Source organism: Streptomyces sp. NPDC041205, assembly GCF_055591765.1.
The window spans coordinates 1,247,645-1,305,315 of record NZ_JBVIZH010000003.1 but is presented as its reverse complement, the minus strand read 5'-3'; the positions used below and the strand labels follow the sequence as shown (position 1 = coordinate 1,305,315).

Here is a 57,671-nt window from a genome sequence, read left to right as displayed (position 1 = left end):
TCATGGGGGTGCCGCGACCGCACGGCACAGGAAGACGGCGGTGCGGTGTACGTCAGAAGGTGCCGGTGCGGCGGGCGGCGCGACCCGAGATCTGCACGTGCTCGATGACGCCGGTGGCGGGGTCGCGGTGGAACCGGCCGCCGGGCTCGAGGCGGCCGGTGGCGGGGTCGACGAGATCGCACGTCAGGTCCGGGTAGCAGACCAGCGGCAGCGGGGCGTCACCGTCGACGGACAACGTGGGGCGACCGTCCGCGTCGAGGGTGATCAGGTATTCGGTCGGGCCGTTGTGGTAGGCGCCTGCGCATTCGGGGAGGGCGATGGGGTCGCCGCGGTGAGCGGGCGCCGGAGCGGTCGGCACGCGCGCGCCGGTGAGCCGGGGAAGGTCGTCGAGGAGGTCCTGCCAGAGCTTGGTGGCACCGCCGGCGTTGCCGGTGAAGGCGACGACCACACCGCTTTCCGGTTCCACCCGCAGGTGGCAGGAGGTGCCCTGCGCGTTGCCGTCGTGGCCGCACCACCTTTGCCCGTCCTGGTCGAACAGCGCGACGCCGAGGCCCCAGCCGTCGGCCAAGGCACCCGGGGCGGCGCCGGGTTCGGGCCGTCGCATGCGGGCGGCGAGGTCGGGCGGCAGTACGGCGGAGCGGCCCGCCAGGGCTCGTCCGATGTCCACCAGGTCGAGCGCGCCAGCAAGGAGGGCGCCGGCCGGTGCCTCCACCGGGGCCAGGTTCTGGTGGGTTGGGCGCAGTCGGCCGGTGGCCGTGTTCACGGCGTGGCCGACGGCGCCGGGGCGGGCGGGAGCGGGTTCGCCGAGGAAGGCAGGCTCGGTGCCCAGGGGGTCGAGGAGCAGCACCTGGACGGCTTCCTGCCAGGTCATGCCGGTCACCAGCTCCACGAGGCGGCCGGCGGCTATGTAGCCGGCGTTGGAGTAGGAGAAGCCGGTGCCGGGTGCGAACAGCGCGTCCTGTGCGGTGCAGAGCCCGGACAGATAGCGCGACGCGGTGGTGCGGGCAGCGGTGTCCGAGTCCGGCCCCGTGGGCAACCCGGCTGTGTGGCACAGCAGGTGACGTATCGTCACCTCCGGTAACTCGCGCAGTTCGGGGACGTACGAGGCGACGGGGTCGTCCAGGTCGAGATCGTCGTCGTCGGCCAGGAGGAGGACGGCGGCGGCGGTGTAGACCTTGGTGACGGAGCCCAGCGGGACGGCCGTGTCGGCTGTGTACGCGCGGCCGGTGGCGGCGTCGGCCGTGCCGGTGTGGACGCTGATGAGTTCCGTGCCGGTGTCCACGGCGAGGTGGGCTCCGGGCACCCGGTGGGCGTGGGCGAGGCTGTCGAGGCGGTCCTGTAACTCCTGGCGCAGGAGCGGTGCTTGCCTGTCGGCGACCGGGGTGGCTGTGGGATACGGCATGAGAAGGGAACTCCCGTGGGCTGTGGCTCGTGGAAGGTGACACGCCGACCGGGCGGGATGGGCGGCGGCCGGCCGCGCCGAGGTGCGGTCGCTAGGCCCTTTTGACCTCGACCGGCAGGTGACGTACGCCGATGATGACGGCGGGATTCTGGTACGTGACGTCGGCGTACGACGGGATCACGAGATCGCGGAAGTCGTCGAGCAGCATGCGCAGCGCGATCCGGGCCTCCAGTCGGGCCAGCGGCGCACCGAAACAGAAGTGGATGCCGTGGCCGAACGTCAGGTGGTTGTTGGGGCTGCGGCGGATGTCGAGGGTGTCGGGCGCGGTGAACCGGCTCGGGTCGCGGTTGGCGGCACCCAGGTGGGCCATCACGAGGGAGTTGACGGGCAGTTCATGGCCGCCGAGCCGCACGGGCTTGGTGATGCGGCGACCCAGTTCGGGGAAGGGCGGCAGCAGCCGCAACACTTCCTCGACGGCGACCGGCAGCCGGTCGGGTTCCGCGCGCAGGGCGGTGAGCGTGCCGGGCTGCTGGTCGAAGGCCACCAGGGCGTTGCCGAGGAGGGCGGTGGTGGTGACGTGGCCCGCCACCAGGAGGAGGGCGACGAAGCCGACCATCTCTTGGTCCTCAAGCCGCACGCCGTCCACCTCGGCGGCGATGAGCTCGCTGATGAGGTCGTCGGCGGGGTGTGCGCGGCGGTGCCGGATGTGGTCGAGGACGTAGCTGTTCATCTCGCGCACGGTCGGCGCGATGGCTTCGAGCGCGCGCTCCAGGTCGGCCGCGTCGGGCGCCTCGCTGAGCTGGTCGCCGCCGAAGAGGGTGGCGGCCCACTCCTGGAACAGCGGGTGATCGTCCGCCGGGATGCCGAGGAGCTCGGCGATCACGATGATCGGCAGGGGGTAGGCCAGGGTGTCGACGACATCGAACCTGTCTCGGTCCGCCACGGTGTCGAGCAGACGCCTGCACACGGCTTCGATGCGGGGTTCGAGGCCCTGCACCACGCGCGGGGTGAACGCCTGGCTCACCAGGGTGCGGAACTTGCGGTGCTCCGGCGGGTCCATCCCGACGAAGTTGCCTTGGGTGAAGGCTGCGAAATCGTCTTGGGTGGGGGCGATCGGGGTCATGTCCGAGGAGTACGTCGCCGGGTCGGCGAGCACGGCGGCGACCCCTTGGTGGTCGACGACCCGCCACACGCCCTGCGCTTCCTCGTAGCTGACGGGCCCGCCTTCGCGCAGGGCCTGCCAGCGGTCGGTCAAGGCCGCGAAGGGTAAGTCCGGCCGTATCGTTTCGCTGCTGGTCACATCTCTCCCTTGAATGGCGCGTGCGGGCGCAGTGGGGCCATGGGCGGGGTGCGGCTGAGGCGGTCGCGTTCGGCGCGCCGGACGTGGGCGTGGTATGCGTCCGGTCGGACGGCAACGCGCGCGGACGGGAACGGTGAGGGCCGGGCATGCCTGCCTCCGCTGCACCGGCGGGCTCGATCAGGCATGCTTGCGGGCCAGTTGGGCACGCACGTCGTGCGGGCCGGCACCTGCGCGGGTCTAGGCGCTGGTGGCGTGCCCGCCGGGTCGTTCGGCTGTCATCCGTCCGTCAACGAGGCCGTGTTGGCCGGGCTCAACACAGCCGCCACGGCGCACTTCGGTGCTTCACCCGCCCCTGGACGAAGGACGGCACCTGTGGTGCGAACCTTGCCGACATCACTCATCCCCCAGTGAAACGTTCCGCGCCGCTGGCTGGGCGCGTGCTTCCCCATGCACCTACGAACTGGTGGCGGCCCCCCTGAGGCCGAATACCCGGGAACGGGGTGAGGCGGTGCGCACACCCTGCCGGAACCTGTCCGACGCTCTGCTCAGTGCGCACTCGAACCCCCTTCGTCCCGGTGGAACTCGGCCACAGTCTTCACGGTGGGTCACGGGATAGCAACCCCCTAAAGTTGAACGGATAGTGCTCTTGCTGCCGCGCGCAGTAACCGGCGAGTAGCTTCCGCGAAGCCTCAACCTCGCACGACAGCCATGGCCGGGCTGCCGCCTGCCCCAAGTGCCCGGCTGCCACCTCCTCAAACACACGCCTGCGGAACACGGCGCGTTCTACCCTGCGGACAAGTGACCGAAAACCCATCTGACCAGCAATGGATTCCGGATTCACCCCGTGAACAACTAGCCGGTGAAAACCAGTTGGCCGGATCCATGAGCCTGCGAGCCCTCGGCAAGACCCGCGGCATTGACACGAGCGGGTCAATTGCGGTGCGCCCGGACACGAGCGACAGGCCCGAAGGGCGGCTCCGCCCGGCCCGATGGGGGCGCACTTAGGGGCGCATCGTCACACAGTGTGCGCGGGCGCATGCCCCTGACGGAGGTGGCGTACGTTCCGGTCACGGCCGCACGGTGCGGGCGACCCCCCGTGCGCCCCATCGGTTTCGCTCCGCCCTCAGACCCAGATGACGGGCCATCGGTGCACCAGTGAGCTTCTTCCATGTGGCCGCTGATCGGGTGGCGGTCCGTGAGGCGCAACGAGCGAGGCCCCCGGGCTGTTGATCGAGATGTCCGGCGGGATGTGACACCGCAGTCCGGACACACTCTCGACGAGCATGTACTGGACAGCTGGACCAAAGTCCCGTCCACGAGCGCCTCCACATACTCCACCCGCACACCACGAGTCCCGGGAAGTTGAACTTCCCCACCCTGCGCTCGAGGGTGGGACAGACTTGCTCACCTTGACTCCCCACCTGAAGCCGCCGATATGGCGTGGGCGCATCAGGTGATGCTTGCTGCCCGTCCTGCCCCGGTCGACGGGACTTTGTCCGGTCTTGGCTCGCCCTTCAGCGCGGGGGCGGGAGAGCCGTCGACCGCGGCCCGGGGGAAGTCCGCGGCGTTCGCGCTGCGGAGCTCGGCGAAGAGGCCCTCCGGGGTCGCATTCCCGCGTCGGCCCACTCGGACCACTTGGCCAGGCGGCGTCAGCAGGTCATGCCGGAGCCGACACCGAGTTTCTGCGGCAGGTGCTCCCAGGCGATCCCGGTGTGGAGCGCGAACGGGATGCCAAGGAACACCATCCGATCCGGAGTGGTCCAACGACCTCGGAGATCTCTTCGTCAGGGTTTCTCAGGCGTCTTGGCCATGGCCGCGACCAGCGCTGCAAGGAGCAGGGCGCCCGCCGACCACCAGGCCGCGACAGTGAAGCCGTGCACCATGCCCTCCCCCAGGCCCCGGCTCGTGTACGGGTGGGCGTCGATGTAGTGGGTGGCGGCGGACGACGCGATCGTGTTCAACAGGACGGTGCCCAGGGAGCCGCCGATCTGCTGGAAGGTGGAGACGGTCGCGGACGTCACTCCGGCGTCCTTCGGGGCGACCCCGGCGGTCGCCGTCGCGTAGACCGGCATGAATGTCAGTCCCATGCCCAGGCCGAGCAGCACCAGCGCGGGCAGCACCCCGGTGGTGTAGGCGGAGTTCATGCTCAGGCGGGTCAGGAGCAGCATGCCGACGGCCGCGAGGAGCATGCCGGGGGCCATCAGGTTGCGGGGGGCGGTGTGGGGCAGGAGCCGGGCGGCGATCTGCGTCGCGCCGATGACGATCGTGGCGGACATCGGCAGGAACGCCAGTCCGGTCCGTACGGGTGAGTAGTCGAGGATGGCCTGGAGGTAGTAGGTCAGGAACAGGAAGGCGCCGAACATGGCGACGGTGGCCAGGCCCATCGTCGCGAGCGCCGCCGCACGGGTTCTGTCCCTGACGATGTGCAGCGGCAGCATCGGATGCTTGGCGTGGGACTGCCACCACACGAAGACGGCGAGCAGGACCACACCGGCCGCGAACAGGGTCAGGACCAACGGGTCGGCCCAGCCGGCGGATTCGGCGTCGCTGGAGCCGTACACGATCGCCACGAGCCCGCCGGAGGCGAGCAGCGCGCCGGGGACGTCGAGGCGCACCCCGCGCTGGCCGGGGCTGTCCTTGAGGAGGGCCAGCGCGCCGCCGAGGGCGGCCAGCGCGATGGGGACGTTGACGTACAGGCACCAGCGCCAGGTCGCGTACTCGGTGAGCAGGCCGCCCACCAGCAGCCCGATGGCGCTGCCGCCCCCGGCGAGCGCGCCGTAGATCCCGAACGCTCTGCCGCGCTCGTCGGGGTCGGTGAACGTCGTCGTCAGCAGGGACAGTGCGGAGGGGGCCAGGACGGCCGCGCAGGCCCCTTGCAGGGCCCGCGCCGCGAACAGAGTGCCGGGGCCGTCGGCCGCGCCGCCGAGCGCGGAGGCGGCGGCGAATCCGACCAGGCCGATCATGAAGGTGCGTTTGCGGCCGACCAGGTCGGCGATCCGGCCGCCGAGGAGGAGCAGGCCGCCGAAGGCCAGGGAGTATGCGGTGATCACCCACTGCCGGTTCGCATCCGACATGCCCAGTCCGTTCTGGACGGAGGGCAGGGCGATGTTCACGATCGTGCCGTCGAGAATCACCATGAGCTGGGCGCCTGCGATGACGCCGAGGGCCCACCACCGCTTCGGATAGGGCAACTCGGCAGCGTTCGCGGTGGTGTGGGGGGCCGGCGTGGGCACGGTGTCCCCGGGGGAGGACTTCTCGGTCAAGGCGATCACATTCTGTGTCGGAGGTGTAGGAGCAGACGCGCGGTCCTACACCCCGGGACGCGACACAAGGGATCGCGAGAGCAGCGGACACCACCATGAGGTGCCGCAAGGGGGAGAGTCCTACCGCGCGCCGAACGGGGGCACACGGCCGGGGGCAACTATGGCCGCAACACTCGTTGTCCAGTTCCAGTCCATGTTTCCCACCTCCTCCCGGCCGGGCACGCGGTACGCATCGACGCCGAACGCGCCGAATGGTGCGGCAGGGGCCCCGCCGCACATGACCTCCGACAGAGTAGGTCAGCCAGCCGGGGACGCAAACGGATTTACCCGGCGCGGTACGGGCTCCTCACGCTTCGACAAGGAAAGATCGCGCCGTGCCCAGCCGAGAAGGCTGCGGCTACGAAGCCCTGACCGTTCTCTTGCGGCTGGTGACGATCCTGCTGGCTTATTCCGTGCCCGGCGGGGCTGGCGGCTCGTTGGTCGGGACAGCAGCGGCCGTCTTGGCGATCCCGGTCGCGGGTGGGGTGTGGAATGTCGATGCGGCCGAGGCCGTGGCCGACCGTGCCTGAGCTGACCGCGCAGGTGGCGCGGGCGGTGGCGGCACGGGGCCCGTACCCGTTGGCGATGCGGGTCCGTGACGAGCTGGGCGAGTTGTTCGCGGACGCCGAGTTCGCCGAGGCGTTCGGGTCCAGAGGGAGGCCGGGCTGGTCACCGGGCCAGCTGGCGCTGGTGACGGTGTTGCAGTTCGCCGAGAACCTCACCGACCGGGCGGCAGCGCATCGGGTGCGGTACGGCATGGACCTGAAGTACGCGCTCGGCCTGGAGCTGGATGATCCCGGGTTCGACGCCTCAGTGCTGTCCGAGTTCCGCACGCGGCTGGTCGAGCACGGGATGGAGGAGAAGGTGCTCGACCTGCTGCTGACCGCCCTCAAGGACCGGGGCCTGGTGAAGGCGGGAGGCAGGCAGCGCACCGACTCCACCCGCGTGCTGGCGGCGGTCCGCGACCTGAACAGGCTGGAGCTGGCCGGGGAAACACTGCGGGCCACGCTGGAGGCGCTGGCCTGTGCGGCCCCGGACTGGCTGGCCGGGGCGGTGTCCGTTCGGGAATGGGCCGACCGCTACGGCCCACGGACTCACTCCTGGCATCCGCCGGCTTCCACGAGCAAGCGCGAGGAGATGGCTCTGGTCTACGGCCGGGACGGGTTCGCGCTGCTGGAGGCGGTGCATGCCCCTGATGCTCCGTCCTGGCTGCGCGAACTCCCGGCGGTGCAGGTCCTGCGCACGATGTGGGTGCAGAACTACCACCGCACCGTGTCCGAAGCCGGAGCGGAGGTGAAGCGGCGGGAGAGCAAAGACCTCCCGCCCGGCAGACTGAGGCTGGCCTCTCCGTACGACACCGACGCGCGCTACGGCCTCAAACAGGGCTCCTGGTGGAGCGGCTACAAGATCCACATCAGTGAGTCCTGCGACGATGCCGATGATTTGGACGCGGCTACCGGCCAGGCGACGCCCCTTGGAGCCGACGGACCGCCGCCGCGCTTGATCACCAGCATCGCGACCACCGACGCCACAGTGACCGATGCGGAAATGACCGAACCGGTCCATCACATGCTCGCCGCCCGCGATCTCCTGCCCGCCGAGCACTTCCTCGACTCCGGTTACGCCTCCGCCGAGTTGATCGTGGGCATGAAGAAGAACTTCGGAGTCACCCTGGTCACCCCGGTCCTGATGAACAGCTCACCTCAGGCGCGTGCCGGCGCCGGGTTCGACCGCACCGCGTTCACCATCGACTGGGACAAGCGGCAGGCCACCTGCCCACGCGGAGACACCAGCACCTGGTGGAGCCCCGCCACCCTGCGCGGTACCAAGGCCATCGTCATCAAGTTCGACAAGGAGACATGCCGCCCCTGCCCGGTGCGCGACGAGTGCACCCGCTCGAAGACCGGCGGCCGGACCCTCTCCCTGCAACCCCGCGAGCTGCAAGAAGTCCTCGACCATGCCCGCCTCCAGCAGGACGACGAGCAGTGGCGAGCCAGGTACGGAACCCGCGCGGGCATCGAGGGAACCATCCACCAGGCCGACGCGGTCACCGGGATGAGACGTGCCCGCTACCTCGGTCTCCAGAAGACCCACCTGGAGCACGTCTTCTCCGCCGTTGCGCTCAACCTCATCCGCCTCGATGCCTGGTGGAACGGCCACCCGCTCGACCGCACCCACGTCAGCCACCTTGCCCGACTCGACCTCTCCCTCGCCGCGTGACCGAATAGGGGTCTTACTGGTGTGATCGCCTAATCAACTGTCGCCGGTTTCCCGAGGAACCCAGCCAGTTGGTGACCGACTGTGGTTGCCAACGGCGTATCGGCTCCGGGTCCCACCGGCCTCGTTGCGGAGCCGGGTGGTGGTCTTGTCGTGGTAGCGAGAGCGTCTGCGGCGACGGGCGCGGGATTCGGCACGAGGTGGGAGAACAGCTGCGAACGGCGGGTGTTAACTTCCTTCCCGTGGCGGAGCACCAGGACGAGACCAGGGCGGCCTACGACGGGGTCGTCGAGCTGTATGCGTCGATGTTCGCTGACCGGCTGGAGACGCAGCCGTTCTCGCGGAACATGATCGGCACCTTCGCCGAGCTCGTGCGCGGGACGGGGAACCCGCGGGCGGCCGATGTCGGCTGCGGGCCCGGACATCTGACGGCCATGCTGCATGACCTGGGGCTGGATGCCTTCGGGCTCGACCTCTCCCCAGCCATGGTCGACCACGCCCGGCGGGCCCATCCGGCGCTGCAGTTCGACGAGGCGCGCATGGAGGCCCTGCCAGTCGAGGACGGCGCGCTCGGCGGCGTGCTGGCCCACTACTCGATGATCCATACCCCGCCTGGGGAATTGCCCGCGCTGCTCGCCGAGCAGGCGCGTGTCCTGGCACCAGGGGGCCTGCTCCTGGTGTCCTTCTTTGGGACCGAGGGGCCTGAGCCGCTCCGCTTCGACCACAAGGTGACGCCCGCCTATAGCTGGCCGGCGGACCGGTTCGCCGAGCTGCTGGCCCGGTCCGGGCTCGTCACGTTCGCGCGGCTGCTCCACGACCCGGCCTCTGAGCGGGGCTTCCTCGACGCCCACTTGCTGGCCCGCAAGTCGGAGGACACCGTCGAGGCCACCGCACAATAAGCCAGCAGGATCGGTGACACGGTTCCTACCGGCGCCCCCGCCCCTCGTTGCCGACAGCGACTAACTGGGGAAGGAAGAGCATCACTGGCCGAATTCACAGATCCTCATCACCCGCGCAGGTTGTTCGTCGACCCCGCCGGGTTCATCTTCCGCCTGCCCGCCATCAGCTCCGCTCCCCCGTTGCCCGCACGCGGCCGCCGGCCGGGCGTCGGCCAGGCCCGGCTGCAGAGGGCATCCGCCCCCCCCTGGACCCGATGCTCACCTCCAGGGACATCCCTCCCAAGTTCAGGGGGAGAGAAGAAGGCTGTGAGGATGCGGCAGGCGACCGTATCTGGGTGGTGACCCGCGGTCTGTCCGTCCGGCCCGGCGCAGAACACCAAAGTGGGTCCCACCATGGCGTCCCAAGTGCGCACCGCAGGAAGCCGGGGCGGCTTGCCCCGTACCAGTCGAGCTCACGGTCGGGGCAGGCGCGTGGCGCGCCCGCCGGTGGTCGGTACATGGTCATCGCGGAGGATCTTTCGCTCCAGGCCGCCCCTGGTGGGCGGTCATCGAGGAAGCAGCGTGCAGGAAACCCCCTTGCCCGCGGTCTGACAGCCGCGATAGCGAGCGTGGTCACGGCGAAACCCGCCGCTGGTCAGGGTGGTAGCGGATCTGGACAAGGGGCCGCGGTGAGGTTCGCGGATCGGGCCGGCTTCGTCCGACGGCACCGGTCCTCGCGCCGACTCCTTCGAGCCGCCCCGCCTTCGTGGAACCGTCGGCCGGGGCTCACTGCCCGCAGTGCGGGCACCGGTCGCTACGCCGGCCCCGCGTCTCCACGACCGTGCCCAACTGCCGCATCCTCTGCAGGTGGTAGCGCACCGTCGAAGGACTCGACAACCCCACTGCCGCCCCGAGCTCTCGCAGCCACGGCGCCTCACCGTGCTCGGCCACCCACGCACGCGCGGACCGGACGATGCGCTCCTGCCTTTCACTCAACGACCCGCTCACGCCCCGGCCCTCCCAGCACGGGTCAGCGCCTGCACCCCCCGATATCAGCGGGGGGGACGCGGGCCACTGCCATGTCACCGGAGGCGGATCAGAGCTGTTCGAACTCGTTTCCGCCTACCGCTGCGCTGAATCCGCTGAACACCTCGACCGTGAACAGCAGAGCGGGTCCTTCAGGGCTCTCCGAGTCGCGCACAGCGATACCGCTGTGCACCTGGATCACATCGGCGCACTCGAAGCACTGCCCTCCGCTGCTTCCGCTGCACGAAGACTTGAACCAGGCGTCCCCGGGCGCGAGCTCGGTGGATCTGTTGAACACCATGTTCCTCCCTTCGAAGTCGGTGGTGACCCTACTGACCGACCGTGCCGAAATTCACGTCGCCGGAGTGCACCAGGCCGCTGACGAACGAGCACCACGCGGCAACCGGCACGACGAGCGCTCGGCCAGTCTTGTTCTTCGAGTCACGGATGCCGACCTGGCTGGTCAGCGCAGCAATCTCAAGGCAGTTGCCGCCCTGTCGTCGCTGTAGGAGGACTTGAACCAGGCGGACTCTGGGGCCACATCAGGGGCCATGATCTCGGCATTGATGGCTACTGCCACTCTCGTGCTAGTCGTTGCAGGCACCCGGCCGTTCGGGCCGGGGGTAGAGCGCTATCGCGCATGGCGTCGAGGCGGCGGATATTGCGCTGAACCTCCTGCCGTTCGTCGCTGACACTGATCGTGTTGGACATGTCGGCTTGCACCACAGGGTCAAGGGTTTCGGAGAAGTCGAGGATCGTGAAGTTGCTTTCCGAGCGATAGGTGACGACATCGTGCGGCAGGATCTGGATGGTCACGTTGTCCAGTTCGCCCAGCTTCACGATCTCGTCGTACTGATCCCGCATCACTTCGGGGCCGCCGACCATCCGGCGGACCGCCGTCTCGTCCATGATGATGCGCAGCTCCAGAGGCTCTTCCGAGCGGATGATCAGTTCCTTCCGTTCAACCCTCAACCTGACGTTCTGCTCGATGTACTCGGTTGTCGTCCCGTCCACCGGCTTGGCGGTCTGGTAGAGCGCCGTTGCGTAGTCCTTCGTCTGGAAGAGGCCATACACGAACGCAGGCTGCCAAGCCCGCATCGCCTTGGCGTCCTGCTCCAAGCCGCGAAACGTCGGCATCTTCGACGGCATATACGACTTGTACGGCATCCACGGTTCCTTGCTCAGCGACTCCCGGTGCAACTGAAGCAGCGTCTCCCGGTCCCCTCGCGGAAGGCCCGGGTCGAGGCGGTCGATGAGGAGTTCCAAGTCCCCCACGCGGTAGATCGTTCTCTCCGATCTCCACGCGGGCGAGCTTCGTACGGGAGCAGCCCAGGGCCTTCGCCACCTCCTGCGCTGATTCCCCCTTCTTCTCCCGGAGCTTCGTACGAGGAGTCTTCGCTCCGGTTCAACCGGCACGTTCCTTGTGCTGCCGCCGTCGGAGCCCTCCCCCGGTGAGGCGGCCACCGCACCGATCCGCCTCGTACGGCCCGGAGGGCTGCGGAACGCCCCTGTCCCGACGCGCGGTGCGGCGCGGTGCGGGAGGCGGCTTGGCCACCGTCCCACCGCCCTCCCCGCGACAGCACCGTCATCCAGTGGACTGCCGGAGTGCCGCAGTGCACCGTCGGCCATGTCCTGGGCCTCGCGTGCCTCCGGGAACGATCGGGCTCAGCTCACCGCCGCACCGATGACCAGGAACCCGGCGATGGCCACCAGAAGGACACCCATCAATGGCGCCATGAAGCGCAGGTACTGGTCGTAGCGGACCTTGGCCAGGGCGAGGCCGCCCATGACGACGGCCGACGTGGGCGTGACGAGGTTCACCCATCCGGAGGCCGACTGGTACGCGGTCACCACCAGGGACCGGCTCACTCCCGCGAAGTCGGCCAGCGGAGCGAGGATGGGCATGGCGAGGGCCGCGTGGCCCGACGAGGACGGGACGAAGAAGGCCAGGGGAAGGTTCACCAGGAACATCAGGACGCCGAATACGCCCGAGGACGTGTCGGCCACCGCATTCCGGAGAGCGTCGAGAACGGTGTCGGTGACACTGGCGTTGTTCATGATCACCGTGACGCCTCGGGCCAGCATGACGATCATCGCTGCTCCGATGAAATCCCCCGCCCCGGCGGTGATGGCGGTCGTCGTCCCCTTCTCGCCGAGGCCGCCGACCAGCCCGACGACGACCGCCGCCGCGATGAACAGGGCAGCCAGTTCGGGGAAGTACCACCCCAGCGTGGGCAAGAAGGTGACGTGCAGATCGGACCAGGGCACCACGGCGAAGATCATGAAGAGGAAGGCGGCCGCGAAGAGGCACAGGACGGCGCGCTGCCTGCGCGAGAGTGCGTCCGTACTGCCGCTCGCGCTCTCGATGCGGCGGTCCTCCTCGGAGAGCGGCGTCAGCGATCTCGACGGGTCCTCGGCGACGCGGCGGGCGTAGCGCGCCACGTAGGCGGCTGCGAGCGCGGTCAGGCAGACCCACATCGACAGCCGCAGGGCGATTCCCTCTCCCGTTCCGATGCCGGCGCTGTCGGACGCCACCCCGGTGGCGAAGGGATTGACCGTCGAGGCGAGGGTTCCGACCCCGGCGCCCACCATGATCACGGTCGCGGCGACCATGCGGTCGTACCCGAGGCCCAGGACCAGGGGGATCATGAGCCCGTAGAAGCCGAGGGTCTCCTCGGCCATGCCGTAGGTGGTCCCGCCGAGGGAGAACATCGTCAGGAGGACGACGAGGAGCAGAGTCCTGCGGTGACGCAGGCGCTGGGCGAGCCTGGCCACTCCGGCGGTCAGGGCGCCGGTGCGCATCGTCACGGTGATGAACGCGCCCACGGCCAGGATGAAGAGGAACACCCCGGCAGCCCCCGCGAAGGAGCCGGTCCCGCCGGGCGTGGTGAGGCCGGACCCGTCGTCGGTCACGCCGTACAGGCCGTTGGCCGGGGAGAGGAACAGATCCTTCAGCCGGTCCTGGAAACCGGCCCCCGTTTCCACCGAGTGGTAGGTGCCCGGGACGGGGCTGCCGCCCCGCACCTCGTAGCGGCCGGCGGGGATCACGAACGTCAGGGCCCAGACGGCGATGGTGACGGCGACCAGAATGGTGAAGGCGGACGGGAACCGGAAGCGCCGGCGAGGGCCCTCGGGCGGGTCAGGGGGTGCCGCCCCGGTCGGCTGCGGGGGTGCAGGCGCGCTGTTGCCAGTCATGTCAGGTCCCGTGGTCCGTCACGGCCGATCTCGCGACCGCCGGGAGTGACGACGGTGCCGACAGCACCGTCGAGGATGGCCTCGGCGTCCTCCAGGGCGCCGATGGCCGCCATGCCGCCGGTGAGCTCGACGAACCGGCACACAGCGTCGACCTTGGGCCCCATGGAACCGGCCGGGAAGCGCTGGGCCCTCAGGGCTGCGGGCGTGGTCCGTCCGATGGGCCGGGCCTCGGGGGTCCCGTAGCCGAGCGAGACGTGGGGGACGTCCGTGAGCAGCAGGAGCGCGTCGGCGTCGAGCGCTTCGGCCAGAAGGGCTGCGGTGAGGTCCTTGTCCACCACGGCTTCGACGCCGGTCAGCTGCCCTTGTTCGTCACGGATCACCGGTACGCCCCCGCCCCCGGCGCACACGGCCACCGCCCCTGAGTTCAGCAGGAGCCGGATCAGCCGGGTCTCCACGACCCGCTGGGGACGGGGAGAGGGCACCACGCGTCGCCAGTGGCTGCCGTCCTGCCTGACGGTCCAGCCGCGTTCGCTGGCCAGCCGTTCGGCTTCGGCCCGGTCGTAGACGGGGCCCACGAACTTGGCCGGATCGGTGAAGGCGGGATCGGCCGCGGAGACGAGTGTCTGGTTCAGCAGGGCGCAGATCTGACGCTCCGGCAAGGCGTTCTGCAGCGACTGGAGCAGCCAGTAGCCGATCATGCCCTGCGTCTCCGCGCCGAGGACGTCGAAGGGGTAGGCACTGCTCAGAGAGCGATCGGCGGCACTCTCCAGGGCGAGCACACCGACCTGCGGCCCGTTCCCGTGGGTGATGACCAGCTCGTGCCGGCGTGCGAGGGGAGCCAGCGCGTCCACGGCAGTGCGGACGTTCTTCAGTTGCACGGCGGCGTCCGGCCGTTCCTCGCGGCGGAGCAGGGCGTTGCCGCCCAATGCGACGACTACACGCATGAGGTGTTCTCCAGTGGTCCGGGGGGCGTTCAGTCGCTGAGGGTGGCGACGAGAACCGCCTTGATGGTGTGGAGCCGGTTCTCGGCCTGGTCGAACACGATGGAGTGCGAGGACTCGAAGACCTCGTCGGTGACTTCCAGCGCGGTCAGGCCGGTCCGGGCCGCGATCCCGGCGCCCACGCCGGTGTCGCTGTTGTGGAAGGCGGGAAGGCAGTGCATGAACTTGACTATCGGGTTGCCCGTCATCTGCAGGGTCTTGGCGGTCACCTGGTACGGCTTGAGCAGGGTGATGCGCTCGTCCCACTTCTCCGGCGGCTCGCCCATCGAGAGCCATACGTCGGTGTAGAGGAAGTCAACGCCGGTCACCCCCTCGGTCACGTCCTCGGTCAGCGTGATCCGCGCGCCGCTGACGGCCGCTGCCCGTCGCGCCTCGTCCACGACGTCGGAGGCGTTGTGCAGGGAGCGGGGGCCGACCATGCGGACGTCCATGCCGAGCATCGCCGCGGCGATGAGCAGCGAGTTGCCGACGTTGTTCCTGGCGTCTCCGAGGTAGGCGAAGGACACCTGGTTCAGTGGCCGGTCGGTGTGCTCCCACATGGTGAGCACGTCGGCGAGCGACTGCGTGGGGTGCCACTGGTCGGTCAGGCCGTTCCAGACCGGAACGCCGGCGTATTGGGCGAGTTCCTCCACCAGGTTCTGATTGCTGCCGCGGTACTCGATGCCGTCGTAGTAACGGCCGAGGACGCGTGCGGTGTCCTTGACGGACTCCTTGTGGCCCAGCTGTGAGCCGGCCGGGTCGAGATACGTGACGTGCGCGCCTTGTTGGTGAGCGGCCACCTCGAAGGCGCAACGGGTCCTCGTCGAGGTCTTCTCGAAGATGACGGCGATGTTCTTGCCGCGCAACCGCTGCTCCTCACGGCCCTCGCGGCGCGCTGTTTTGAGGGAGGCGGAGAGCTCCAGCAGGTGGTGGAACTCCTCGGAGGTGAAGTCGAGTTCCTTCAGGAACGGGCGGTGAAGCAGGTCGACAGGCATGGTCGGTCTCCTCGATGTCCACGGGGGTGGGGCGGGCGCGATGGTCGGGCCGGTGCGCGCTCAGACGGCCTCGCGCTCGATGGGGCAGCTCATGCATCGCGGGCCGCCGCGGCCACGGCCGAGTTCACTGCCTCGCACGGTGATGACCTCGATCCCGCTCTTGCGCAGGTGGGTGTTGGTGGTCACGTTGCGTTCGTAGGCGACGACCACGCCCGGCTCGACGGCCAGTACGTTGCAGCCGTCGTCCCACTGCTCCCGCTCGGCGGACCGGACGTCCTGGCTGGGGGTGAGGACATGGATGGACGGCAACCCCAGGGCGTCAGCGATGGCTTGGTCCATGTGGTGGGGCGCGTGGTCGGTGACCTTCAGCCCCTGCCCGCCCTCGCCGGGTTCGATCGTGGAGGAGGGCAGCACGCCGAGTCCGGCGTAGCGGGTGAAGGTGTCACCGCTGACCATCGTCATGACGGTGTCGAGGTGCATGAAACTGCGGCGCTTGGGCAGGTTGACGGCCACGATCCGCCGGGCGGAGCCCTCCGCGAACATCCGCAGGGCGAGGTTCTCCACGGCCTGCGGCGTCGTGCGTTCGCTCATGCCGATGAGGACGGCACCCTTGCCGATGACCAGGACGTCGCCGCCCTCGATGGTGGCGGGATACGCCTCCTGCCCATCGGTCCACCGGCTGAACTCCCCCTTTTCGAACAGGGGGTGGTGCCGGTAGATGGCCTCGAAGTGCACTGTCTCCCGGCGCCGGGCGCGCTTCTTCATCGGGTTGACGCTCACACCGTCGTACACCCAGCACGACGTGTCGCGGGTGAAGAGGTGGTTGGGCAGGGGCGCGAGGAGGAAGTCGTCGGGCGCCATGGCGTGCGCCCGGAGGCCGGGTATGGAGTTCGTGCGGTCGAGCAGCTCGCCTTTCGTGACGCCACCGATGAGGCACGCGGTCAGGGCCTCCGGCTCCAGGGAATCGAAGTACGCGCGGAGCCGGTCCGTGCCGAGGACACCGAACTCCCGCTCGTCGAACACCCGGTCAAGGACGAGTTGCCGCGCGTCGACACCGGACAGCGTCTCGGCGAGCAGGTCCGCGAGGAGGTGCACGCGGACACCCCGGTCGCGCAGGACGTCGGCGAAGGCGTCGTGCTCCTCACGGGCGCGTTTGACCCACAGCACGTCGTCGAAGAGGAGCGCGTCCTTGTTCGTGGGTGTGAGGCGTTTCAGTTCCAGGTCGGGCCGGTGCAGGACGACCTGTTTCAGTTGACCGGCCTCGGATTCGACGTGAAAGGGCATGGAGGGGCCTTTCGAAGGTGAGGGGAGAGACGCCGGCGAAGGACGCGGCATGGGATGTGCGTGCGCTCCGGGGTCCGTCGGGGACTTCTCGGGGGCACTTGAACTCTGCCACTCATGCCACCTCCCACCCCGGCCGCAACAGTCCCTCGGTGGCGGCCGGTCGGCCCCCCTGCGCTGCCCCGGTCAGTCGCTCCGCCGGGCCCTTCGGCCCCGCGAGGGGCGAAGGGCGGGGGTGCCAGGCACCGCGGCACGAGCAAACCTCCTGCTTGTTTCGTGCACAGTCCCCTGTGCTCGGCGGAGCGGCACGGGCACGAACGAAGCCCACGCCTTCCGCACGGGGCCCATGGTCCTCCGGGACGCGCGTGGCCGGCTCCGGCCAGGGGCTCGAAGAGGGCGTGCTGCGGAGCCTGCCCGGCGGCGGCCGTTCGGAGAGGCCGTCACCGCCGATGTCCACCAGGGCAAGGAGCGGGGCGGGCCCGAGGACAGCGGCGGCCTCGTTCGGGCATCGGCCCGGCAGACACACACCACCCTGCTTCTGCGTGAGGAGGGGACGCACGTACTGGTGCACGACGCCCCCCGCCCTGTCAGTCCTATGGGAGCCGGGCGACGACGTACTCCGTCAAGTCCAACAACCGATGGGTGAAGCCCCGTTCGTCGTCATACCAACCGCAGTCCTCGACCGGTTCGCCGTGCGCTCGGGTCAGCGGGGCCCGGCGACCAGGACACGGGATCACGTCGACCTCGTCCGTCGGCACAGGTGAGCGCGGACGACGCTGAGGTCCCTCGACGAGCCCACGCCGTTCGTTCCAGGGCGCTCCTGGGCGCTGTCAGCGGTTCCATGTCAGGCCCGCGACGGCCCGGGCCACGCCACTGGCGCTTGCCTGGTACACGGCCGTGGTCTACGCCGTTGCCGGTGCCGGAGTGCTCGCAGGCAGCGACTGGTGACCCACCACCGCCCTCGTCGGGGCATCGAGCGGGCTGATCCTCAAAGCAGCCTGGTTCGACCCATGGCTGAGCGTCGGCGTGCTGCTGGACGTGGGCGTCCTCGTCGCCGTGGCCGGCACTTGGCGCGCCGCCTACTGAGCGGAGCGTGCAAAGGGCTCCGGGCCTCACGGAGCCGCCGAAACCCGTGCCGAGAGTCGCTCCGGCGGTCCGCCGCAAGCCGGGTTAAGAGGCCGTTTCACCTAGAGGTTGTCCCGTACGGGGTGTGAGTTATCCGGTGAGGGCCATGTTCTGGAGGCGTGCAATGCCGAGCGTTGCCTGGTGAACGCCGTTGCCCTTGAGGCGACAGTTCCGCAGCACCTTCCAGTTCTTCAGGCGGGACAGCGCATGTTCGACGCGTGCCCGGGCTCGACGGTGGACGGCGTTCTCAGCGTCCTGCTGCGGGCTCAGGCGCTGTTGGCCTCGTCTCTTGCGGTGCGGGATGAGCAGTCCGGTGCCCTGGCAGCCGCCATCGGCGATGGTGGGAACCCCACGCCAGGCCCGGTCGGCTCCCGACTCGGTGAAGGTCCGGCAGTCGTTGCGGCTGCCGGGCAGCGGATCGCCGATGTCCACCACCAGGCGACTGTTTGCGTCGATGACCACCTGCAGGTTCGTCGAGTACCGGTAGTTCTTGCTCCAGGCCGCGATACTGCGGTCCCGGGTGGGCATCAGGGTGCCGTCGACGATGTGCACGGTGTCTTCCCGTTTGCGGCGGGCCGGAGAGATCGCCAGCAGCGGCGCGAGGTGGTCCAGGATCCGGTCCGCGGCGGACTTTATGATCCCGAACAACGACGCCTACTGGAGATACAGCAGCGACTGCACTAATTTCATATCCCAAGCCATGCATGCGGGTGGCTTGAAATGCAACGGAGACCGCCGCAAGCGCAACTCGAGCTGGTTCTACGGCTCAACTCAAAGGATACATACAAGTTACACCTGGGCCGGGGCCGAGAATTGGTACTGGTTCGGGAAGAAGTGATCCAAGAGGATTCGCATCCTTCGTTACGTGCAAGAATTGTCCATGACTGATGTTCCGCAAGCGGACTTCGACAAGAACAACAACATCAACCACACGATGATCGCCACCAAGGCAACGCCCAGTAACTCCCGGCTCGCCCATCACGCTCCTAATGTGCACAACAGGAGCCTCAAGAAGATCCTTCGCAATTATCCCCGTGCCTGGTGGCATTCCCACCGCACCTGAGAAGCTGACGGTCGGCCGACCTTGGAGGCGCCATGAGCAGGCGACACATACTCGTAGCAACTATTGCGTTGCTCCTTACCGCGGGCTGTGGCTCCGCCGACGCCGGGGGTACCTCTGATGACAGTAATAACCCTGGTAGCAGTTCCCCACCCTCTGGGGCCCCGAATGCAGTCGAGCGCTACGTCGAAGCCCTCAATGACCGTGACGTGAAGGCCCTCCTGGAGGTGGGAGACGCCCCCAATGAGCCGTGGTCGCGGAAGCAGGCAGATGAAATCATCCAATCCAAGGGCGGTAAGGGGCTAACCATCACGAAAGCACCCATTAAGTACGACCAAATGGGCGATTATATGGGCAGGGTCGCCTTGACGGCCTCTGCCAGTGGAGGGACCCCGCTGCGGGAGACAGTTGATCTGGTGTACGAGGAGAGCCACTGGCACGTCGTTCTGTTTGAGTGGCCCAGCGATAAAGAGACCTCGAAGTCGTAGGACTCCCGCAGGTGCCCTCGACGAACGAGATCCGCACACCTCGATTCTTCTTCAGCTTCGCCACACTGCACCTCCCCTGCCAGCTCCTCCATGATCTTGCCGAGCCCGCGGGAGCACAGGAGGGCCTCCGCAGCCGAGCGGGGCTGGGACGTACCCCCGCCCCGCCTCGCGGCCGACCGTTACAGACGCCTGCTGGCCAGCTCGGGAAGGCCGACCAGAGCGGCGGGCGGCTCGTCGATGCCCTTGCTGCGCGTACCAGCCGCGACACCAGCGCCAGAACGTCGGCACGGCGCAGTGCCTGATTGCAACCCTCAGGTGATCTTGCGCAGGCGTCGCGTTGGGCGTCTGTGCGAACGGCGGGCCCGGTGCGTTCAGGAGTCACGGTGGTGTGGCAAGAGCTTTGCGGAGAGCTCGCGGATGCTCCACGTGCCCAGGTGGTGCGCCTTCCCGCGTGTGGCCGTCAGCCGGATCTTGCGCTTCGACGGTCAGGCGATACGCGATGGGGCCGATCCGCCATCCGGCGTGATGGTCGAAGTGCGGATACGGCCCCGCAACGATGGTGGTCCGTGCCCCCGGTGGCCGCGAACCGCAACGGTTCCCATCTGTCTGTGCCCTGCCGGGGGCACCACGCGTTACGTCGCTGAGGGGACGGGGCGCGGTCACCGTGCCTTCCTGCCGGCCCGCAAACCGGAAGGTGCCGCCTCACGGCCCTCAGAGGTCAACTCACCTGAGGCGAGGCAGGTTTCGCGCTCACGGTCCGCTGCCCCTCCAGAGCCAGCACCCCCGCCACCACCCCCGCCAACACCACAAGCGCAACCAGCGCCGGTACCACCGCGACCACCACCCCCGCGCAGAGGCAGAGCGCGCCGCCGGCGATCAGCGGCACGGAACGTTGCCCGGCCGTGCGAAACAAGATCGCCGCGGCGGCGGCCAGGAACACCCCCACACCACCGGGAAGCGCCCAGGCCACCACCCCGTGCAACGGCTCGGACAGGTCGTAGTGCCCGGTGTCGGCGACCTGCTTGAGAACCTTCTTCATCCCCAACGCGGTAAGCACAACCCCACCGACGAGCGGCAGGTGCAGGAAGGTGTAGACGTCACGGGCAAAGCGGGTCTGGTCGTCACCGCCCAATGCCGCGAGCTGGTGCTCGGCCGCAGCGCTCACCCGCCCGAAGTACACCCGCCACAGCCCCGCCACCACGAGCAGCCCCACCGCAGCCGCTCCCAATACGGGCCAGGTCACAGTGAACCCGGACACGCCCACTCCGATGGCGACTATCGACTCGCCGAGGGCGATGATGACGATCAGTCCGTGCCGTTCGGAGAAATGCCCCGGTGAGGCCACGCGCCAGCCGGAGCCACCGACGAGGTAGATCCCGAAGTAGTCGACCGCCACGGCGCCGAGCCAGAGCAGCACCTGCGCGAGGCCGCTGAAGGCGCTGCCGGCCAGGAGCAGGGCGAAGGGTGGCGCCACGGAGAGCAGTGCGGTGCGCCGCAGGTTGGCCCGGAGCACCATGTCATTGGGGGCGGACATCCAGTAGGTGACGAGGTGCAGCACCCGCACGGTCCCGTAGCACAGTACGAAGACGAGCGGCACCGGCAGCCCGCCGGCGGCGTCCGCATACACGTCGGGCACGGTCAGCGAAACGACCATGACCACGGCCATCACCACGACGAGCACCCCGAACACCGCCCCGGAGTCGGCTCGCACCACATTCCCCAGCCAGGCGAAACAGCACCAGCACCACCACAGCAGCGCGAGCACGACGCCCGCGCCGAGCAGCCGCAGCGGGGTCGGGTCTGCTGCCATGAGCGCGGTGACCTGTGTGATGGCGTACACGAAGACCAGGTCGAAGAACAGCTCGGCGGGTGTGACGCGATGCCCGCCCTCCGTCGGAACGATCCGCGCACGCTCACCACTTGTGGCCACGATTCCCCCTCCTGACCGGACCCGCCGCCCGGTCGAACCCCGGCGGAACAATACCCAGTGCCGCTTAGCTGGGGGGGTGCGGTGCGGAACGCACCGACTGTCGTGCCGGGCAAGCATGCGCGGGCTGGGCGGCGGAGTTCCCTTCACCAACACTCGCAAAGGACCGCAGGCGGCCTTGGGCCTGCATGCGGACCCGGATCTCTCCGCACCGCCAGTGACCGCTCGCCTGTCGTGCTCCCCGCACCCACATACGCGCCGCCCGCGCGCGAGGAATCCCCCCGGGCCCCTCAGGTGGTACGCCAACGGGGCCGGCCGATGCACGACTCCCGGCCACCTCACCCCGTGGAGTGTGCCGCAGCCAGCGGAAACGACCGGGCGCCGGGGCACGATCGGGCCGGTGGCGCAGCAGGCGGCCAGACCGGGTACGCGGTGGGCGTGCCCGCCGTGATGTTGGCCGAGTCCACCCAGGTCGGGCTCCTCGGTCGCCTGAGTTGGTGCCCCCGTGGGCGGCGGCTCGGGCTCTGTCAGCCTGTCGCTACTGGAGCCGCTTGTCCGGCCGCAGCGTCGGCTCAATCTTCGCTGGGCTTTCGTAGTCAGTTGTCGCCAGTTCCTCGGGCGGCTGGCGCTCACCGTTCAGGCGTCATCGTCCAGCTTCTCCACCACGCGGACGGAGATCTCCGCCAGGGTTCGGAGCTCCGCCGCGGTGAGATGGTCCAGGAAGAGGGATCGGACGGCCTGTACGTGCAGTGGGGCCGCCGCCGCGATGGCCTCACGTCCTGCTTCCGTGATCACGGCGAAGGCGCCCCGCCCGTCCTCCCGGCAGTCCTCCCGAACCACCAGTCCGCGCTTGATCATTCGCGTGATGTGGTGGGACATCCGGCTCTTCTCCCACTCCAGTGCCCGCGCGAGGTCCTGGTACCGCTGACGGCCCTCTGGCACGTCCGTCAGGTTGACCAGGACCGCGTAGTCCGCCGCCGCCAAATGGGATTCCGTCTGCAGCAGATGTGACAGGCGGCCCATCAGCCGCTCATGCAGCCGGACGAAACTCCTCCACGCGTGCTGCTCCTCCGCCGTCAGCCAGTTCACCCCGTCAGTCACGAGGTCGAGTGTAGTGAACTGGTTGACGCGTCATCGGTCCGGCGGGGTGTGCGTGCCACCGTCGCAGCTCGACCCGGGCGACGTCTTCACCCCCGACGGGCTCACAGCGGGCCTGTTGGGCGGCCGCGTGGCGGCCAGGGCAAGGGGGCGGCACTCCGATACCGGGACCGCCCCAGTGCCCCCGCCATTACGCTCCGGCCGTCTCGGCGACCGGGGTGTTCAGGAGCTGGTGCTCCCAGACCGTCGCGATCCCGGTGGCACCCGTGTGCCCCAGGGCCGCCATCTGGTCCTCCGGCGTGATGCGTTCCGTCCGGGCCCAGTCACGCTGCCACTCGCTCATCACGGCCAGCCAGGTGATCGGCACGACTCCGGCCTGGATCATGCGCCGCACCGCCATGTCGTGCGCCTCGGCCGACACGCCCCCGGAGGCGTCGGTGACGACGTAGACATCGAAGCCTTCGCCCGCCGCCTGGATGGCGGGCATGGCCACACAGATCTCCGTCCACAGACCGGCGATGATCAGCTTCTTGCGTCCGGTGGCCTTCACGGCGTCCACCACGACCTGGTCCTCCCAGGTGTTGATGAAGGTCCTGTTGATCGGCTTCTGGTCCGGAAACACGTCTTGCAGCGGCTGGATCAGCAGGCCCCCGCGATCTTCCACGACCGTGGTCAGGATCGTCGGGACACCGTAGCCCTTGGCCGCCTTGGCCAAGCCCACGACGTTGTTGGTGACCATCATCGGCTCGTGGCTGTGAAGGTTGGCGAACTGGTACGGCTGGTGGTCGATCAGTACCAGGACGCTCTCCTCGGGGGTCAGCAGGGCTTCGAGGCCGGCCTTCGGCGACGTGCTCATGGAGATCTCCTCAGGAGTGTGGGGCGCGCACAAACCAATTTGGTTGACGCATCATCTTTCTATATGACACGTCAACTATCTGTCCAGCGCCGGCTGTTCAGGGACAGGGAACTGCCGACCGGGCAGCACGGAGTGGCGACCACATGTTGATCCCGCCCTGGAACCACGGCCGGTACCCGGTCGACTGGCCGGACGTCCCCTAGGCCGCCGAGGAGCGCGCGGGTGGCTGGCGTGAGTGCGCAGGCGAGTGCGGACGTGGCAGTCACTCCGGCCGGTGCCCCAACCGGCAAGGGCGTACGAGCGCCTGACGGTGACAGAAGCCGACCCCCGGCCTGTACCGCGAGGACGTGGTCCGCACCCTGCACGTCCACGGCGGGAAAGGCGCGGACGAGCGGCACGTCGCCGTCGACGAACATGAAGAGGACCGTCTCGGCGGTTCCTCGGGGAGCACCACTCTGCGTCACCACCGAATAGGCGCCAAGGCCGTCAGATTGACATTCCCATCCAAGGCGACAAACCGAAAGCGAGAAAAGTGCATCGATCAGGTCGATAAGTGACATGACATCAGAAACCAAGATGCATACGTTGACTCCATCGCACGCATACCAATCTCGCGCCACGGACATCCAAGCGACCACGAATATCCTCGGGAGCATCCCGTGAGAAGTGCAAGAATTGTGCTTTGCGCTCTCCTCATCACCGGGGCCGTCGGCCTCTCGCCGACCACCGCCTCGGCGACCTCGTCGACGCCGTCGGCAACCCGGAGCGCGTTCACCCTGTCCAGCACGGCCTTCGCCGCCGGCGGCATCATCCCCAAGGTCCACGAGTGCACCAGCGGCGGAGGAGGCGATCCCGGCAAGAGGAACGAATCCCCTCCCCTGACCTGGGCGGGTTCTCCGACCGCCGCCAAGAGCTACGCGATCGTCATGCGAGATCTCGACAACTCCAACCTCATCCACTGGGTCATCTACGACATCCCGGCGAACACGACCTCACTCCCCCAAAACGTCGACCATGCATACCGGCCCTCCAACCCGGTGGGAGCCAGGCAGGTCTACTACCGTGGCAGCGCGAACCTCTACGGCTACCAGGGACCGTGCTCGCCCTCGACGGTGAACACCTACGAGTTCGTCGTCCACGCGCTCAACCAGGCATCGCTGGACAGCCTGAACTCCAGCTCGTCGACCCGGACCGCCGCCAGGGAGATCGTCGCGGCGACGATCGGCTCGGCCAGGATCACCGGCAAGTCATAGCGTCGCCGCGCCGGCGTGCGCGTCGTCTCGCCGCCCGCCGCCAGCCCGCTGGCACGTCACCGGACACCGCGCTGCCCCCCTTCCGCAATGCACGCCCCTGCGCCATAGCCCCTTCGGGACAGCCCCACCTCCCTGAGCGCCTCCCAAGTCGCGCGCGTCTCCGCGCTGCTTCCTGGCCGACCTCCCGGTCGAGATGCTGGGGACGACCGCGGCCACGGCCATCGAGTGCTCCGCTGCAGGTTCTTCTCTCCTGAGGTCTTGACAACTCTATTGGTCTGGACCAACCATGCGCGCAACAGCGGTGGCCACCGTCGTCGCTTACGTGCTTCACCTCTCTCCCAGGAGGCACCCCGTGGACCGTGTGCGCCAGGACAGACCCGGCGTCCGCCGGAGAATCAGCACGACGATGGCCGTCGGTGCGGCCGCCGCGCTCGCCGTCACCGCCCTCGCCGCGCCCGCACAGTCGGCGGACACCAACGCGGCCGGAACCAAGGCTGCGAGCACCGAAGCGGCGGACGTCAACGTCGCCAAGAACGCCGGGTTCGAGGCGGACCTGAGCAACTGGACGTGCGCCGCGAACAGCGGTGCCACCGTCACGTCCCCCGTGCACGGCGGCGCGAAGGCGCTCAAGGCCACCCCGTCCGGCCAGGGCACCGCCGAGTGTTCCCAGATCGTCGCGGTGAAGCCGAACTCGACGTACCAGCTGAGCAGTTGGGTGCAGGGAAGCTACGCCTATCTCGGCGCCCGCGGCACCGGTACCACCGACGTGTCGACCTGGACGCCGGGCACCTCGTCCTGGCAGCAGCTCTCCACCCGCTTCACCACCGGCGCGAACACCACCTCGGTCACCGTGTACACACACGGCTGGTACGGGCAGAGCGCGTACTACGTGGACGACGTGAGCGTCTTCGGCCCCGACGGGGGCGGCGGTCCCGACCCGGTCGAGATACCACCCGTCCCGGCCGGCCTCGCGGCGGGCACGAAGACGCCCACGTCGGTGGACCTGTCCTGGACACCGTCGTCCACGGCGACGGGGTACACCGTCTACCGCGACGGCACGAAGGTCGCCTCGGCCAGTGGCGCCTCCACGACCGTCACCGGCCTCACGCCGGAGACCACGTACAGCTTCCAGGTGAGCGCCTCGAACGCGGCGGGCGAGTCGGCGAAGTCGACGGCGGTGTCCGTGACGACGCCCAAGGGCGACGGTGGCGGCGACGGCACCGTGCCCCGGCACGCGGTGACCGGCTACTGGCAGAACTTCAACAACGGCGCGACCGTGCAGAAGCTGCGGGACGTGTCCTCGCAGTACGACATCATCGCCGTGTCGTTCGCCGATGCCACCACCACTCCGGGGCAGATCACCTTCAACCTGGACCCGGCCGTCGGCTACGCCTCCACCGCCGACTTCAAGGCGGACATCGCCGCGAAGAAGGCCGCAGGCAAGTCCGTGATCCTCTCCGTCGGCGGCGAGAAGGGCACCATCTCCGTCAACAGTGACGCCTCCGCGACGGCATTCGCCAACAGCGCCTACGCGCTGATGCAGGAGTACGGGTTCAACGGCGTCGACATCGACCTGGAGAACGGCATCAACCCCACCTACATGTCGAAGGCGCTGCGCCAGCTCTCGGCGAAGGCGGGCCCGAAGATGGTGCTCACGATGGCACCGCAGACCATCGACATGCAGTCCACGTCCGGTGGGTACTTCCAGACGGCGCTGAACGTGAAGGACATCCTCACGGTCGTCAACATGCAGTACTACAACAGCGGTTCGATGCTCGGCTGTGACGGCAAGGTCTACAGCCAGGGCAGCGTGGACTTCCTGACCGCGCTCGCCTGCATCCAGCTGGAGGGCGGCCTCGACCCGTCACAGGTCGGGATCGGCGTCCCGGCGTCGACGCGCGGCGCGGGCAGCGGTTACGTCGCCCCGGCGGTCGTGAACAACGCCCTCGACTGCCTGACCCGCGGCACCGGCTGCGGCTCCTTCAAGCCGTCGAAGACGTACCCGTCGCTGCGCGGCGCCATGACGTGGTCGACGAACTGGGACGCGACGGCGGGCCACGCGTGGTCGAACGCCGTCGGCCCGAAGGTGCACGGCCTTCCGTAGCGAACGAACGCCCCAAAGGGGCGGACGGACCGAACACGGTCCGTCCGCCCCTTTGGGCATGTGCGGGTCGGGCCGCCCCGGTCTCCGGGGCGGCAGTCGTCGGTCGTAGCGAGGCACCGCGATCTTCTGTGATGGCGTGTGATGGCGGCCGGGAATCGGGGCGACAACAAGAACGGCAGACCATCAGGCACCGCCTCCACATCCCACCAGCACAGCGGCCCACCCGGACGCTCACCCAGTTGGGCGCGCCATACGTCCATCCCCGGCAAGTCCCGGCTCACGAAGTGCACCGACCACATCGCTCCACGCCATCAAGCTGCCGTCACCGCCGGCCAGGAGTCGAGTGCCCGGTCTTCTGCGCCCCAGGGAAGGACGAGCCGACCGACCGGCGCCCCTGAATCCGAGCAACTCGGAGGGCGAGTGCGGGACAGCGGCATCCACAATCCGCACGGTCGAACGGTGGAATCACTCGATCGTGAGTTCTTCGACTGTCGCACCCGGTAGGACGCGATGCTCGGAAGGGCGGTGCGCGCCCAGGGCTGCCTGGATGTACGACGGGTGAGGGAGATGGCGTGACTCAAGAAGCGGGACGGCGCGGAGGCTTAGACCGCCAGGCACTGTTGCTGACTGCCGGACTGGCCGATCTGGCGGTGAGCACAGCGGGTTCGGTCCTGGGGGCCGTACGGGGGCTGCTTCGTCGTTCGGACGCCGCGGAGTTGGCGGCAGAGGCAGAGTACGAGCTCGTGGCGCGCGGGCGCCTGGTGCTGGACCGGTACGCGGCCGTGCCGCCGGCCCACTTGGAGATCCTGGCCCAGCGCGTCCTGGCCCGGAAGGCCGCCGGTGACATCTGACCGGTGGGAGTCGGCCGCGTTCAAGGCCCGCGTCGACGAGGTGGTGTGCCGGTTCGTCGCCCGGGAGGCCGACGAGTTCGCGGCGGTGGATCCGACGCTCGGCGCGGTGGCCGAGAGGCTGGAGGCGGCGGTCGCGGACGGCAAGCGGCTGCGGGCGGCGTTCTGTTACTGGGGGTGGCGCGCGGTGGGGCAGCCGGACAGCGACGCGCTGGTGCGGGCGGCGGCCTCGATGGAACTGGTGCACGCGGCCGCGGTCGTCCACGACGACCTCATCGACGACAGCCCGCTACGGCACGGGCGGCCCACCACTCACGTCGCCCTCCTCGGGGCCGTAGGGGCTCGCCCGGACGCCGATGCCGCCGCGCGGTCGTTGGCGATGCTGGTGGGGGATCTGCTCATGGCGCTGGCCGGGCAGTTGTTCGCCACCAGCGGTCTGCCCGCCGCGTATCTCGTCCGGGCCCGCCCGTTGTGGGCGGTGATGGTCCGTGAGCTGATCGCGGGCGAGTGTCTGGAGATCCTGCGGACCGGAGCCGGCCCGGACACCCAGGCGTCACTGAAGGTGATCCGGTACAAGACCGCCAAGTACACCGTCGAACAGCCCCTGTTGATCGGTGGCGCGTTGGCCGGAGCTGGCGCACGGCTGCGCGAGGTCTACTCCGCGTACGGGCTGCCGCTGGGCGAGGCGTTCCAGCTCCGGGACGACCTGCTCGGGCTGTTCGGAGACCCCGAGCACACGGGCAAGGCCAACGGCGACGATGTGCGCGGCCGACGGCCCACGGCGCTGCTGGCGGAGACGTGGCGTCTGGCCGACGACGCGGAGCGCGAACTGCTGCGCTCCCTGCTGGGCCGGGACGACCTGGACGCGGAGGGGCTGGGCGCGGTGCGTGAGGTGATGCGCCGGCTGAGGGCACCCGACCGTATCGAGGACATGATCGGGGCACGGGTCGAGGAGGCCCTTGGCGCCCTCCACGAGCTGGATCTTCCGACGTGTGCCGCGACCGCACTGACCGCGCTGGCGCATTCCGCGGCGGTACGTCTGTCCTGACCTCGCATCGGGGTGGCGCGGGCCCGTGCCGTACCGGGCAGCCGCCCCTACCGCCTGTCGTGGAGACGCCCCCGAGCCGCCTGTCGTGCCCCCCCCCGAGGAAGATGAGGACCCCTGGCATGACCTACACCGACGCATCGATGGACGCCCTGCGGCAGGCAGGGGACGAACTTGCCGATGCCACCGTCGCCACGCTCTTCGAACGCGGGGAAGTGGGCAAGTTCAACACCCTGATGCGCTACGTCTCCACCGCCGGCGCTCCCCTGCCCGACGGACTGCCCGACGTCGCGCGCGACTACCTCACGGCCACCAGCGCCCCGCCGGACTGGGTGGACTGGACCGAGATGGAGAAAGCCCGGCTGTTCTTCATCGACAACAACGTGCACATCTCCACCGCCCTGTCCTTCGCCTCCATGCCCGCCTGCTATCTCGTCCCGCACGTGGCGAAGCTCCTTTCGGCCACCCACGGCCTGAAGTACCCGTCCAAACGGATGGCGGAGACCGGCCAGTTCACCGTCCATCTGATGCAGCCCGACGCCTTCGAGGCCGGCAGCCGATTCATCCCCGCCGCCCAGAAGGTCCGCCTCCTGCACGCCTCCATCCGCCACCACCTCACCCGCGAGAACCGCTGGGACACCGAGACCCTGGGCACGCCGATCTGCCAGGAGGACATGATCGGCGGGCAGATGTTCTTCTCCCTGCTCGTCCTGGACAGCCTGCACCGCCTCGGCATCCACATGTCGACCGAGGGCGCGGAGGCCTACTACTACGCGTGGCGCGTCGTCGGCGCCATGCTCGGAGTCGACCAGGACGCCGTCCCTCAAAGCCTCGACGAGGCACGCCAGTTCCTCGACCTGTACATGGTCCGGCACATGGGGCCTTCGGAGGAGGGCACGCATCTGACCCGGCAGCTGATCGACCTCTACGAGGAAGTCGTGCCCGGCACCTTCTTCGACCCGATCGTCTCCGCCCTCATCCGCCACCTCGTCGGCGACACCTGCGCCGACTGGCTCCAGGTGCCGCGCACATCGTGGGACACCGTCGTCAAGGCCGTGCCCCACCTCCTCGGCGTCCTGGAGACCATCGAGGACCGCTCCCCCCTCGGCGCCTGGGCCCTGGACCGCCTCGGCCACCTCACCACCGTCCTCGAACTGTCCTCCCTCACCCGTGGACGCGTCATGCACTACGCGATCCCCGAAACCCTCAAGAAGGACTACGGCCTCTCCAGTGCCGTACCCCGCACCCACCGGTGGGTGCCGCCGGCCGCCACCGTCTGACGACCCAGGCGCCCAGGGACTGCACCCCTTCACATCCCGCTACATCCCACGCCTCGACAGCGCCGGCGCTGCCTGGGCTGTGGGCCTGCAGCCACCAAGGGTTCTCGCCACCGGAAGGGAACCCGAGGGGGACCACCTGGCCTGTGGACAGGCTGTCAGCGATCAAGCGGTCCACGACGACACACAGCTCCACAGGGGTGCCGGGAACTCTCGCCTCCGGGCAGGGGACGGTGGGACGCGGTGTGCGCTCGTGGATCCGGCGACGCATGACTGCGGTCACCCGTGAGTTCACAGCGAGTCCCATCGTCCACGCCACCCAGGGCAGCACCGGCGGCTACCGCCTCACCGCCGGCACCGCCCGCCATACCGCCCCTCCTCCTGGACGACGACGAAGCCGTCGCCATCCTGTGCACCGGTGCGGCCGCACAGAGGCGGGCGGTCCTCGTCAACGGCCTTCCGGGGATCATTTCCTGGCACGAGGACCGCACCCCGCTCTCGGTCCTCGCGTTCACCGTGACACGTGCGTCCGCACCGTCCAGCCGGGGTCACCCACGCGGGAAGCACCGCGTTGCTGGCCGACTGGGCCATGAACGCCCCGGCTCCGCGCCGATACGCGGCTGATACACAGCTGAGCCCCTGCGGAAGCACCACTCTGCCGAAACGGAAACCGGCATCGCGGAAGGTGGCCCCGGTGCGTCGACGCGGCGCACCGGTCCCGCCTGTCTCACCGGTCTCTCACCGGTCTCACCGAAGGTGGTCACGACGCTCCCTGCCCCCGCACACCGCAAGCAGCGCCGCCGTACCGTGCTCATCGCGCTCGCGGCCTCGACCGCCGCCATGGCGACCATGGCGGCCGGCCCTGTTGGCTGGGCCGGCACACAGGACGCGGACACTCCCGATGGCATCGCGCCCAACGGCATCGCTCCCCACAACGACCAGCCCTCCGCCGGCGCCAGACCGGTATGCCGACCAGCGCATCCCCGCTGACCTGGACCGGGCGTCCTGGCGTTGGCCGTTCGCCCCCTGTGAGGGTCTTGCTCCGCGCCCGTCGGAGCCGGCCTGGCGGCCGTCCAGAGCGGCGGGCGGGGCGATATCACGCAGGGGCGCCGAGCGGCGGGTGCTCGAGGACGCGGGGCTTGTACTCGACCAGTTGGATGCGGCCGTCGAAGGTGCGGTGTTCGATCATCTCGAGGGCGACGTCCGGGTAGCCGTCGTAGATGCGCTCTTCGCCTGTGGCCCCGGTGATGACCGGGAACATCACGACCCGGAAGCGGTCGACGAGCCCGGCTCGTAGGAGGGACCGGCACAGGCTGAGGCTGCCGATCGTGCTGAGGAGCCCTGGGCCGCTCGCCTTCATGACGCGGACCGCCTCGACGGCGTCGTCGCGGACGAGTGTGGAGTTGGCCCATGTCAGAGGCTCCTCGAGTGAGGAGGAGAACACCACCTTGGATGCTTGCGTGAGCTCGTCGACGGACGCCTCTTCTTCGGGCCTGAACTCGTCCTGGCCATCCGGGACCTCGCCTGCGGCGAAGCCCGACATCAGGCGGTAGGTGTTCGCTCCCATCAGGTACGTGGCCTCGGGCTGCTCGCCCAGCCATGCGAGGTACTCCGGGCCCTCGAGACCCCAGAACCCGGGCCATCCCTCTCCCGATGCGTAGCCGTCGAGGGAGGTGATGAAGTCGACGAGAAGCTCCGACATGGCAGTGTCCTTTCCTGAGTGTCACGAGCTTGGACCGGCCGGGAGCCACAAACTCATCGGCCGTGCTGTGGAGTAACGAGAGAACCCATGCCGCTGCAGCCGATCAGGTCGGCGGAACAGCACTGCTTCGGAGCTTCGGAGGGCCCGGAGGCCTGCATGATTGGGCTATGCACGCAGTCCGGGAATGATCTCCACGCGATGAGTAACGGCGGTTTGAGTTCTGTCAAAGATCCAGCCCAGCCCCACCCGCGAACGGCCCGCGATCGCGGACACTCCGTGCCACCGACAGGACTACCTGACGGTCTCCCTCGGGTCCGTGGACCTCGTCGTGGCCCATGCGGGCACTCTGCTCGGCGCGCCCTTCGAAACGCCGACGCCGCCGACACCTCCGAGAGGGACCCATGCTCGGTGTCACGCCAGAGGTGTCTGGACGGCGGTCGGGTCCGGGCCGGGCGCGGGGTCGTCGGTCTTGTCAGCGGGCGGGCGGCTGCCGGAACCGTGGAGCGCGTCGGAGCAGGTGCGCTCGATCGCCGAGACGACGACTGACGAGTGCCGGGTGGGCAGACGATGACAGCCTCGCGGGACGACGTGCAGTTCAGCGGTGGGGATCTGCTCGGCCAGGCGGTGTGAGTGGACGGGCGGAACCGTGGGGTCCTCCTCCCCCACCAGGATGTGCACCGGGATCCGCTGCAAGGCCCCCAGTTCGGTGACGTCGTGGCGCATCAGTGCTTTGAACCACCGCCCGGCGACATCCATGGGGGGCTGAGTGCTCAGCCGCGGCTGCCAGAGGTTGTGCAGGCGCAACGCCACGCCGGGGGCGTGAATGCACAGGCTGGCCATGGCGTGGCGCAGCAGGCCGACCAACCGCGTCCGCGGCGGAAATCCGGCGGCAGCGAGGTCGAGGCCGCCACCGCTGGTGGCCACGAGCAGCGCCGCGATCACCTTCTCCCCGAAGAGGCGGGGGCGGGAAGCGGCCAGCGTGAGGACCGCGGCGCCCCCCATGGAGTGGCCGACGAGGATGACCGGTACGCCCCCGGGCGCGGTGGCGGCGATGATCGCCTGGATGTCGTCGGCCAGCAGCGACATCGCCGGCTGTGCGGTGCCGGTGGTGGAGCTGCCGTGTCCGCGCTGGTCATAGCGCACTACGAGAGTGGACGGGCGGTTCAGTTGTTCCACGGTCTTGTCCCAGATGGCAGAGGTCGCCTGCCATCCGTGGGCCAGGACGATCACCAGGTCAGGGTCACTCGGCCCATGCAAATAGAGAGCCAGGCGCGCGCCGTCGGGCCGGGGCAGGCCGACGTGGGTGCAGGGGATCTCGGGCACGAACGTCTCCTTGGCTTGGACGGCAGCACGGCTGCTCGGGGTGAGCGACGGCGACACGGCGCGTCCTCGTGCGGCAGGACCTGCCGGATCACGCCCTGACACGAGTGGGAAGGCACACGAACAACCAGACGCAGAAAGCCACGGCACTGGTTGTGGAGCGACTCGGCCGCCGTCCGGCAGATCAGGCAGCTCACTGCCCCATTCGTACCTCTCTTGATAGGGATTGGTCAGGAGAGGGTTGCTTCCGAGTCGGGGCGCGGCGGGGAGAGCCGTCGGGGACGCCGCTGGTCACCGAGCGTCCGCCGCGTCGTGAGTCAGTCGACGGACTTGCAAGTCACGGAGTCGGGTCCGACATGAGCCGCGAGAGCCTGCAGTGGCCGTTCTCGCGACGCCTGGCCATCCGCTGGGCAAGTGGTCGCGCACCTGAGGCTGCTTGTTCAAGCTCGGTCGGACGGACTCGCCGGCGCTGCCCCCGGGGCGATCAGCGTCCGGGGTTCCGCTGGGGCCGGGATCCAGCCGCCGCGGTGCGCTGCACCAGGCCGTCCAGGATGAGGGCGAGGCCCGCCTCGAAAGCGGATTCGTGGCCGATCTCCGGCACGTCGGCCGGTCGGTCCGTGACGTCGCCGGAGTCCGTGTCGGCCTGCTCTTCCAGGACGCTGCCGACCGTGTAGCGGCTGGCGGCCAGCATGGCCATCTGCGCGTCCCGCTCGGGCACGCCGGAGGTGATGAGGAAGGTCATCTTGCGGCGGATCCGGTCGAGGTCACCGGTCGGGGCACTGCCGGCATGGAGGCGTGCGCCATCGCGGCGCTGCAGCAGTGTGTGCCGGAAGCTGCGCGTGTTCTCCAGGAACCACTCGCGCCAGTCGTCCTCGGGCGCCGGGAGGGGTGCGCCCGCCCCCGAGCCGACCTCGCAACAACCCTGCCAATCTGTGACCCACATCACATGCGGTTCTTGTCAGGAATCGGGGCCTTGTTCCGCTCAAGTCACCGGAAGCAAGCGAACCGATAGGAGCGAGACATGAAGCACCGCATCGTCGTCCTCGGTGCCGGCTACGCCGGGACGTACGTGGCCGGGACCCTGGCCCGTCGGCTGTCCCCGGCGGACACCGAGATCACCGTGGTCAACGCAGAGCCGGACTTCGTCCAGCGGCTGCGACTGCACCAGCTCGCCGCCGGCCAGGAGATCGAGGCTCCACAGCTCGCCGAGGTCTTCGCGGGCACGGCGATACGGCTGCGCCGGGCCCGTGTCACCGCAGTCGACCCCGAGCCCCAGGTCGTCACCGTGGCCGATGGCGACGGCGGCGGCGAGCTCGGATACGACACGCTTCTCTACGCACTCGGCAGCCACGGCGCCGACCACGGCATCCCCGGCGTGGCCGAGCACGCCTTCGATGTCGCCGCCCGGCCCTCCGCGCTGCGCCTGCGCGAGCGCCTGGACAGCCTGAGCAGGCGTGACGAAAGCCGGAGTGTCCTGGTCGTCGGCGACGGGCTGACCGGCATCGAGACCGCCACCGAGATCGCCGAATCCCGGCCCGGCCTGTCGGTGACGCTGGTCGCCCGCGGAGAGCTGGGCGCCCCGCTCTCCGCCGGAGCCCGCAGCCACCTGCGCCAGACCTGCGACCGGCTGGGCATCACCGTCCTTGAGCACACCAGCGTCGAAGCCGTCGAAGCGACCCGAGTGCTGTGCTCCGACGGCACCGCCCTGGCGTCCGACGCAACCGTGTGGACGGCCGGGTTCGCGGTCAGCCCCATCGCCGCCGTAAGCGGGCTGGAGGTCACCGAGAACGGTCAGATCGTCGTCGATCGCACCATGCGGTCGGTCTCGCACCCGAACGTCTACGCCGCCGGTGACAGCGCCTACGCCATCGGCGACAACGGCCGGCCACTGCCGATGTCCTGCGCTTCCGCCGGCTACACCGGCCGGCAGGCCACGGACGCGATCGTGGGACGCCTGACCGGTAGCAAGATTGCGAACACCAAGCTGGAGTACCCGGGCAACCACATCAGCCTCGGGCGGCGGGACGGAATCCTGCAGTTGGTCGACCACAAGGGGCAGGCAAAGCCGAAGTACATGGGCGGCCGCAAGGCCGCCCGGATCAAGGCGGGCATCGTAAAGATGTCGCTGTGGGCCACCTCGCACCCGACCTTCGGCCTGCCCAAGCGCAAGCACCGCCTGGCCACTGCCGCCCCGGATGCGTCCCTCACCGAGAAGTCGGTCGCGTAGCTGCGTCCCGAAGCCACTGGGCAATACGGCCGTCCCCCTCCCACCACCACAGGAATCGGCGTCCTTAGGGTGATCCACATGGACAGCAGAACCGCTGATCAATTCGACACCAGCCGGTTCCAGGCCAGCCGCAACCGGCTGGCCTCGCTGGCGTACCGGCTCCTGGGCTCCGCCACCGACGCCGAAGACGCCGTGCAGGATGCGTTCCTGCACTGGCAGGCCGCCGACCGGCAGCGGATCAAGGTGCCGGAAGCATGGCTGACCAAGGTCACCACCAACCTGTGCCTCGACCGGCTCCGCTCGGCACAAGCCCGCCGCGAACGCACCGCCGGCGCCTGGCTGCCCGAACCGCTCCTCGACGGCGACCCGATGCTCGGCCCGGCCGACACCTTCGAGCAGCGCGAATCGGTCTCCCTGGCCCTGCTGACGCTCATGGAGCGCCTGTCCCCCGTCGAACGGGCCGTCTACGTCCTGCGCGAAGCGTTCTCCTACAGCCACGCCGAGATCGCCGAGATCCTCGACATCACCGAGTCCGCAAGCCAACAGCACCTCCACCGGGCCCGGCGCCGCATGACCGCCGCCCGCAGCGGCGGCGCCGAAGTCGACCCCGCATCCGCCCGCAGGATCGTCGAGGAATTCCTGGCCGCCGCCACCTCGGGCCGCACCGAACGCCTTGTCGCGCTGCTCACCGACGACGCGATCGCGGTCTCCGACGGCGCCGGCGGCCTGGCCAGGACGCTGCTGCGGCACGACACTCCGCAGCGCATCGCCGCTGTCGTACGGGCCGGCTTCAAACCCACCGACGCGAAGCGGCAACTGGCCGGCGGCACGCCAGCCATCCACTACGCACTCGTCAACGGCGCCCCCGCCATCCTCTTCGTGGTCGGCGACCGGGTCGTGGGCTCCACCACGTTCGACATCGTCAGCGGCAAGATCGCAACCATGCACGGCATCGCCGCCCCCAACCGCCTCATCCGTCTCACCGAAGCCTGGCGGCAGCACGAACCCGACGCGCCGCTCATCACCCAGTGGTAACCCCACACCCCGGTCAGGCCCAGCTCAGAAGGAGCGAAGCAAACATCGCGGCTGGTACAGCTGGGCCCGGGAAGGGGCCCGAGCCCCGAATCACGGAACTGCACCGCGAGTTCCGGCGGAAAAGCTTCTCATGAGGCTGAGACCCTGCTGAGGGTGTAATCGGGCGCTTGGACCTGAGGGCCGGACCGAAGGCTGGGGATCCGATGGTGCGTCGCTCCATGGCACTTCTCTCGCGGGTGGAGAACTCGACGGGACGCCTTCCTTTGTCACAGCTTTGGCGCTGCGGCACTCGCTCCCATGAACCGCCTGCGCGGTCGGAGCGTTCCGGCCGCGCAGGCGTGTGCGGGACCTGTGAATGCGCTCAGGTGTGCCGCACCGGGATGGTCCGGGTGCCCTCCTTCATCTCGGGCACCGGGACCGTGATGGTCAGCACGCCATCCGTGTAGTCGGCGGTGGCGTCGTCCCCGCAGGCTCCGGCGGGCAGCCGGACCGCCCGGGCGAATGTGCCGTAGCGGAACTCGGTGTGCTTCTTGTCTGTGGTCTCCGTGGCGCGCTCGGCGCGCAGCGTGAGGATGCCCTCGGTGATGGTGATTTCGACGTCCTTGGCGGGGTCGATCCCCGGCAGTTCTGCACGCAGGGTGTACGTCCCGTCCGTGACGGACTCCTCGATACGGATGCTGTGCAGGCCAGGTGTGCCGTGCAGGCCGGGAATGCCGGCCTCGACCCAGCCGAACACGTCGGGGAACAGGGGCGGCCAGCTTGGCCGTCGGTCGATCATGCCACTCATCTCGCCCTCCTCTTTGTGCAGTCACGGTCTTCCTCTTCTCCAGCGTCTCGCCAGGGCGCGACGGTCGGCGAGTGCCATCCGACCCAGGTAGGGGGCCGACCGGCTCCGGCCGGCCTGCACCGGCCTCACCCAGACACCTGGGCACGAGGTGGCGATACGCTCCGCGGCCCCACTCAGGACACTTCGGGCCGCACGACGCTGAGCCGCGTGCGCCGGCACTGCGGCGAGCGAGTGCGGACTCCAGCTCCAGAGGTACATCAGGCGGAGCGGCGGATCCCGGCGCATGGCTTCCCGTGCCGCCCATTCGGCCGCTGCCAGGCTCTCGGCGGAGCCGTCGACTCCGGCGACCACGGGTCGCAGCATGAGACACACCTCCACATGCCGTTGCCCTCAGCGTCGCGCCCGAGCGCCGCGGCTTGCAGGGGCCACCAGGTCCCACCCAGGTCCATACGGCCCCTGCCTCACCAACGGCCGGTCACCGAGGGTGTATCGAGGGCACATGCACCCCACTCCGCGAACAGAGGTGAACCACCATGCGACAGGCAGTGGTCGTAGGAGTCGACGGCTCTGCACGCAGCAGTGCCGCGGCAGACTGGGCAGCCCGGGAGGCGCTGCGTCGAGGGCTGCCGTTGAAAGTGGTGCACGTGTCACTGGTGTCCCGGGAAGAGCTCGCGGACTTGTGGCCGTACAGGCCAGTGCCGCTGCCCGGGCGCGTGATCACGGAACTGCGTTCCAGGCACCCGGAGTTGGAGATCGAGGGCGTACGGCTCAGCGGCGCTGCCACCCCCACCCTGCTGGCCCACACCGCACCCGAGGACCTCGTAGTCCTCGGCACCCGCGGCGCCGGCGGATTGGCCGGGCTCACGCTCGGCTCCACCGCCATCGCCGTCACCCAGCGTTCCACCCAGTCCGTGATCCTGGTGCCGAGCGGCCTCGCGTGCCAGGACCGGGGACCGCGGCCCGACAAAGTCACGCTCGGCATCAATGCCCGACAGCCGGATGACGCCGCCATCGACTTCGCCTTCCACGCGGCTCGACTGCGGGGAGCCCGACTGCACGCGGTGCACGCCTGGGCGCTGCCCTCGCCGAGCGTCGAGTGGATGCCGTTCGCGGTGCCCGAGAAGGATCGCGCCGAGTGGGAGGACCACGAGGTACAGGTCCTTGCCGACGCGCTGCGCCCTTGGCACGACAAGTACCCTCACGTGCCGGTCCTCAAGGACGTAGTCCTGCACTCGCCCGCAGACGCGCTGGTCCGGGCCTCCAGTTGGACGGATCTGATCGTGGTGGGGCGACACGGGGCCACGCTCGGCCCGGCAGTGGACGCCCTCGTCCGGCACATCAAGTGCCCGGTGGCCGTGGTCCCTTCGTGATCGGAGCGGCAGCCGTCCGCGGACCGTGACCGCAGGGACTGGGGTCGGCCCGGCGTGGTGTCACCCTCACTGTGGCACCACGGCGACCGGGCACTCGGCGTGGTGGAGCAGTGCATGGGTCACTCGCCCGAGTTGCAGGCCGAGGTGGCCGCGCCGCCGCCGTGCGCCCTGCGCCTCATCTTCCGTGGCGTGGTCATGAGGCTCTCTCCTCCTCCTTGAGGTCCCGGGCGATCTCGGCCGCCCAGGCGTCGATGGCGGGCCAGTCGCGGAAATCGCCGTACCGGCAGCCCATCAGCCGGAAGGCCACCCGCCCGAAGAACGGCAACTGAGCGGCCTTGACGACACCTGAGAGCAGCTGGTGGTCCCGGTAGGGGATGTGTCCCGGCAGGTCCTCGGTAATGATTGGCTCCTCCTTGCCGGCCAGGCGTTTCCACGGGCCGCGCAGCGCGCCGGGCATACCCACGCTGAAGATCCACACCGGGCGGAATCCGAGCAGGTCGCTGTTCAACCGCAGGAAGTCCTTCGCCGGGGACAACCAGGTCTGCCCGTGGACCGCGCTGCCGAGCACGAACGCCGCGTACGCGTCCTCGTCCTCCACCTCGCTCATGGGCCGCACATCGACTTCCAGCCCGGCCTCGCCGAGCCGCGCTCCGATATGTTCTGCGATCTCCCGGGTAGAGCCGTGGGCGGTGGCGTAGCCCACCAGTACGTTCATGTTCCTCACCTCACTGGAATGCGCTTCGGGTCGGTCATGCGCGACGATGGCGACCGGGCAGCTGACGTGGGGAACCGCCATGTGGGGACCCGTCCCGTGTGGCTCTTGACCGTCCCGCGCCGTATCTGGCGGCCCACGATCAACAGGCCGGCGTCGCGCGGCGCACCGCGGAACTGGGCGGTTCCCAGAGCACATTCGAGCAGCGGACCGCAGTCGTGCCGCACGTCGAGGCCGACAATTGCATCGCGGTACGGAGTCCGGGGGGGCACGAACCGCAGTGGCGGCCCACGGCTCAGCGCCTCCCGGGCCCGCCCAGTCCGCCGCGGCGACACTCTCACGCGAGCGTGCAGGCCCACCAAGATCGGCTGAAGCATGGCCCCTCCTCCCTGTGCCACCAGCGTTGCGCCGCGCTTGTCCTGTGCGCAGGGGCCACCAAGTCGCTTTTCAGGGCCTGTCGGCACGTGGATCGGCCCGTCCGGCACCGGTCCGCGCCACGGCATCTCCGGCGAGGCTGACCGCGGCGGGATGTCCTCCACTCGTCCGCCCAGGAACTCCGCCGCATCGGCAAGCGTGGTGAGCTCCGGACAGTCGTCCTCGTCGATGCGTCTGCCCCCAGGACGGGGCCTAACGGGTAGATGTCCAGGAGTACGTTCCATCCTTTTCCGCTGGTCAGCGGAGCTGCTCTGGGCCGCTGGTGATGGGTTCGGCCTGATCGAGGGAGACGTCGCTTTCGGGAGGTCATCTGCCACATCCAGACTTCGGCGTCCGCCAGGACGAAGAGGGTGCGCAGAAAGAGAGGGTGCGCAGAAAGGTGGGAGGCCCCCATCGGGACGTACCAGCGCGCGGACCGCACGGCGAGGCGTACCGCGGACATGTCTCATGGCACGAGTTGTTCGTCCTGCCGTATCTCAATCGGGTGTGGCTCCTCTGGAGGGACGCATTGAGCAGGGATGATGCGTCCCTCCAGAGGAGGCCGCACCCGGCTTCTTCGGTGCCCGCAAAAGGGGCTGGGCAGCAGGCGATTGTGGTGACAGAATTCCTGAGTGACCGTGCTCGTTAGCCCTCGTTGGCTCCCCGGTCGATCGATCGTGGTGGCCAAGGTTCCTGCGGCCGAACCGGTCGTGGCAGCGGTTCGGCTTCGCTACGACGAGTCCGCCCGGGCCGGAATGCCAGCTCACATCACCATCTTGTCGCCGTTCTTTCCCGCTGGTCGGCTGACGCCGGACGTGCTGGACGAGATGGGCCGCCTCGTTTCACGGCACCGGGCCTTCGACGTCACCTTCGCCCGCCTCGGGCGTTTTCCGGTTGCTCTGTGGCTGGCGCCGGAGCCGCCCCAGCCCTTGCGCGCTCTCACTGAGGCAATCGCCGCGCACTGGCCCGAGACGCCACCGCATGGCGGGCGATTCAAGAAGGTGATCCCTCACTTGACGGTCGCCTCTGACCAGTCGACACAGGTGTACGACGCGATCGAGGAGACTCTGGGGCCCGTGTTGCCGTTCACGGCGCGGATAAGCGGGCTGCATCTCATGGTCACCGATGGCGCACGCTGGGATGATCGCGCCCGATTTGCCCTGGGTTGACGGCAGGCCGGGCTATGCCAGTGATCACGGTAGGAGTGGGCCTCGACATCACCGGCAGCCGCTGGGGTCTGGACGGCGCCGAAGCCGATCCTGGAGACCGAGGGTGACACGGTCAACCGCTACCAAGCGTCTCAACAGGCCGTTGTCCGCACGCTCGGCCACCTCTTCGCGCCCACCGAACCCCCTCCCCTCTCCGGCAGGTTGGGGCACCGGGTTGACGACGACTCCTGGCGCCGCACCGTCGATTTCTACCTGCACCGCGCCAGGCACGGCTCCACTCTCAGCGGCCCCGTCCCTGGCCTCGTGCTCGCGCGGGTCCGGCGCGCCGAGGCGTGGAAGTTCCGCCAGGAAGCTCTGGAGGGCGACATCGCTGATCTCCAGGGCGGTACCACGGGTGAGGGGATCCACCTCGGCGCGATGGTCGGCACCACCACTGCGCACCGGGCCGTACGGTCCACACCCGGGGACATCCGGGCCCTGACTCCGCGACTCGGCGAACCGCGACGCTGGAGCGCACAAGCACGGACGAGGAGGGGAAGCACGGACGAGGAACGGCGGCAGGCCATGTCCGCGACACACGCACAGCCCGACCGTGCGGCCACCTATCTGGTCCGCGCGGCCGTCACCGCGCCCTCGCTGCACAACACCCAGCGCTGGCTCTTCACCAGCGGGACCGCGGGATCGCGCTGTACGCCGACGTCACGCGCCGTCTCCCCCTGACCGACCCCGACGGCCGCGAGATGCTGCTCAGTTGCGGCGCCGCACTGTTCAATGTGCGTCTGGCCATGCGACACCTCGGCTACCAGCCGGTCGTGCGGCTCCACCACGGCCCACGGCTGCCCGGCCTGCTTGCCCCATTGAGTTGGGGAGCATACATACAACCGACGCCCGTGGACGAGCTGCTGTACCGCGCGCTGCGGCAGCGGCACACCTACCGTGGTCCGTTCAAAGCCGACCCACTCCCCCGGCCGCTGATCACGTCTCTGCGCGAGCACGCCAGGGCCGAGGGCGCCGAACTGTACACGCTGACCACTTCCGTGGAGCAGCACCGCTTGGCGGAACCCGTGCGGCTGCTGCCTTCCGCGGGCGGGGACATCCCGGCGTACGCCTATCCCCAGTCCGCAACCCGCACCCTCGCCCACGCGGCCACCCGCGCCGCCTGGCTGGCCCGTCCGCCCGGCACCATCCCCGAACTCACGGATGTCGACAGCGCACGCGCACAGTCGGCCGTCGAGACCTGGCTGCGCGAACACCCTGACGGCGGCTGGCTCGACCCGCGCGCCGTCGCCGAACTCCTCGACTGCTACGCCATCCACCGGCTCCCCTGGGCCTGGGCCGAGACCGAAGACGATACGGCTCTGGCAGCCGAACGCCTCAAGGGACCCGGCGGACTCGTCGTCCTCAAGGCCCACTGGCCTGGCCTGCTGCACAAGGGCCAACAGCACGCCGTCCACCTCGACCTGCGCGGGGACACCCAGGTCCGCGCCGCGTACCGGGACTTCGAGCTTCGCTTCGGCGACCTGATGACCGGTGTCGTGATCCAGCCGCTCGCCCCGCGGGGCCACGAACTGTTCGCGGGCGTCGTGCAGGACGAGATCTTCGGCCCGCTGGTGCTCTTCGGCCTCGGCGGCAGCGCGACCGAGGTACTCGCCGACCATGCCGCGCGCCTCGCCCCACTCACCGACCACGACGTACACGACCTGATCACCGCCCCGCGCTGCGCTCCCCTGTTGTTCGGGCAGGGCGGCACCGGTCCCGTCGACCTAGAAGGTCTTGAGCAACTGCTGCTGCGGCTCTCCCGGATGGCGAGCGACCTGCCACAACTCGCCGAGGCCGGCCTCAACCCCGTACTGGCAACCCCGAAAGACGTCACCGCACTCGACGTACGCGTACGCCTGCTGCCACGCCAAGCCCACAACCCGTATCTACGACGACTCCGCTGAAGGAGACCGAGATGAATCACAGCAAGATCGGCTCCGTGATGACGAGCGACGTCGTACGGGTGGGCTTCGCCACCCCCTCCAAGGACGTCGTACAGCTCCTCGGACAGCACCGATCAGCGGACTGCCCGTGGTCGACGGCGACGAAAAGGTGCGGTGCTCACCTCGATCACCCGGGCTCGTGCGCTCGGCGGGGATCCACCACCACGTCGTAGTCGCTCAGCCTCCGGTGGAGGTACTCGAGGACCGGAGGCGGCCTCGCCCACTGTTCATACAGCAGCCAGGGATAGCGAACTCGCTTCCTGATTACGCGAGTTGAGCAATAATGTAACTATGCCCACGGTTCTGGATGCAGAGTTCGCCGACGGCACACCCATCAGGTTCCTGCTCGCCACCCCCGCCGGATCCCTGTCCGGTCAGGACAACGACCTTCCCGAGGGAATGGGGACCGTCGTGCCCGTGGCTTCCGGGAGGGGAGCCGTCGCCAACCTCGCGGCCGGCGCCCTGCGCCAGGCCCTCCAGCCGCTCGGGCGGTTACTGCAGGAGGTTCACGGTGCCGTCCGCGCCGCACCGGAACCACCCAGCGAGCTCAGCGTGACCTTCGGGGTGCAGGTCGGGCAGGACCTGAAGCTGGGGATCGTCAGCGGAAACGGGCAGGCACACCTCACCGTGACCGCCACCTGGAAGCCACCGGAAGCCACCGCAGGCCTGGCAGCAGCACCGGCAGCTGAGTGAACCGTGGGCTGGTTCCTGGACGGGACGGCCTCGGAGGACGATCCGTCCCAGCATGTGGTGACCGTGCGGCGCGCGGACAACGACCAGATCGCGGGAGCGGGCGTGGTCATCAGCGCGAGCGCCATTCTCACCTGTGCCCACGTCGTCAACGACGCACTGGGCCACGCCCCCTTCGACCCCTGCGACCCGGGACGCGGGACGATCCCCGTGGACCTGCGCGGCAAACTCGGCTCCCGCCGGTACTACGCCCATGTCGAGCACTGGATCCCTCCGCGTTCCGCGAACGGCGGGAAGGTACGCGAGGGGGACCGCACCTGGCTCGGCGACCTGACGGTGTTGCGGCTCGAAGGGATGTCCAGCGACCTCCCCGCGCCTCCGCACAGGATCCCGATGAGGCTCCACCAGCAGGCGCTGGCCTGGCACGGCAGCGGCAACGATGCCTCGTTCGCCGAGGTCACCGTCACCATGCTCGCCGGTCCCTTCGGGTATGTCGACGGAGCATCCAGCGGGAAGGCCGTAGGCCCCGGCTACAGCGGCGGCCCCCTGTGGTCCTCGTCCCACCGCGCGGTGATCGGCCTCGTCGCCGCGCACTTCATGCCGGAGCAGGACCCCGTCTCCGGAGCACCCGCTCCGTACAGCCCCCAGGACATGATCAGGCGCAGCTGGGCCATTCCCTGGCAGCGCATCGAGGACGAACTGCGCCCGCTGGGCGTGCTGGACCCCCTGACAGTCAACCTGGTCGACACCGAAGATCCGGCCTTCGAGGTGGTAGCGGGCCTCCTGGGGGACTTGTTTTCTGGCGGGACCGAGCGCGTCGAGTACGGTCGACGGCTGGCCCGTGAGTGCGGTGTCCGGTACGCCAGCGAGGTCACTCCGCCTACGCCCGAGGAGTTCGCGTCCTTCCTGTTCAGCCATCCGCGCGCCCTGGCAGCCCTCACCGAGGTCCTGCGGAAAAGGCCCGGCAGCGCCGCCGAACGCCTCCTGGCGGTGGCCGATCTCGTCTGCACCGCCCGGTTGCTGTCCCCGCAGGAGTACGGCGAACTGCGCAATCAACTGCGGCTCATGGACCGCGGGGTACGCGGGCGCTTGGGCGAAGCGGTGCGCGCCGCATTGCCTCACCTGGCTGTCTACCCGGACGGCAAGGACCTCGACGCGCTGGTCGACCAGTTGGAGGCGCTGCCCGGCGACGGCCGTTCCACCGACGGGGAACGCAGAGTTCCGGCGCTGCTGCGGGTTATGGAATACGTCGCCGCACTGTGCCCGGGACCCTTGCGGTCAGAACTCCACCTGTGGTCGAAAAGGGTGGCCGCTCGGCTCGGCGTCGCGCGGGGCGCCCTGGGAGAGCGGCGGGAGGACGCCATCATATGGGCCCGCACAGCATCGGAGCCTTCCGCGCGCGTGCGCATCCTGGTGGAGGTCACCCGGGCGGAACCAGGCCGATACCGGCTGGCGATCTGGTGCGACGAGGGCCCCGGGCCCCGGCGTGTGTCGACCGAGAGCATCGCGTCGTACTCCTCTTCGGAGGCCGCCCGGGAAGTACTCCGGGTCATCACCTCTCTCACGCCCGGCACCGAGGACGCCCGGCCGCCGCTGGTCGAGGTACTCGTGGACCGCAAGAGCCTCAACCTCAACGTCGACGAGTGGACGGCACAGGTGCCGGGCGAGATCGTGCCCGGGGTACTCGGCGTGGAGTTCCCGGTGGTCGTGCATTGTCCCGAACTCCTGCGCCAGCACGGTCGGTTCCTGCCCCACTGGCGCAGCAGATGGAGCCACCTCGACTCGGGTGAACCGTTCACGATCGACGAATCCGTGAGCCCCGACATGGTCTACCCCAAGCTGATCAACCGACTCGAAACGGTCCGCGTCTTCATAGACGTATCCCCCGGTCGGCGGAACAAGATCGTGCAGACCTGCCTCGTCCTGGGCATACCCGCGGTGGTGTGGGACCGCGGCTCGAACGCGAAGTCACACGCCGTCAAGTGCATGGCGGACGTCGCCACCCGGGAGCTGCCCGACGGAGTGCGCGGTTACCGTGCGAGCGCCCTGGCCAGTCCGCCCGAGTTTCCCGGCCGTCCGGTCCTCGCCTGGGCCGACGCCGACCGCACCGTGCCCCGGCTACAGCTGACCGAACCCCAGGAGGGCGCATGACACCCGCTCCTGAAACGGACTGGCGCCTCTTCCGCGGCGACGGCGTCCCCAGGGCCATCACCCTCCCGTCCGCGCCGCCGTGGCGCCGCTTCTCACCCGCACCCGGACTGCGTCCCGAGCTGCCGTATCTCATCGAGCGCAAACACGCCGACGTCGTCAACGCCGCGCTCCACCTGCGGCGTCCGCTGCTGGTCACCGGACCGGCCGGAACCGGTAAGTCGTCGCTGTCCCGCGCGATCGCGCACGAGCTGCGCCTGGGCGAACTGTTGCGCTGGCCGGTCAACAGCCGCTCCACCGTCAAAGACGCCCTCTACGGCTACGACGCGATCGGCCGACTGCACGAGGCCTCGCTCAGCCGCGACCGAGGCGAACGCGAACCGTCCATCGGCACGTTCATCCGTCTCGGCCCACTCGGCACCGCGCTCGTGCCGTCGGCCGTTCCGCGCTGTCTGCTCGTCGACGAGATGGACAAGGGCGACGTCGACCTGCCCAACGACCTGCTCACCGTGTTCGAGGAGGGCGTCTTCGAGATCCCGGAACTGACCAGGCTCCCGGAGGGCATGGCCGACATCGAGGTGCAGACCCACGACCACGACGGCACCGTCCGCGTGCACCAGGGGCGCGTCCCGTGCACGGAGTTTCCCGTCGTCGTCATCACCAGCAACGGCGAGCGGGACTTCCCTCCCGCGTTCCTGCGCCGCTGCATCCGGCTCGCCCTGCCGGAACCGGACGCCGACCGGCTACGGGCCATCGTCGCCGCCCACCTGGGCGAGGAGGCCCTGCTGGAGGCAGACGACCTGATCGAGTCGTTCCTGCACCGCCGCGCCCCAGGCGAACTCGCCACCGACCAGCTGCTGAACGCCGTGTTCCTGCGCACCGGCGGCGTCGAACTGGACGCGGAGGGGCTGCTCGACGCCGTACTGCACCAGCTGACCGGGGCGCTGTGACCGTGGCGGGAGGCGGGGAGCGGCTGGGCGAGGTACTGCAGGTCTTCCAGGCCTGCGGTCACGGCCTGGAGGATCTGGACGCCGACCAGATCCTCGACGTGCTGTGGCTGGCGCGGCGGCTGCCCGCCGGCGCGGACACGCCGCTGCGCCTACAACCGCCCGCGGCCCGCGCGCAGCACCCTCCACCCCCCGCCCCCCAGTTGGACGGGACTGCCCTCGATCAGCCGCCGCCGGATCCCGATGACTCGGACCTGCCCGACCTCATCCCCTCGGCCTTGTACGGCGCGGCCCGCCAAGCCCCAGCGGACCAGCCGCGACGGCGCCGGCCCTCGGACCCCCGCAGGGCTATGCCTGTCCGTGTGCCCGAGGACAAGGCGCTTCCCGACGAACTCGCCCTGGGCCGTGCGCTGAGGCCGCTCAGGCGCCGCCAGCACAGCCGTCATCGCCTGGAGATCGACGAAGAGCGCACCGCCGCCCGGCTCGCCGAGATCGGACTGCCGGACGTGGTGCAGCGCCCCGTTCAGGAGCGCTGGCTGCACCTGGCGCTGCTCGTCGACGACGGGCTGTCCATGCTGCTGTGGCATCGGCTCGGCGCGGAGCTGCGGGCCCTGCTGGAGCGTCTGGGCGCCTTCGCCACCACCCGCGTCCTCGGCCTCGACACACGGGGCCGCGTGCCTCGCCTGCATGCGGGCCCGTTCCGCCCCGACAGCCCCGCACTTCCCCTCAGCACCATCAATGACTCCTCGGGCCGTACCCTCGTCCTCGTCGTCAGCGACGGCATGGGCGTCGCCTGGCGGGCCGGCGCGATGCACGGCCTGCTGGCCGGACGGGCGGCACACGGGCCGGTCGCGGTACTGCACACCCTGCCGCCGGAGTTGTGGGAGGCATCCGGCATCGCCGCCGAGCGCTGGCGGGTCACCACCCGACAGATCGGCGGCGCCAGCACCTCCTGGGAGATCAGCGACCCAGTGCTGCCTCCGGAGCTGGCCGCCTTCGACGGCCTGCCGGTGGCCGTCTTGGAACCGACGCCCGCGTCGCTGCGCGACTGGGCGCACTTCCTTGCCTCCCCCGGCACCACCGTGGAACTGCCGCTGCTGACCCGCCTCGGCCGGCACGAGGTAGTCGCTGCCGCGCGTGAGGCGGACAGCACCCAGCACTTCAGGGACGCGGCCACTCCAGAGGCGTACCGCCTGGCGGCCCATCTGGCGGCTGTCTCTCCTTTGTCGGTGCCGGTCATGCGGCTGGTGCAGCGGGAGGTGCTGGCAGCGCGGCCCTCACACCTGGCCGAGGTGTTCCTCGGGGGTCTGATCCGGCCGCATCCCGCACCCGTGCCGGGGCCGCTGCCGGCCAAGCACCGTGTGTTCGACTTCTCCGAGGAGTCCAAGGCGGTACTGCTGTGCGCGGTGCCGCAGAGCGAACTCTTGCGCACCGGGCGTCTGATCGGTCATCGTCTGGAGGACCTCGCCGGGAGGTCCCCCGACTTCCCCGCCTGGCTGGCCCACCCCGACGGCTCCGCCCACCTGCCCGCCTCGCACCAGCCGTTCACCAGCGTCGAACGACGGCTGCTCAGCCGGTTCGGGGTGTCCTTTGACCACACCTCCCCGCTGCCGAACGCGGAGCAGGAGCCAACCGTCACCGAACAGGCCGACGGCTGGGGGCCGCTGACAGGCGGGGATCCCGCCCGGCTGGGCCCATACGAACTGCGCGGTCGGCGTCTGGGCCGCCGCACGCTGGTCTACCGGGGAGTCGCCGCTGACGGCACTGAGGCCGTGCTGCGGGTCCCGCGGCCTGACCGGCCCGCCGTGAACGTCCGATTGCTGGAGGTGGAGGCGGAGGCGTTGACCCGTCTGCAGGGATCGTACGCGCCCACGCTGCTCCGCACCGGGTTCGAGGACTCCCCTTCCTGGCTCGCCATGACACCGATCGCGGACACCGAGACGCCGCAGGCACGACCCTGGCAGCTTTCGGAATCCGTCGACGAAGCAATCCGGACGGGAAGCGCCCCCTTCGACACGCTCCGTGGTCTCCTCGTCGGATACCACCTTGCCAGCGCACTCGCCCAATGCCACGCCTCAGGGCTGGTCCTCTCGGACCTCAGCACCGACGGCGTGTACGTACTGCGCCGCACCATCGTGCTGGGCGACCTCTCGGACTGCGCCGTCGACGGACGCCACCTGAGGGCGGGCCCGGTCCCGACAGCCGCGGACAACATGCGCTCGCTGGGCGGGTTGCTCCAGCTCATCAGCACCAAGGCGGGGCTGCACGTGCCGGGCCTGCCCGAGGGCATGCACCTGTGGCAGGGAGACACCTGGGAGCCCCTCAGGAAGCTCGTACTGCGCTGTCAGGAGGCGGATCCCGCGCTCCGGCCGATGGCAAGCGAGGTTGCCGACGCGATGGCCCGGTACGTCGCTCTGCACCGGTCCGGCGGCACCCAGGCCAGCAATGCCAGACCCAGTGGCGGCGCGCCCGCCACGGTCCGGGTTCCGCTCACCGTGCCGCAGGAGACCCCCGGCCACCTCCCGCTCCACCTGCCCCGCTTCGGCGCCGGCCATCGGCAGGCAGAAGCTCGTCTGGAGCGGCTGCGGACACCGCTGCCCTACAGCAGACGACTGACGCTGGTCGGCGCCCTCCGCTACAGCGGGCGAGCCACAACAACGGTCGTGCTGGGCTCTCTGCTCGCCGCCGTGCGCGGCGAGCCGGTACTGGCCCTCGACGGTGCCCCCTCACAGGGGGCGCTCGACGCGTTCCTCACCGGCCGCAACCCGGCCACCGTGCGGGATCTCGCCGCCCTGCCGCCCGAACCGACGTACGCGAACGTACGCGCCCTCACCACACATCTCACATCCGGCCTCCAAGTACTCGCCCACCGCGCAGGTCACTACGCCCCGAACCCGCTGCACACACAGGACTACACACGCGTGCTGGAACACACCGCGCCCTACTACCCCTTCGTGCTGACCGACTGGTCGCCCCAGCACCTGGACGGATCGGCCGACGTGGTCTTGGACCACACCGACCAGTTGATCCTGTGCAGCAGATCCGACGACTGGTCCCTCGACGGAGCCGTGCGCACCATCAACGCGATACAAGAAAGCGGACACGGACACCTGATCCACGAGGCCGTCCTGGTCACCACACAACTCGGCGACCCCTCGCGCCCGAGGCTCCACAAGGACTTCGCCCGGCAGTTGGCCGTCCGTCCGGACCAGATCCTCCAGATCCCCTTCGACAACGCTTTACGCTCGCACCACCGGAATCCGGACCGGCTGCAGGTATCAACAACGCGCGCCTACCTCCACCTCGCCGAGCTGGTCTCCACGTCCCCCTGAACATGCCCTGCCGATCCTGCTCAGGTTGCACGGCTCCAACTGGGCCTCGGCCGTCATCTGCTCACACAGCTCGGGGGATTTGGCCGGGCCAACCTCGATCTCGTCCGCAGAGACGCACTTCACAGCCCGTGATCGTTAGCTTTCACAGCCGCCTGCGACGCCGCGTAGCGCCGGCCTCATCGGTCTGCCAGGTCATGTACACCAGTCGAGTACCTCGCCGAACCGTTCACGGCCGACGATCCGGGGCCGGTGCATCAGGTGCTGCAGCGCCGGTGCCTACTGATGCTTCGACGTGTCGGACTGCGGGCCCCGCCTCCGCCAGAGGCCGTGGGCCCTGAGCCGCATATGGCCGTCCGGGGTCTGGTGGAATTGCATGCCTTGCGCGGCTGATGCCTCAGTTCCGCCTGGGTTCTCCCCGTTACCCTGGGGCACCAACTGCCAGGCTGGTTGGGCAGCGAGGGCAGGCGGCGTGTAGTCCGTGACGGCTAAGGTGACTCCGTCTCCGTCCGTGCTCAGTACCAGCTGGTAGGAGGACGCCGTACTGTGCAGGACCATGTACTGAGCGGCGACACGGGCTGTCTCGCCGAGGTCGTCCAGCATCCAGGCAGGTGCTCCGATCGCGGAGAGGGCCGCACGAGCCACTTGCGCCATCGCCATATTGCTGTCAGTGACACGCGGCAACTCCAGACAGAGGGTGACTTGCGCCCCCGCCGTCTGCGTGTTTGAGAAGTCGTGCCGGTATCGCTGCTCAATGTGGGGCAATCCCACCAGATCGACAGTGCGTCCCATCGATGTTTCCCCTGCGTTCGTGAGCACAAGCGGAACGAGTCATGGCCGGGACGGGATGCACACCCCGCGGCCTTCACCGGAAAGCGACCGGCCAGGGGCTGGGACCTGACAACGACCCTACGCCGCTGGTGCCGCTTGGGCTACGCCGACGTCGGATAATCACGACACCCGCCCGTGGCGGGTCCTTTCGGCTTACGGCCGAGGACACGCTCCTGGCTGACTTGGCGCCACCGGCGGATTCCCGTCCAGCAACTAACCCGTCTCCGCATTCCTTGCGCTGGAGGCCGAGCGCTGCCTTACGGCTGTGGTTGAAGGTACTGGGGCAGGTCAAGGTCAGGTACCGCATCGATACCAGCGGCGCGGTTCGTCGGCTCCCCAGACGATGAAGGGGAACGGTGCGATGAGGACCCATTGTTCTGCAGTGAGGGCTTCGGTTCTCAGACGTGTGTGCGCGACGGGCCTATGCATCGCTGCTGCGGCACACGCGACGGCGATGCCGAGAACAGCCAGCAGTGGCTTGTTAGTGAACAGACCCACGGCCCTCAGCGCGGCGCGCTAGGTGCGCACCGCGATGGCAGTGGCGATCTGGCAGGCATCGATCCCGGCCCAAGGGAGGAGCGGCAGCCTCCGCCGAGGCTCGGCGTCGGCCTCAAGGATCATCCTCGCGCACCGCCCCAAGCAGTTATCGCACCGCGTCTACCCCGGTCAGCGCACTCGTCCCCGCGGCTTCATCGCCACCGTCGGCAGCTCGGGGGCAGGCAGCGGCACCCCGTCGTACCCCTTCACCTCACCGAACGGCGAGCCCGTCATCCAGTCGGCGCGGGCCTGCTCGATGTCATCCTGCGCAACCCGCACCTCATTGATGGCTGCCTTGTCGGCACTGGCCTCTCGCAGGCAAGCCCGTGCGACCGCGCCGAGCACAGGCCCGGAGACGTCCCGCGGCGGGCGCGTATGGCGCTCGCAGGACCGCGGCCGGCTGCCGTGCGTGGACGACCACGAGCGAAGCCCGCAGCAGCCGGGCCTTCGTGGCCTGGCCAACGCAGAGCCGCGAGGCCCGATGAGGCTTCGTCACGCGAGATGGCAGAACCCCGGTGCGGCTGACGCTGCCCCCCCCCAAAAAAAAGGCACGCCTACTGACTCAGAACGAGACTGGCTGGGCGCCGCAACCCGTCCTAGGGTGAAGTGCCTCCCATCCCGGCCGCACAGCACTGTGACTGCCACTGCCACAAGCCTTTGGGGGACCTCAGCCGCCCCAAAGAGACCGAAGGCGTGGCAATCGACCTTTCGTGAACGGGGTTCTCCGACACGACCGGTCCGACCCGCTGAACGCCGAGCTCCAGAGGTGCATCAGGGCCTGTAGGGGTCCGTGCCCACCCCCCTCCAAGCCGGGGTCCGGCCCGTCCCGAGACGACGGCAGAGGTGACGATGACTGCAGAAGTACGCATGCCGATCGTGGTCTGTATCGATGAAGATCCGTCCTGCCGGGAGGCCCTGGCTTGGGGAGCCGACGAAGCCGACGGGCGCCGGCTGCCGGTGCGCCTGCTCATGGCGTGGGATCCGACCGGCCCACGCCCGGCTGAGCCCATGCGGCTTCGGGAGAACCAGCAGGCCCACGACCCGCGCGGCTCTGCGGAGCGGAACCTCCGCAAAGCGGTCGCCTACGTCCAGAACCGTCACCCGCATCTGGAGGTCTCCACGCTGCTTGTCGTGGACGCGCCTGCTCCGATTCTGCGCGACCAGGCCCGCACAGCCACAGCCTTGGTGCTCAGCTCGCGATGGTGGAACAGAAGAGGGCGGCTGTTCGCCTCAGCCTCTGTCGCACTACCGGCCACCGCGCACGCCACCTGCCCTGTAGTAGTCGTGGGCAATCACGAACTCGTCAGTCGACAACCGTTCTTCGTCGTGGGTGTGGACGTGGGTTGGGACTGCCGCCACCATTCCGCAGCCGCCATCGACCTTGCCTTCGAGGAAGCCGCCCGGCACGGTGCGGCGCTGCAGGTGCTGTACGTGTGGCGCCCTCCGCTCCTCGGCGTCCTGGACGAGCGAGCAGCCTTGCGTGAATGCCGCCGGCTCCTGTCGGAGATGGTGGCGGTGCGGCAAGCCCTTCACCCGGCCGTGGACGTACACCACAGGGTGATCCGCGGCCACCGGGCACAGGTGTTGGCTCAGGAGTCCGCGCACGCGCTGGGCCTCATCGTGGGCATCCGCGGTCCCGGCTGCTTGCCCGGCCTGCGGCTCGGCTCAGTCCTCCACAGCGCGCTGCGTCACGCCCAGTGTCCGGTGGTCGCCGTTCCCCGGCCGAGTGCGTGTCGCCATCCGCGCGGGCAGCCGCGCGTGAGCCGACTGTCCTTCCGAGCCCGGAGAGCTGTCGGACAGTGCACCCGCGTGCTGACCTGCCTCGCCCGCGCTCGGCTGGGCAGGTCGGTGCGGGTGTGCAGGACTTGTGCTCGGCTTGCGTGTGGTGCGATCCGAGGATCTCGCCGCGGCACACGATGGTTCAGGTGGCCGGAACTTCGACGATGGGTTCGTCACTGAGCCGAGCGTGGATGAACGCCGCCTTGCGGCGACGCGACATCCGCCCAGCCCCTGGCACGTCGGATGCGCGGGCCTCAGCCATGCCACCGCATGAGTTACGTGGCATCGTCGCCCCGGGCACCGGCGGGCAGCCGCGCTGAGCGGGCGAATGCGCCGTAGCCGGAATTCGGCGTGGTGTTTGCGGGCGAACCGCGTGGTTCCCCTGTTGCTCGACTCCACGGTAGCGGGCAACGTGCTTGCCTTCGGCGCCTTGTTCGAACTCATGTGCCTGCTCGCCTGACTTCCGGAGCAGTCGGTCGTCAGCAGTGAACAGCGGTCGCGGACGGCTCAACCGGTGGCACGAAGGGGCCGAATCCTTGGTTCCAACCCTCCGGTCCGGACTTCGGAGCCCGCGCCGGCACGGCCGACTGGGAAAAGGGCAGGCACGGCTCCACGCGGGCTTCAGCGAGCCAAGCCCCGAGCGCGCTCCCTGACTCACAGCACACCCGCCGCCGCAACAGCGCCGTACGGCCTCCAAGTCGGTCCTGTCGGCCCGCTGATCGCCGGGCGCCGACGCGGTGCACTGGATGGTGAGACACCTGGTCGTCCCACTTCAGTGGCTGGACAGAAGAGAGGAAGAGACATGCTTGTAACCCCTGCTCTCCGCCGTCTCGCGTTGGGCGGTGCGGTGCTGCTGCTCGGAGCGACGACACCGGGCATCGCGACCAGCAGCCAGGCCAGGAGCGCGGCCGTGTCAACCCCGCAAGCCCCACCTGCCCGCGGCGGCAGCCCACAGTCCACGGTCGATCGGGTCGCGGACTTCTACGGCGCTTACATCGACGTCCTGTTCGACTCCGGCCGAGGACGTCTCAGCCACGCCCTGCGCAACCACTACCTGACCCCCGAGCTGAGCCACGGTCTGGGCCGTTGGGAGGCCGCCCACCACAAGGATGGCGTGCTGCGCGCCAAGGGGGTACCCATGGCGTGGAAGGTCGTCTACAACGACAGCGGGATGGGGCATTGCTGGAGCCGCGTGACCCTGACCTGGAAGGTCTCGGAGAATCAGGTCCGCCACACTCATCTGATGGTCCAGTCCGACATCGCGACGCGACTGATCTCCGGCCTCGAGATGGACGAGTGACCGTACGCCTCAGCCTGCCAGGCGGGCACGATCAGCCGCTGCGAGCCGTAACCGCCCAGCCGCGGGGCCCGGACCGCGAAGGGCGGCCGGCCCTTGATGAGACCGGCCGTCCTCTGCCTCCCTCCCTCGGCACAGCAGTTTCCGGGCAACGACGCAGGAGAGAGCGTCCGGCTTCTTGAGCGGCGCCGACGCCGCCCTGCGGACGCGGGCCCCCTCACGGAGGCCGCGCCAGGCGGACTCAGACCTTGCTCGGCGCCGACTCCGTGCGGTGCGACGGCAGGTTCAAGAACCGATGGGTATCCGCAGGACCTGACCCGGGGTGATCTTGTCCGGGTCGCTTATCTGGTCCGGGTTGGCACGCATGATGCGCTTGAACAGCGAGGAGTCTCCGTAGTGTGTCTTTGCGAGTCCGGACAGGGTGTCCCCCTTGACCACCTTGTGCTCGCGGTAGCCGTAGTAGCCGGGCACGATGCGCGGCCCGTAAAGCACAGGCGTGGTCACCACGTTGATGTCGCTGCCATCCTTGGGGCTCTTCTCGAACACCTGGATGAGAAGCCTGTCGACCTGGAACTTGGCGCGGCCGACGTCCGCCTGGACGTGGAACTGTCCGTGCTCACCAGTACCGCCGCCGACGTTGAAGTGTCCGGTCACCTCGTCGTGGCCGTCGCCGACCCGGTAGTGGAGCGTGCCCTCGTGGCCAGTGCCGACTCCGCCCACGTGCACCGGGTTACCGACGAGATCAAGCTTTCGGGGCTGATCGATCCGGTTGCTCATGAAACCTCCAGAGCCTAGAGAGCCTGTGTTTCCCCTCCAGCCAACTCCCTTTCACACTCCTTGCAAGCGGAGCTTTCAGATGTTTCAGGCGTCCGTCCGAGCCGACAGCCCGAAGATCCCGTGCGGCAAGAATCACAGGGCAGGCTGACGCGGACCACGACGTCGACGCGACGCTCGGCAAGCCACGCGTGCAGGCGGACCGCGCCCCTCGGGGGCCGACCATCTCCGCTTCCACAACCCTCACTGCAAGCCCGACCTCGACAGGCCCACGAACCGCGAGCGGCCCGTCAGTCCCGTCCATGGTTCCTCATCGAGGAGTTAAAACCCCATGTCGAGGGGCTGGGCGAGGACGAACTGCCGCTCACCGCCCGCCCGGCCGCCACCGTCCTCCGACCAGGCATGTGGTCCCTCGGCCGCGGATCGCGGTACGACCGCGGTCCAGCCGAGCTCAGGGAACCGTCGATCTCCACGGCGACCTGCCGTCGATCCATGATCCGTGTCTCCTCGGCGCCCCTGTGGCCTCACCCCCGCAGACTCTGAGACGAGGGGCAGTTCGGCCCCCGGGACCAGGGCAGTCGGCCCCTGCCCCGTCAAGCGACGGGGAGGGAGGCTGAAGAGGCAACGGCGGAGTCGTGGTTGGCCCACAGGCCGTGGAAGCGAGACCTTTCACGCCCCGTACCGGTGGAGGAGGAAATTGTCATGAAGACCCGCACCGTCGGCGAGGTGATGACCAGCGAGGTCGTCGAAGCCCGCCGAGAGACATCGTTCAAGGACGTGGCACGACTGCTGGACGGTCACCGGATCAGCGGGCTGCCAGTGGTGGACCACGACGACAAGGTCCTGGGAGTGATCTCCGAGACCGACCTGATACGCCGACAGGCGGTCCACGCCGCATGGCACGGCGGACGCCGATTTCGGATGCCGGCACTGCGTCGCTCGGCCCGCGCCGCGTCCGTGCAAGCGCGCGGCACGACCGCGGGGCAGCTGATGTCGACACCCGCGATCACCGTGCACCCGGAGCAACGCGTCGCGGACGCCGCACGCGTCATGGAGCGCCACCACATCGAGCGGCTCCCGGTGGTGGACGAGGAAGACCGCTTGATCGGCATCGCCACCCGGCGGGACCTCCTCCGTGTCTTCCTTCGGACGGACGACGAGATCCGGGAAGAGGTGATCGACGATGTGCTGACCCGCGCCATGTGCCTGCCTCCCCACACCGTGTTCGTCTCGGTCAACGACGGGATGGTCACGCTGGAAGGAAGGCTGGAACAGCGCAGCGACATCCCGCTGACGATCCAGCTGGTCTGGCGGGTGGACGGCGTCGTGGGCGTAGTGAACAGCCTGACCTTCCGCATCGACGACACCCAGCCGTCCGCGAAGCACCCTTCACGCACGAGCGGACACCCCTGGCTGGCAGAACGCTGACCGCGAACCATCGGTCAGCGCCTGAAGCGGAGCAGACCCGCCGTGGCGCCGACGGCGACAGCCACGCAACACATCATGCGCGCGGCCCCGGTGGGACTCCGCCTGCCATGACACGCTCGCAGCCCGCCCGCCCATGGAGGTCGACAATGCCGTGCCCGATCGTCGGGCGCCGCAGCAGGGGCGGGGTGTTCGACGGCCTTGGTGCGCAGACCGGAGACACGAAGTGGCCGACGAATCCGTACGGAAGTTTCATGCGGAACCGAGGACGCCGACACCATCGCCCCGGACACACACCTCGGCACAGCTCTCCACCCGTTGGACTGACTCCGGTACTCCAGACGGGAATGCGGGGTGAAGGGCGGCTGTGTACGGCCGAATGGGTCACTACGGGGCCGAAGGGCCTGTCGGACGGCCCCACACAGCCCTCGCGGCAGCACCTGTGCGCGACGACGCTGGTCATAGGCCACCCCCGAAGGAGCTGATCGCCATGACGACCCTGCCGGGAGTCCCCGGCCGGCCGGTCCGGGTGAACGCGGTGCTCGACGCGCCGCTGTCCAGGTGGCTGTGGCTGGTGAAGTGGATCCTGCTCATTCCGCATTACGTCGTGCTGTTGTTTCTCTGGATCGCCTTCGCCGTGGGGAGCGTCATCGCGTTCTTCGCCATCCTGTTCACCGAGCGCTATCCGCGCGCGCTGTTCGACTTCAACCTCGGTGTGCTGCGCTGGAGTTGGCGGGTCGCCTACTACTCTTACGGCGCCCTGGGCACGGACCGGTACCCGCCGTTCAACCTGGGCGAGGAGCCGGAGTACCCGGCCCGGCTGGACATCGCCTACCCCGAGCGGCTCTCCCGCGGCCTGGTGCTCGTGAAGTGGTGGCTGCTGGCCGTCCCGCACTACATCGTCATCGGCTTCTTCCTCGGCGGCTTCTACCGCGGCTGGTGGTCCGGCGGACTCGTCGCCGTCCTGACGGTGATCGCCGCCGTGATCATGGCCTTCACCGAGAAGTACCCCAAGAGCTTGTTCGACCTCGTCCTCGGCCTCAACCGGTGGGTGCTGCGAGTCGCCGCCTACGCCGCCCTGATGACGGACGCGTACCCGCCGTTCCGGCTGGACATGGGCGGTACGGAACCGACCGGCCAGGAGGAGACACCGTGATCACCGCACTCGCGACCGCGTTCTTGATCGTGCACGGGCTGCTGCACCCCGGCGTCTGGGCGGCACCGGTGCAGCCCGACAAGCCGCCTCCCTTCGATCCGGGACACTCGTGGGCGCTGGCGGCGGCGCACGTCTCCGCCGCACCGGCGAGGGCCGCGGCGCAGGCGCTCGCCTGGTACACCGCCCTGGTGTACGTCGTCGCCGGCGCGGGCACGGCCGCGGGCAGCGACTGGTGGCCCACCGCGGCGATTGTGGCGGCCTCAAGTGGGCTCGTCCTCAAGGCGATCTGGTTCGACCCGTGGCTCACCATCGGGATACTGCTCGACGTGGGCGTCATCGTCGCCGTGGCCAGCACCTGGCCGGCTTCCCTGTATTGAACCGGC

Annotated in this window: 47 protein-coding genes and 6 pseudogenes; 28 read left to right on the top strand and 25 right to left on the bottom strand. The window is 69.2% G+C overall.

All coding sequences use genetic code 11. The features are described from left to right. Window positions 1-52 precede the first annotated feature (52 nt). From ACZ6BG_RS19765 to ACZ6BG_RS19755, 3 genes are all read right to left on the bottom strand, one after another. Entirely contained in the window at window positions 53-1,402 is a 1,350-nt protein-coding gene (locus ACZ6BG_RS19765; protein ID WP_469002847.1) for a serine hydrolase domain-containing protein, read from the bottom strand. Window positions 1,403-1,493: 91 nt separating this feature from the next. Beyond that, complete coding sequence (locus ACZ6BG_RS19760) at window positions 1,494-2,657, bottom strand: cytochrome P450 (protein WP_469002845.1); 1,164 nt, start codon at window positions 2,655-2,657, stop codon at window positions 1,494-1,496. 1,829 nt (window positions 2,658-4,486) lie between these two features. Further along, window positions 4,487-5,935 carry an MFS transporter gene (locus ACZ6BG_RS19755; RefSeq protein ID WP_469003030.1) on the bottom strand — a complete coding sequence of 483 codons (1,449 nt, stop codon included), beginning with the start codon at window positions 5,933-5,935 and terminating at the stop codon, window positions 4,487-4,489. A 404-nt stretch (window positions 5,936-6,339) separates the two neighbouring features. Between ACZ6BG_RS19755 and ACZ6BG_RS19750 the strand changes: the two genes are divergently transcribed. The 3 genes from ACZ6BG_RS19750 (at window position 6,340) to ACZ6BG_RS19740 (ending at window position 9,120) form a co-directional block, all read left to right on the top strand. After that, window positions 6,340-6,534, top strand: coding sequence for a hypothetical protein (locus ACZ6BG_RS19750; RefSeq protein ID WP_469002843.1), 195 nt, complete (start codon window positions 6,340-6,342; stop codon window positions 6,532-6,534). Beyond that, window positions 6,503-8,224: an IS1182 family transposase gene (locus ACZ6BG_RS19745; protein ID WP_469002841.1), complete on the top strand. Its 1,722-nt coding sequence runs from the start codon at window positions 6,503-6,505 to the stop codon at window positions 8,222-8,224. Before ACZ6BG_RS19750 ends, ACZ6BG_RS19745 begins: the two co-directional genes overlap by 32 nt. A gap of 239 nt (window positions 8,225-8,463) precedes the next feature. Beyond that, window positions 8,464-9,120: a class I SAM-dependent methyltransferase gene (locus ACZ6BG_RS19740; protein WP_468449489.1), complete on the top strand. Its 657-nt coding sequence runs from the start codon at window positions 8,464-8,466 to the stop codon at window positions 9,118-9,120. Between the two features lie 765 nt (window positions 9,121-9,885). On the opposite strand, the gene ACZ6BG_RS19735 is transcribed toward ACZ6BG_RS19740, so the two are convergent. The 9 genes and pseudogenes from ACZ6BG_RS19735 to ACZ6BG_RS19695 form a co-directional block, all read right to left on the bottom strand. Then, window positions 9,886-10,107 (bottom strand): LexA family protein, encoded by a 222-nt coding sequence (locus tag ACZ6BG_RS19735; RefSeq protein ID WP_469002839.1) that lies wholly within the window; start codon window positions 10,105-10,107, stop codon window positions 9,886-9,888. Window positions 10,108-10,195: 88 nt separating this feature from the next. After that, on the bottom strand, window positions 10,196-10,426 hold the full coding sequence (locus ACZ6BG_RS19730; protein ID WP_469002837.1) for a DUF397 domain-containing protein: 231 nt from the start codon (window positions 10,424-10,426) through the stop codon (window positions 10,196-10,198). A gap of 28 nt (window positions 10,427-10,454) precedes the next feature. After that, window positions 10,455-10,574: a DUF397 domain-containing protein gene (locus ACZ6BG_RS19725; RefSeq protein ID WP_469003027.1), complete on the bottom strand. Its 120-nt coding sequence runs from the start codon at window positions 10,572-10,574 to the stop codon at window positions 10,455-10,457. A 121-nt stretch (window positions 10,575-10,695) separates the two neighbouring features. Further along, window positions 10,696-11,400 carry a DUF5753 domain-containing protein gene (locus ACZ6BG_RS19720; RefSeq protein WP_469002834.1) on the bottom strand — a complete coding sequence of 235 codons (705 nt, stop codon included), beginning with the start codon at window positions 11,398-11,400 and terminating at the stop codon, window positions 10,696-10,698. Between the two features lie 390 nt (window positions 11,401-11,790). Next, window positions 11,791-13,320, bottom strand: a complete 1,530-nt coding sequence (locus tag ACZ6BG_RS19715) for a YfcC family protein (RefSeq protein ID WP_469002832.1) — start codon at window positions 13,318-13,320, stop codon at window positions 11,791-11,793. Further along, complete coding sequence (gene arcC, locus ACZ6BG_RS19710) at window positions 13,317-14,264, bottom strand: carbamate kinase (protein WP_469002829.1); 948 nt, start codon at window positions 14,262-14,264, stop codon at window positions 13,317-13,319. Before arcC ends, ACZ6BG_RS19715 begins: the two co-directional genes overlap by 4 nt. A 29-nt stretch (window positions 14,265-14,293) precedes the next feature. Further along, window positions 14,294-15,295 carry an ornithine carbamoyltransferase gene (gene argF, locus ACZ6BG_RS19705; RefSeq protein WP_469002826.1) on the bottom strand — a complete coding sequence of 334 codons (1,002 nt, stop codon included), beginning with the start codon at window positions 15,293-15,295 and terminating at the stop codon, window positions 14,294-14,296. 60 nt (window positions 15,296-15,355) lie between these two features. Then, the gene (locus tag ACZ6BG_RS19700) at window positions 15,356-16,579 is read right to left on the bottom strand and encodes an arginine deiminase (protein WP_469002823.1); all 1,224 of its coding nucleotides are present in this window, start codon (window positions 16,577-16,579) and stop codon (window positions 15,356-15,358) included. A 1,212-nt stretch (window positions 16,580-17,791) separates the two neighbouring features. Beyond that, window positions 17,792-18,355, bottom strand: a pseudogene (locus ACZ6BG_RS19695) (transposase); the annotation flags it as partial. Between ACZ6BG_RS19695 and ACZ6BG_RS19690 the strand changes: the two are divergent. Genes ACZ6BG_RS19690 through ACZ6BG_RS19680 form a run of 3 tightly spaced genes read left to right on the top strand, consistent with a single transcriptional unit; the run spans window position 18,246 to window position 19,249 of the window. After that, window positions 18,246-18,539: an amidase domain-containing protein gene (locus tag ACZ6BG_RS19690; RefSeq protein ID WP_469003025.1), complete on the top strand. Its 294-nt coding sequence runs from the start codon at window positions 18,246-18,248 to the stop codon at window positions 18,537-18,539. The pseudogene ACZ6BG_RS19695 and the gene ACZ6BG_RS19690 sit on opposite strands and share 110 nt — an antisense overlap. Before the next feature lie 42 nt (window positions 18,540-18,581). Beyond that, window positions 18,582-18,764, top strand: coding sequence for a hypothetical protein (locus tag ACZ6BG_RS19685; RefSeq protein ID WP_469002821.1), 183 nt, complete (start codon window positions 18,582-18,584; stop codon window positions 18,762-18,764). Window positions 18,765-18,796: 32 nt separating this feature from the next. Beyond that, window positions 18,797-19,249 (top strand): hypothetical protein, encoded by a 453-nt coding sequence (locus ACZ6BG_RS19680; protein WP_469002819.1) that lies wholly within the window; start codon window positions 18,797-18,799, stop codon window positions 19,247-19,249. 718 nt (window positions 19,250-19,967) lie between these two features. Here the strand turns inward: ACZ6BG_RS19680 and ACZ6BG_RS19675 are convergent. The 3 genes from ACZ6BG_RS19675 to ACZ6BG_RS19665 form a co-directional block, all read right to left on the bottom strand. Further along, entirely contained in the window at window positions 19,968-21,179 is a 1,212-nt protein-coding gene (locus ACZ6BG_RS19675; protein WP_469002817.1) for a low temperature requirement protein A, read from the bottom strand. A gap of 633 nt (window positions 21,180-21,812) precedes the next feature. Continuing rightward, the gene (locus ACZ6BG_RS19670; RefSeq protein WP_469002815.1) at window positions 21,813-22,277 is read right to left on the bottom strand and encodes a MarR family winged helix-turn-helix transcriptional regulator; all 465 of its coding nucleotides are present in this window, start codon (window positions 22,275-22,277) and stop codon (window positions 21,813-21,815) included. Between the two features lie 187 nt (window positions 22,278-22,464). Next, window positions 22,465-23,130, bottom strand: a complete 666-nt coding sequence (locus tag ACZ6BG_RS19665) for a hydrolase (RefSeq protein WP_469002813.1) — start codon at window positions 23,128-23,130, stop codon at window positions 22,465-22,467. Window positions 23,131-23,807: 677 nt separating this feature from the next. Here ACZ6BG_RS19665 and ACZ6BG_RS19660 point away from each other — a divergent pair. The 5 genes from ACZ6BG_RS19660 to ACZ6BG_RS19640 all read left to right on the top strand — a co-directional run bounded on the left by ACZ6BG_RS19660 (window position 23,808) and on the right by ACZ6BG_RS19640 (window position 29,660). Continuing rightward, a complete protein-coding gene (locus ACZ6BG_RS19660) occupies window positions 23,808-24,383 on the top strand; it encodes a YbhB/YbcL family Raf kinase inhibitor-like protein (protein ID WP_469002811.1) in 576 nt (191 codons plus the stop codon). 352 nt (window positions 24,384-24,735) lie between these two features. Beyond that, window positions 24,736-26,487 (top strand): chitinase, encoded by a 1,752-nt coding sequence (locus tag ACZ6BG_RS19655; RefSeq protein WP_469002808.1) that lies wholly within the window; start codon window positions 24,736-24,738, stop codon window positions 26,485-26,487. Between the two features lie 572 nt (window positions 26,488-27,059). Further along, window positions 27,060-27,338 carry a polyprenyl synthetase gene (locus ACZ6BG_RS19650; protein WP_469002805.1) on the top strand — a complete coding sequence of 93 codons (279 nt, stop codon included), beginning with the start codon at window positions 27,060-27,062 and terminating at the stop codon, window positions 27,336-27,338. After that, window positions 27,328-28,383 carry a polyprenyl synthetase family protein gene (locus ACZ6BG_RS19645; RefSeq protein WP_469002803.1) on the top strand — a complete coding sequence of 352 codons (1,056 nt, stop codon included), beginning with the start codon at window positions 27,328-27,330 and terminating at the stop codon, window positions 28,381-28,383. Before ACZ6BG_RS19650 ends, ACZ6BG_RS19645 begins: the two co-directional genes overlap by 11 nt. A 119-nt stretch (window positions 28,384-28,502) precedes the next feature. Beyond that, entirely contained in the window at window positions 28,503-29,660 is a 1,158-nt protein-coding gene (locus ACZ6BG_RS19640) for an oxygenase MpaB family protein (protein ID WP_469002801.1), read from the top strand. Window positions 29,661-30,753: 1,093 nt separating this feature from the next. On the opposite strand, the gene ACZ6BG_RS19635 is transcribed toward ACZ6BG_RS19640, so the two are convergent. The 3 genes from ACZ6BG_RS19635 to ACZ6BG_RS19625 form a co-directional block, all read right to left on the bottom strand. Continuing rightward, on the bottom strand, window positions 30,754-31,359 hold the full coding sequence (locus ACZ6BG_RS19635; RefSeq protein WP_469002799.1) for a dihydrofolate reductase family protein: 606 nt from the start codon (window positions 31,357-31,359) through the stop codon (window positions 30,754-30,756). A gap of 411 nt (window positions 31,360-31,770) precedes the next feature. Continuing rightward, entirely contained in the window at window positions 31,771-32,682 is a 912-nt protein-coding gene (locus ACZ6BG_RS19630; protein ID WP_469002796.1) for an alpha/beta fold hydrolase, read from the bottom strand. 481 nt (window positions 32,683-33,163) lie between these two features. Further along, window positions 33,164-33,622: a TetR/AcrR family transcriptional regulator C-terminal domain-containing protein gene (locus ACZ6BG_RS19625; RefSeq protein WP_469002793.1), complete on the bottom strand. Its 459-nt coding sequence runs from the start codon at window positions 33,620-33,622 to the stop codon at window positions 33,164-33,166. Window positions 33,623-33,700: 78 nt separating this feature from the next. Between ACZ6BG_RS19625 and ACZ6BG_RS19620 the strand changes: the two genes are divergently transcribed. Continuing rightward, window positions 33,701-34,906 carry an NAD(P)/FAD-dependent oxidoreductase gene (locus ACZ6BG_RS19620; protein WP_469002790.1) on the top strand — a complete coding sequence of 402 codons (1,206 nt, stop codon included), beginning with the start codon at window positions 33,701-33,703 and terminating at the stop codon, window positions 34,904-34,906. Window positions 34,907-34,984: 78 nt separating this feature from the next. Further along, window positions 34,985-35,941, top strand: coding sequence for a sigma-70 family RNA polymerase sigma factor (locus ACZ6BG_RS19615; protein ID WP_469002788.1), 957 nt, complete (start codon window positions 34,985-34,987; stop codon window positions 35,939-35,941). 361 nt (window positions 35,942-36,302) lie between these two features. Here the strand turns inward: ACZ6BG_RS19615 and ACZ6BG_RS19610 are convergent, their stop codons facing one another. Further along, window positions 36,303-36,728 (bottom strand): Hsp20/alpha crystallin family protein, encoded by a 426-nt coding sequence (locus ACZ6BG_RS19610; protein ID WP_469002786.1) that lies wholly within the window; start codon window positions 36,726-36,728, stop codon window positions 36,303-36,305. A 21-nt stretch (window positions 36,729-36,749) separates the two neighbouring features. Continuing rightward, entirely contained in the window at window positions 36,750-37,091 is a 342-nt protein-coding gene (locus tag ACZ6BG_RS19605; RefSeq protein ID WP_469002784.1) for a universal stress protein, read from the bottom strand. A 170-nt stretch (window positions 37,092-37,261) separates the two neighbouring features. Here ACZ6BG_RS19605 and ACZ6BG_RS19600 point away from each other — a divergent pair, with 170 nt between their 5' ends. Further along, the gene (locus ACZ6BG_RS19600) at window positions 37,262-38,098 is read left to right on the top strand and encodes a universal stress protein (protein ID WP_469002782.1); all 837 of its coding nucleotides are present in this window, start codon (window positions 37,262-37,264) and stop codon (window positions 38,096-38,098) included. 66 nt (window positions 38,099-38,164) lie between these two features. Here ACZ6BG_RS19600 and ACZ6BG_RS19595 read toward each other — a convergent pair. Both ACZ6BG_RS19595 and ACZ6BG_RS19590 read right to left on the bottom strand, forming a co-directional pair. Further along, window positions 38,165-38,266: pseudogene (locus ACZ6BG_RS19595) on the bottom strand (universal stress protein); the annotation flags it as partial. Between the two features lie 25 nt (window positions 38,267-38,291). Beyond that, window positions 38,292-38,813 (bottom strand): flavodoxin domain-containing protein, encoded by a 522-nt coding sequence (locus ACZ6BG_RS19590; RefSeq protein WP_469002780.1) that lies wholly within the window; start codon window positions 38,811-38,813, stop codon window positions 38,292-38,294. Between the two features lie 832 nt (window positions 38,814-39,645). On the opposite strand from ACZ6BG_RS19590, the pseudogene ACZ6BG_RS19585 reads away from it, so the two are divergent. The 9 genes and pseudogenes from ACZ6BG_RS19585 to ACZ6BG_RS19545 form a co-directional block, all read left to right on the top strand. Next, window positions 39,646-39,726: pseudogene (locus tag ACZ6BG_RS19585) on the top strand (hypothetical protein); the annotation flags it as partial. 130 nt (window positions 39,727-39,856) lie between these two features. Further along, a complete protein-coding gene (locus tag ACZ6BG_RS19580) occupies window positions 39,857-40,393 on the top strand; it encodes a 2'-5' RNA ligase family protein (RefSeq protein ID WP_469002778.1) in 537 nt (178 codons plus the stop codon). An 87-nt stretch (window positions 40,394-40,480) separates the two neighbouring features. Next, a pseudogene (locus tag ACZ6BG_RS19575) lies at window positions 40,481-40,822 on the top strand (glycoside hydrolase family 65 protein); the annotation flags it as partial. Between the two features lie 632 nt (window positions 40,823-41,454). Then, window positions 41,455-42,336 (top strand): annotated as a pseudogene (locus tag ACZ6BG_RS19570) (acetate--CoA ligase family protein); the annotation flags it as partial. Window positions 42,337-42,347: 11 nt separating this feature from the next. Then, window positions 42,348-42,548 carry a hypothetical protein gene (locus tag ACZ6BG_RS19565; RefSeq protein WP_469002776.1) on the top strand — a complete coding sequence of 67 codons (201 nt, stop codon included), beginning with the start codon at window positions 42,348-42,350 and terminating at the stop codon, window positions 42,546-42,548. A 118-nt stretch (window positions 42,549-42,666) separates the two neighbouring features. Then, entirely contained in the window at window positions 42,667-43,068 is a 402-nt protein-coding gene (locus ACZ6BG_RS19560) for a CU044_2847 family protein (protein ID WP_469002773.1), read from the top strand. Between the two features lie 3 nt (window positions 43,069-43,071). Then, complete coding sequence (locus ACZ6BG_RS19555) at window positions 43,072-45,216, top strand: VMAP-C domain-containing protein (protein ID WP_469002771.1); 2,145 nt, start codon at window positions 43,072-43,074, stop codon at window positions 45,214-45,216. Beyond that, window positions 45,213-46,163: an AAA family ATPase gene (locus ACZ6BG_RS19550; RefSeq protein WP_469002769.1), complete on the top strand. Its 951-nt coding sequence runs from the start codon at window positions 45,213-45,215 to the stop codon at window positions 46,161-46,163. Before ACZ6BG_RS19555 ends, ACZ6BG_RS19550 begins: the two co-directional genes overlap by 4 nt. Further along, on the top strand, window positions 46,160-49,492 hold the full coding sequence (locus ACZ6BG_RS19545) for an SAV_2336 N-terminal domain-related protein (protein WP_469002768.1): 3,333 nt from the start codon (window positions 46,160-46,162) through the stop codon (window positions 49,490-49,492). Before ACZ6BG_RS19550 ends, ACZ6BG_RS19545 begins: the two co-directional genes overlap by 4 nt. Before the next feature lie 1,122 nt (window positions 49,493-50,614). On the opposite strand, the gene ACZ6BG_RS19540 is transcribed toward ACZ6BG_RS19545, so the two are convergent. Continuing rightward, entirely contained in the window at window positions 50,615-50,818 is a 204-nt protein-coding gene (locus ACZ6BG_RS19540; RefSeq protein ID WP_469002765.1) for a cation transporting ATPase C-terminal domain-containing protein, read from the bottom strand. Between the two features lie 168 nt (window positions 50,819-50,986). Continuing rightward, window positions 50,987-51,124: pseudogene (locus tag ACZ6BG_RS19535) on the bottom strand (pirin family protein); the annotation flags it as partial. A gap of 582 nt (window positions 51,125-51,706) precedes the next feature. Here ACZ6BG_RS19535 and ACZ6BG_RS19530 point away from each other — a divergent pair. Further along, the gene (locus ACZ6BG_RS19530; RefSeq protein WP_469002763.1) at window positions 51,707-52,816 is read left to right on the top strand and encodes a universal stress protein; all 1,110 of its coding nucleotides are present in this window, start codon (window positions 51,707-51,709) and stop codon (window positions 52,814-52,816) included. A gap of 622 nt (window positions 52,817-53,438) precedes the next feature. Further along, window positions 53,439-53,936, top strand: a complete 498-nt coding sequence (locus ACZ6BG_RS19525; protein WP_469002761.1) for a hypothetical protein — start codon at window positions 53,439-53,441, stop codon at window positions 53,934-53,936. Window positions 53,937-54,218: 282 nt separating this feature from the next. On the opposite strand, the gene ACZ6BG_RS19520 is transcribed toward ACZ6BG_RS19525, so the two are convergent. Beyond that, window positions 54,219-54,710 carry a Gmad2 immunoglobulin-like domain-containing protein gene (locus ACZ6BG_RS19520; RefSeq protein WP_469002759.1) on the bottom strand — a complete coding sequence of 164 codons (492 nt, stop codon included), beginning with the start codon at window positions 54,708-54,710 and terminating at the stop codon, window positions 54,219-54,221. Window positions 54,711-55,409: 699 nt separating this feature from the next. Here ACZ6BG_RS19520 and ACZ6BG_RS19515 point away from each other — a divergent pair. The 3 genes from ACZ6BG_RS19515 to ACZ6BG_RS19505 all read left to right on the top strand — a co-directional run bounded on the left by ACZ6BG_RS19515 (window position 55,410) and on the right by ACZ6BG_RS19505 (window position 57,665). Next, window positions 55,410-56,135 carry a CBS domain-containing protein gene (locus tag ACZ6BG_RS19515; protein WP_469002757.1) on the top strand — a complete coding sequence of 242 codons (726 nt, stop codon included), beginning with the start codon at window positions 55,410-55,412 and terminating at the stop codon, window positions 56,133-56,135. A gap of 487 nt (window positions 56,136-56,622) precedes the next feature. Further along, on the top strand, window positions 56,623-57,288 hold the full coding sequence (locus ACZ6BG_RS19510; RefSeq protein ID WP_469002755.1) for a DUF4389 domain-containing protein: 666 nt from the start codon (window positions 56,623-56,625) through the stop codon (window positions 57,286-57,288). After that, a complete protein-coding gene (locus tag ACZ6BG_RS19505) occupies window positions 57,285-57,665 on the top strand; it encodes a hypothetical protein (protein WP_469002753.1) in 381 nt (126 codons plus the stop codon). The genes ACZ6BG_RS19510 and ACZ6BG_RS19505 overlap by 4 nt, the downstream gene beginning before the upstream one ends. Window positions 57,666-57,671: the final 6 nt, after the last annotated feature.

Bases quoted from the DNA above. Each gene is read 5' to 3' on its own strand.
- arcC (WP_469002829.1), bottom strand. From the start codon at position 14,264: ATGCGTGTAGTCGTCGCATTGGGCGGCAACGCCCTGCTCCGCCGCGAG.
- ACZ6BG_RS19765 (WP_469002847.1), bottom strand. From the start codon at position 1,402: ATGCCGTATCCCACAGCCACCCCGGTCGCCGACAGGCAAGCACCGCTC.
- ACZ6BG_RS19620 (WP_469002790.1), top strand. From the start codon at position 33,701: ATGAAGCACCGCATCGTCGTCCTCGGTGCCGGCTACGCCGGGACGTAC.
- ACZ6BG_RS19520 (WP_469002759.1), bottom strand. From the start codon at position 54,710: ATGAGCAACCGGATCGATCAGCCCCGAAAGCTTGATCTCGTCGGTAAC.
- ACZ6BG_RS19610 (WP_469002786.1), bottom strand. From the start codon at position 36,728: ATGAGTGGCATGATCGACCGACGGCCAAGCTGGCCGCCCCTGTTCCCC.
- ACZ6BG_RS19560 (WP_469002773.1), top strand. From the start codon at position 42,667: ATGCCCACGGTTCTGGATGCAGAGTTCGCCGACGGCACACCCATCAGG.
- ACZ6BG_RS19640 (WP_469002801.1), top strand. From the start codon at position 28,503: ATGACCTACACCGACGCATCGATGGACGCCCTGCGGCAGGCAGGGGAC.
- ACZ6BG_RS19625 (WP_469002793.1), bottom strand. From the start codon at position 33,622: ATGTGGGTCACAGATTGGCAGGGTTGTTGCGAGGTCGGCTCGGGGGCG.
- ACZ6BG_RS19715 (WP_469002832.1), bottom strand. From the start codon at position 13,320: ATGACTGGCAACAGCGCGCCTGCACCCCCGCAGCCGACCGGGGCGGCA.
- ACZ6BG_RS19745 (WP_469002841.1), top strand. From the start codon at position 6,503: ATGCGGCCGAGGCCGTGGCCGACCGTGCCTGAGCTGACCGCGCAGGTG.
- ACZ6BG_RS19590 (WP_469002780.1), bottom strand. From the start codon at position 38,813: ATGAACGTACTGGTGGGCTACGCCACCGCCCACGGCTCTACCCGGGAG.
- ACZ6BG_RS19530 (WP_469002763.1), top strand. From the start codon at position 51,707: ATGACTGCAGAAGTACGCATGCCGATCGTGGTCTGTATCGATGAAGAT.
- ACZ6BG_RS19665 (WP_469002813.1), bottom strand. From the start codon at position 23,130: ATGAGCACGTCGCCGAAGGCCGGCCTCGAAGCCCTGCTGACCCCCGAG.
- ACZ6BG_RS19685 (WP_469002821.1), top strand. From the start codon at position 18,582: ATGACTGATGTTCCGCAAGCGGACTTCGACAAGAACAACAACATCAAC.
- ACZ6BG_RS19600 (WP_469002782.1), top strand. From the start codon at position 37,262: ATGCGACAGGCAGTGGTCGTAGGAGTCGACGGCTCTGCACGCAGCAGT.
- ACZ6BG_RS19680 (WP_469002819.1), top strand. From the start codon at position 18,797: ATGAGCAGGCGACACATACTCGTAGCAACTATTGCGTTGCTCCTTACC.
- ACZ6BG_RS19690 (WP_469003025.1), top strand. From the start codon at position 18,246: ATGTGCACGGTGTCTTCCCGTTTGCGGCGGGCCGGAGAGATCGCCAGC.
- argF (WP_469002826.1), bottom strand. From the start codon at position 15,295: ATGCCTGTCGACCTGCTTCACCGCCCGTTCCTGAAGGAACTCGACTTC.
- ACZ6BG_RS19615 (WP_469002788.1), top strand. From the start codon at position 34,985: ATGGACAGCAGAACCGCTGATCAATTCGACACCAGCCGGTTCCAGGCC.
- ACZ6BG_RS19635 (WP_469002799.1), bottom strand. From the start codon at position 31,359: ATGTCGGAGCTTCTCGTCGACTTCATCACCTCCCTCGACGGCTACGCA.
- ACZ6BG_RS19700 (WP_469002823.1), bottom strand. From the start codon at position 16,579: ATGCCCTTTCACGTCGAATCCGAGGCCGGTCAACTGAAACAGGTCGTC.
- ACZ6BG_RS19550 (WP_469002769.1), top strand. From the start codon at position 45,213: ATGACACCCGCTCCTGAAACGGACTGGCGCCTCTTCCGCGGCGACGGC.
- ACZ6BG_RS19605 (WP_469002784.1), bottom strand. From the start codon at position 37,091: ATGCTGCGACCCGTGGTCGCCGGAGTCGACGGCTCCGCCGAGAGCCTG.
- ACZ6BG_RS19730 (WP_469002837.1), bottom strand. From the start codon at position 10,426: ATGGTGTTCAACAGATCCACCGAGCTCGCGCCCGGGGACGCCTGGTTC.
- ACZ6BG_RS19515 (WP_469002757.1), top strand. From the start codon at position 55,410: ATGAAGACCCGCACCGTCGGCGAGGTGATGACCAGCGAGGTCGTCGAA.
- ACZ6BG_RS19510 (WP_469002755.1), top strand. From the start codon at position 56,623: ATGACGACCCTGCCGGGAGTCCCCGGCCGGCCGGTCCGGGTGAACGCG.
- ACZ6BG_RS19525 (WP_469002761.1), top strand. From the start codon at position 53,439: ATGCTTGTAACCCCTGCTCTCCGCCGTCTCGCGTTGGGCGGTGCGGTG.
- ACZ6BG_RS19565 (WP_469002776.1), top strand. From the start codon at position 42,348: ATGAATCACAGCAAGATCGGCTCCGTGATGACGAGCGACGTCGTACGG.